55 protein-coding genes, 1 tRNA gene and 1 pseudogene (1 of these 57 cut by a window edge) are annotated in these 55051 nt (G+C 59.1%); 23 read left to right on the forward strand and 34 right to left on the reverse strand.

Annotated features, from left to right (window positions below; all coding sequences use genetic code 11):
- Positions 1-927 (forward strand): phosphoenolpyruvate carboxykinase (ATP) (locus tag ACIPZE_RS20630; protein WP_400774961.1); only part of this gene is annotated, 927 nt, incomplete at its 5' end.
- 118 nt (positions 928-1045) lie between these two features.
- On the opposite strand, the gene ACIPZE_RS20635 is transcribed toward ACIPZE_RS20630, so the two are convergent.
- Both ACIPZE_RS20635 and ACIPZE_RS20640 read right to left on the reverse strand, forming a co-directional pair.
- A complete protein-coding gene (locus ACIPZE_RS20635; RefSeq protein WP_283438059.1) occupies positions 1046-2188 on the reverse strand; it encodes a hypothetical protein in 1143 nt (380 codons plus the stop codon).
- A 105-nt stretch (positions 2189-2293) separates the two neighbouring features.
- On the reverse strand, positions 2294-2554 hold the full coding sequence (locus ACIPZE_RS20640; RefSeq protein WP_129387621.1) for a hypothetical protein: 261 nt from the start codon (positions 2552-2554) through the stop codon (positions 2294-2296).
- A gap of 302 nt (positions 2555-2856) precedes the next feature.
- Between ACIPZE_RS20640 and ACIPZE_RS20645 the strand changes: the two genes are divergently transcribed.
- The 4 genes from ACIPZE_RS20645 to ACIPZE_RS20660 all read left to right on the forward strand — a co-directional run bounded on the left by ACIPZE_RS20645 (position 2857) and on the right by ACIPZE_RS20660 (position 7443).
- On the forward strand, positions 2857-3360 hold the full coding sequence (locus tag ACIPZE_RS20645; RefSeq protein ID WP_283438058.1) for a polysaccharide deacetylase: 504 nt from the start codon (positions 2857-2859) through the stop codon (positions 3358-3360).
- Between the two features lie 164 nt (positions 3361-3524).
- Positions 3525-5462: an ATP-dependent DNA helicase RecQ gene (locus tag ACIPZE_RS20650; protein ID WP_400774965.1), complete on the forward strand. Its 1938-nt coding sequence runs from the start codon at positions 3525-3527 to the stop codon at positions 5460-5462.
- Between the two features lie 173 nt (positions 5463-5635).
- The gene (locus ACIPZE_RS20655; RefSeq protein WP_400774968.1) at positions 5636-6859 is read left to right on the forward strand and encodes a 3-hydroxyacyl-CoA dehydrogenase NAD-binding domain-containing protein; all 1224 of its coding nucleotides are present in this window, start codon (positions 5636-5638) and stop codon (positions 6857-6859) included.
- 149 nt (positions 6860-7008) lie between these two features.
- Positions 7009-7443 (forward strand): thioesterase family protein, encoded by a 435-nt coding sequence (locus ACIPZE_RS20660; protein ID WP_129387633.1) that lies wholly within the window; start codon positions 7009-7011, stop codon positions 7441-7443.
- 97 nt (positions 7444-7540) lie between these two features.
- Here ACIPZE_RS20660 and ACIPZE_RS20665 read toward each other — a convergent pair whose 3' ends face one another.
- The 4 genes from ACIPZE_RS20665 to ACIPZE_RS20680 all read right to left on the reverse strand — a co-directional run bounded on the left by ACIPZE_RS20665 (position 7541) and on the right by ACIPZE_RS20680 (position 12516).
- Positions 7541-8023: a glycine zipper domain-containing protein gene (locus ACIPZE_RS20665; protein WP_129387636.1), complete on the reverse strand. Its 483-nt coding sequence runs from the start codon at positions 8021-8023 to the stop codon at positions 7541-7543.
- A gap of 328 nt (positions 8024-8351) precedes the next feature.
- Complete coding sequence (locus tag ACIPZE_RS20670; protein ID WP_129387639.1) at positions 8352-10700, reverse strand: FdhF/YdeP family oxidoreductase; 2349 nt, start codon at positions 10698-10700, stop codon at positions 8352-8354.
- Positions 10697-11536, reverse strand: a complete 840-nt coding sequence (gene fdhD, locus ACIPZE_RS20675) for a formate dehydrogenase accessory sulfurtransferase FdhD (protein ID WP_129387642.1) — start codon at positions 11534-11536, stop codon at positions 10697-10699. Before fdhD ends, ACIPZE_RS20670 begins: the two co-directional genes overlap by 4 nt.
- A 92-nt stretch (positions 11537-11628) precedes the next feature.
- The gene (locus ACIPZE_RS20680) at positions 11629-12516 is read right to left on the reverse strand and encodes a LysR family transcriptional regulator (RefSeq protein WP_400774973.1); all 888 of its coding nucleotides are present in this window, start codon (positions 12514-12516) and stop codon (positions 11629-11631) included.
- Between the two features lie 138 nt (positions 12517-12654).
- Between ACIPZE_RS20680 and lysM the strand changes: the two genes are divergently transcribed.
- On the forward strand, positions 12655-13095 hold the full coding sequence (gene lysM, locus ACIPZE_RS20685; protein WP_400774976.1) for a peptidoglycan-binding protein LysM: 441 nt from the start codon (positions 12655-12657) through the stop codon (positions 13093-13095).
- A 92-nt stretch (positions 13096-13187) separates the two neighbouring features.
- Here the strand turns inward: lysM and yrfG are convergent, their stop codons facing one another.
- Positions 13188-13850: a GMP/IMP nucleotidase gene (yrfG, locus tag ACIPZE_RS20690; protein ID WP_283438052.1), complete on the reverse strand. Its 663-nt coding sequence runs from the start codon at positions 13848-13850 to the stop codon at positions 13188-13190.
- A gap of 88 nt (positions 13851-13938) precedes the next feature.
- Here yrfG and nudE point away from each other — a divergent pair, with 88 nt between their 5' ends.
- Both nudE and cysQ read left to right on the forward strand, forming a co-directional pair.
- Positions 13939-14505, forward strand: a complete 567-nt coding sequence (gene nudE, locus ACIPZE_RS20695) for an ADP compounds hydrolase NudE (protein WP_129387654.1) — start codon at positions 13939-13941, stop codon at positions 14503-14505.
- Positions 14506-14516: 11 nt separating this feature from the next.
- Positions 14517-15344: a 3'(2'),5'-bisphosphate nucleotidase CysQ gene (gene cysQ, locus ACIPZE_RS20700; RefSeq protein WP_283438051.1), complete on the forward strand. Its 828-nt coding sequence runs from the start codon at positions 14517-14519 to the stop codon at positions 15342-15344.
- 201 nt (positions 15345-15545) lie between these two features.
- Here cysQ and ACIPZE_RS20705 read toward each other — a convergent pair whose 3' ends face one another.
- The 4 genes from ACIPZE_RS20705 to rfbC are packed head-to-tail and all read right to left on the reverse strand — an operon-like array spanning position 15546 to position 19776.
- A complete protein-coding gene (locus ACIPZE_RS20705) occupies positions 15546-16001 on the reverse strand; it encodes a YiiD C-terminal domain-containing protein (RefSeq protein WP_283438050.1) in 456 nt (151 codons plus the stop codon).
- Entirely contained in the window at positions 15998-17383 is a 1386-nt protein-coding gene (locus tag ACIPZE_RS20710; RefSeq protein WP_400774982.1) for a sigma-54-dependent transcriptional regulator, read from the reverse strand. Before ACIPZE_RS20710 ends, ACIPZE_RS20705 begins: the two co-directional genes overlap by 4 nt.
- Complete coding sequence (locus tag ACIPZE_RS20715; protein ID WP_129387663.1) at positions 17380-19188, reverse strand: ATP-binding protein; 1809 nt, start codon at positions 19186-19188, stop codon at positions 17380-17382. Before ACIPZE_RS20715 ends, ACIPZE_RS20710 begins: the two co-directional genes overlap by 4 nt.
- A 42-nt stretch (positions 19189-19230) precedes the next feature.
- Entirely contained in the window at positions 19231-19776 is a 546-nt protein-coding gene (gene rfbC / locus ACIPZE_RS20720) for a dTDP-4-dehydrorhamnose 3,5-epimerase (protein ID WP_283438048.1), read from the reverse strand.
- A 168-nt stretch (positions 19777-19944) separates the two neighbouring features.
- On the opposite strand from rfbC, the gene ACIPZE_RS20725 reads away from it, so the two are divergent.
- From ACIPZE_RS20725 to ACIPZE_RS20735, 3 genes are all read left to right on the forward strand, one after another.
- A complete protein-coding gene (locus tag ACIPZE_RS20725) occupies positions 19945-22857 on the forward strand; it encodes an aminotransferase (protein WP_400774986.1) in 2913 nt (970 codons plus the stop codon).
- 257 nt (positions 22858-23114) lie between these two features.
- Positions 23115-24221 (forward strand): agmatine deiminase, encoded by a 1107-nt coding sequence (gene aguA / locus ACIPZE_RS20730; RefSeq protein WP_283438046.1) that lies wholly within the window; start codon positions 23115-23117, stop codon positions 24219-24221.
- Between the two features lie 246 nt (positions 24222-24467).
- Positions 24468-24680 carry a hypothetical protein gene (locus ACIPZE_RS20735; protein WP_064388957.1) on the forward strand — a complete coding sequence of 71 codons (213 nt, stop codon included), beginning with the start codon at positions 24468-24470 and terminating at the stop codon, positions 24678-24680.
- 151 nt (positions 24681-24831) lie between these two features.
- Here the strand turns inward: ACIPZE_RS20735 and ACIPZE_RS20740 are convergent, their stop codons facing one another.
- On the reverse strand, positions 24832-26925 hold the full coding sequence (locus ACIPZE_RS20740; protein ID WP_129387675.1) for a TonB-dependent siderophore receptor: 2094 nt from the start codon (positions 26923-26925) through the stop codon (positions 24832-24834).
- A 254-nt stretch (positions 26926-27179) separates the two neighbouring features.
- On the opposite strand from ACIPZE_RS20740, the gene ACIPZE_RS20745 reads away from it, so the two are divergent.
- The 6 genes from ACIPZE_RS20745 to ACIPZE_RS20770 all read left to right on the forward strand — a co-directional run bounded on the left by ACIPZE_RS20745 (position 27180) and on the right by ACIPZE_RS20770 (position 31875).
- A complete protein-coding gene (locus ACIPZE_RS20745; protein WP_400774991.1) occupies positions 27180-27857 on the forward strand; it encodes a DsbA family protein in 678 nt (225 codons plus the stop codon).
- Positions 27858-28143: 286 nt separating this feature from the next.
- Entirely contained in the window at positions 28144-29430 is a 1287-nt protein-coding gene (locus ACIPZE_RS20750) for an OprD family porin (RefSeq protein WP_283438043.1), read from the forward strand.
- Between the two features lie 232 nt (positions 29431-29662).
- Positions 29663-30409 (forward strand): 2OG-Fe dioxygenase family protein, encoded by a 747-nt coding sequence (locus tag ACIPZE_RS20755; RefSeq protein WP_129387684.1) that lies wholly within the window; start codon positions 29663-29665, stop codon positions 30407-30409.
- Between the two features lie 79 nt (positions 30410-30488).
- Positions 30489-30866, forward strand: a complete 378-nt coding sequence (locus ACIPZE_RS20760) for a GNAT family N-acetyltransferase (protein ID WP_053116558.1) — start codon at positions 30489-30491, stop codon at positions 30864-30866.
- Positions 30863-31579, forward strand: a complete 717-nt coding sequence (locus ACIPZE_RS20765) for an AzlC family ABC transporter permease (RefSeq protein WP_129387687.1) — start codon at positions 30863-30865, stop codon at positions 31577-31579. Before ACIPZE_RS20760 ends, ACIPZE_RS20765 begins: the two co-directional genes overlap by 4 nt.
- Positions 31558-31875, forward strand: a complete 318-nt coding sequence (locus ACIPZE_RS20770) for an AzlD domain-containing protein (protein ID WP_400774994.1) — start codon at positions 31558-31560, stop codon at positions 31873-31875. The genes ACIPZE_RS20765 and ACIPZE_RS20770 overlap by 22 nt, the downstream gene beginning before the upstream one ends.
- On the opposite strand, the gene ACIPZE_RS20775 is transcribed toward ACIPZE_RS20770, so the two are convergent.
- Complete coding sequence (locus ACIPZE_RS20775; protein WP_400774997.1) at positions 31792-32718, reverse strand: LysR family transcriptional regulator; 927 nt, start codon at positions 32716-32718, stop codon at positions 31792-31794. The two genes, ACIPZE_RS20770 and ACIPZE_RS20775, sit on opposite strands and share 84 nt — an antisense overlap.
- 334 nt (positions 32719-33052) lie before the next feature.
- Here ACIPZE_RS20775 and ACIPZE_RS20780 point away from each other — a divergent pair, with 334 nt between their 5' ends.
- Positions 33053-33460 (forward strand): MbcA/ParS/Xre antitoxin family protein, encoded by a 408-nt coding sequence (locus ACIPZE_RS20780; RefSeq protein ID WP_283438041.1) that lies wholly within the window; start codon positions 33053-33055, stop codon positions 33458-33460.
- A gap of 11 nt (positions 33461-33471) precedes the next feature.
- Positions 33472-34137, forward strand: a complete 666-nt coding sequence (locus ACIPZE_RS20785; protein ID WP_400775052.1) for an RES family NAD+ phosphorylase — start codon at positions 33472-33474, stop codon at positions 34135-34137.
- A gap of 43 nt (positions 34138-34180) precedes the next feature.
- On the opposite strand, the gene ACIPZE_RS20790 is transcribed toward ACIPZE_RS20785, so the two are convergent.
- Complete coding sequence (locus ACIPZE_RS20790; RefSeq protein ID WP_283438040.1) at positions 34181-34462, reverse strand: DUF3077 domain-containing protein; 282 nt, start codon at positions 34460-34462, stop codon at positions 34181-34183.
- Between the two features lie 455 nt (positions 34463-34917).
- Between ACIPZE_RS20790 and ACIPZE_RS20795 the strand changes: the two genes are divergently transcribed.
- Together ACIPZE_RS20795 and ACIPZE_RS20800 are read left to right on the forward strand one after the other, a co-directional pair.
- Positions 34918-35100 (forward strand): type II toxin-antitoxin system HicA family toxin, encoded by a 183-nt coding sequence (locus ACIPZE_RS20795; RefSeq protein ID WP_095190108.1) that lies wholly within the window; start codon positions 34918-34920, stop codon positions 35098-35100.
- A gap of 31 nt (positions 35101-35131) precedes the next feature.
- Complete coding sequence (locus ACIPZE_RS20800) at positions 35132-35557, forward strand: type II toxin-antitoxin system HicB family antitoxin (RefSeq protein WP_212620604.1); 426 nt, start codon at positions 35132-35134, stop codon at positions 35555-35557.
- 112 nt (positions 35558-35669) lie between these two features.
- Here the strand turns inward: ACIPZE_RS20800 and ACIPZE_RS20805 are convergent.
- The 7 genes from ACIPZE_RS20805 to ACIPZE_RS20835 all read right to left on the reverse strand — a co-directional run bounded on the left by ACIPZE_RS20805 (position 35670) and on the right by ACIPZE_RS20835 (position 41213).
- Positions 35670-35745 (reverse strand) — tRNA-Thr (locus tag ACIPZE_RS20805).
- 75 nt (positions 35746-35820) lie between these two features.
- Complete coding sequence (locus ACIPZE_RS20810; RefSeq protein WP_283438033.1) at positions 35821-36657, reverse strand: FkbM family methyltransferase; 837 nt, start codon at positions 36655-36657, stop codon at positions 35821-35823.
- Positions 36658-37000: 343 nt separating this feature from the next.
- Positions 37001-38236, reverse strand: a complete 1236-nt coding sequence (locus tag ACIPZE_RS20815; RefSeq protein WP_400775002.1) for a methyltransferase — start codon at positions 38234-38236, stop codon at positions 37001-37003.
- A complete protein-coding gene (locus ACIPZE_RS20820) occupies positions 38217-38906 on the reverse strand; it encodes an ABC transporter permease (protein ID WP_283438031.1) in 690 nt (229 codons plus the stop codon). Before ACIPZE_RS20820 ends, ACIPZE_RS20815 begins: the two co-directional genes overlap by 20 nt.
- Positions 38906-39598, reverse strand: a complete 693-nt coding sequence (locus ACIPZE_RS20825; protein ID WP_400775005.1) for an ABC transporter permease — start codon at positions 39596-39598, stop codon at positions 38906-38908. Before ACIPZE_RS20825 ends, ACIPZE_RS20820 begins: the two co-directional genes overlap by 1 nt.
- A gap of 78 nt (positions 39599-39676) precedes the next feature.
- Positions 39677-40426 (reverse strand): ABC transporter substrate-binding protein, encoded by a 750-nt coding sequence (locus ACIPZE_RS20830; protein WP_034153033.1) that lies wholly within the window; start codon positions 40424-40426, stop codon positions 39677-39679.
- A 13-nt stretch (positions 40427-40439) separates the two neighbouring features.
- Positions 40440-41213: an ABC transporter ATP-binding protein gene (locus ACIPZE_RS20835; protein WP_007909167.1), complete on the reverse strand. Its 774-nt coding sequence runs from the start codon at positions 41211-41213 to the stop codon at positions 40440-40442.
- 552 nt (positions 41214-41765) lie between these two features.
- Between ACIPZE_RS20835 and gabP the strand changes: the two genes are divergently transcribed.
- Positions 41766-43157: a GABA permease gene (gene gabP, locus ACIPZE_RS20840; RefSeq protein ID WP_283438030.1), complete on the forward strand. Its 1392-nt coding sequence runs from the start codon at positions 41766-41768 to the stop codon at positions 43155-43157.
- 70 nt (positions 43158-43227) lie between these two features.
- Here the strand turns inward: gabP and vapC are convergent, their stop codons facing one another.
- The 6 genes and pseudogenes from vapC to ACIPZE_RS20870 form a co-directional block, all read right to left on the reverse strand.
- Positions 43228-43635 carry a tRNA(fMet)-specific endonuclease VapC gene (gene vapC, locus ACIPZE_RS20845; RefSeq protein WP_400775008.1) on the reverse strand — a complete coding sequence of 136 codons (408 nt, stop codon included), beginning with the start codon at positions 43633-43635 and terminating at the stop codon, positions 43228-43230.
- Positions 43635-43865 (reverse strand): type II toxin-antitoxin system VapB family antitoxin, encoded by a 231-nt coding sequence (vapB, locus tag ACIPZE_RS20850; RefSeq protein WP_129387723.1) that lies wholly within the window; start codon positions 43863-43865, stop codon positions 43635-43637. The genes vapC and vapB overlap by 1 nt, the downstream gene beginning before the upstream one ends.
- A gap of 164 nt (positions 43866-44029) precedes the next feature.
- The gene (locus tag ACIPZE_RS20855) at positions 44030-44482 is read right to left on the reverse strand and encodes a hypothetical protein (protein WP_129387726.1); all 453 of its coding nucleotides are present in this window, start codon (positions 44480-44482) and stop codon (positions 44030-44032) included.
- A 6-nt stretch (positions 44483-44488) separates the two neighbouring features.
- Positions 44489-44902 (reverse strand): hypothetical protein, encoded by a 414-nt coding sequence (locus ACIPZE_RS20860; RefSeq protein ID WP_016986326.1) that lies wholly within the window; start codon positions 44900-44902, stop codon positions 44489-44491.
- A gap of 29 nt (positions 44903-44931) precedes the next feature.
- The gene (locus ACIPZE_RS20865; RefSeq protein ID WP_400775013.1) at positions 44932-45906 is read right to left on the reverse strand and encodes an alpha/beta fold hydrolase; all 975 of its coding nucleotides are present in this window, start codon (positions 45904-45906) and stop codon (positions 44932-44934) included.
- A 68-nt stretch (positions 45907-45974) separates the two neighbouring features.
- Positions 45975-47022 (reverse strand): annotated as a pseudogene (locus tag ACIPZE_RS20870) (YhcG family protein).
- Between the two features lie 259 nt (positions 47023-47281).
- Between ACIPZE_RS20870 and ACIPZE_RS20875 the strand changes: the two are divergent.
- Positions 47282-47731 (forward strand): carboxypeptidase regulatory-like domain-containing protein, encoded by a 450-nt coding sequence (locus ACIPZE_RS20875; RefSeq protein WP_400775016.1) that lies wholly within the window; start codon positions 47282-47284, stop codon positions 47729-47731.
- A gap of 80 nt (positions 47732-47811) precedes the next feature.
- Here ACIPZE_RS20875 and ACIPZE_RS20880 read toward each other — a convergent pair whose 3' ends face one another.
- The 7 genes in view from ACIPZE_RS20880 to sbnA are tightly spaced (at most 42 nt apart) and all read right to left on the reverse strand, a layout consistent with a single transcriptional unit that may run on beyond the window.
- A complete protein-coding gene (locus tag ACIPZE_RS20880; RefSeq protein ID WP_400775017.1) occupies positions 47812-48138 on the reverse strand; it encodes a hypothetical protein in 327 nt (108 codons plus the stop codon).
- Between the two features lie 42 nt (positions 48139-48180).
- Positions 48181-49659: a PLP-dependent aminotransferase family protein gene (locus tag ACIPZE_RS20885; RefSeq protein ID WP_400775019.1), complete on the reverse strand. Its 1479-nt coding sequence runs from the start codon at positions 49657-49659 to the stop codon at positions 48181-48183.
- A gap of 29 nt (positions 49660-49688) precedes the next feature.
- A complete protein-coding gene (locus ACIPZE_RS20890; protein WP_283438023.1) occupies positions 49689-51113 on the reverse strand; it encodes an L-lactate permease in 1425 nt (474 codons plus the stop codon).
- A gap of 17 nt (positions 51114-51130) precedes the next feature.
- The gene (locus tag ACIPZE_RS20895; protein ID WP_283438022.1) at positions 51131-51745 is read right to left on the reverse strand and encodes a glutathione S-transferase family protein; all 615 of its coding nucleotides are present in this window, start codon (positions 51743-51745) and stop codon (positions 51131-51133) included.
- A complete protein-coding gene (locus tag ACIPZE_RS20900) occupies positions 51742-53526 on the reverse strand; it encodes an FAD/NAD(P)-binding protein (RefSeq protein WP_400775022.1) in 1785 nt (594 codons plus the stop codon). The genes ACIPZE_RS20895 and ACIPZE_RS20900 overlap by 4 nt, the downstream gene beginning before the upstream one ends.
- Positions 53526-54557, reverse strand: coding sequence for a 2,3-diaminopropionate biosynthesis protein SbnB (gene sbnB, locus ACIPZE_RS20905; protein WP_400775024.1), 1032 nt, complete (start codon positions 54555-54557; stop codon positions 53526-53528). Before sbnB ends, ACIPZE_RS20900 begins: the two co-directional genes overlap by 1 nt.
- A gap of 6 nt (positions 54558-54563) precedes the next feature.
- Positions 54564-55051, reverse strand: partial view of a 2,3-diaminopropionate biosynthesis protein SbnA gene (gene sbnA, locus ACIPZE_RS20910; protein WP_400775025.1) — the 3' portion only. It continues 487 nt past the right edge of the window; the window shows 488 of its 975 coding nt (coding positions 488-975); its start codon lies off the right edge, out of view — the gene reads right to left on this strand; the stop codon is at positions 54564-54566.

The raw sequence follows: 55051 nt of genomic DNA on the forward strand, positions 1-55051 counted from the left end.
GCTCCACAGACCCTCCCCCCAGGCCCCGCCACCCTGCCCAGCGCTCGCTCGGGCACCGGTAAAACCACCCTGTCGGCCGACGAAAGCCGTTACCTGATCGGTGACGACGAACACGGCTGGGGCGAAGGCGTGGTGTTCAACATCGAAGGCGGTTGCTATGCCAAGTGCATCGACCTCTCCGAGAAGAACGAGCCGGTTATCTGGAAAGCCATCAAGCACGGCGCTGTGCTGGAAAACGTCGTCATCGACGACGCCAAGCACGCCGATTATGCCGATGTCAGCCTGACCCAGAACAGCCGCGCGGCCTACCCGCTGGAGCACGTTGCCAAGCGTTCCGAGCAGAACCTCGGCGGCGAGCCAAACGCTGTTATCTTCCTGACTTGCGACCTGACCGGTGTACTGCCGCCAGTGTCGATCCTCAACGAAGAACAAGCGGCCTACCACTTCCTGTCCGGCTACACCGCTCTGGTGGGCTCGACTGAAATGGGTTCCGGCAGCGGCATCAAGTCGACCTTCTCCACCTGCTTCGGCGCGCCGTTCTTCCCGCGTCCGGCTGGCGAATACGCAGAGCTGCTGATCAAGCGCATCCGCGGTTTCGGCTCGAAGGTTTACCTGGTCAACACCGGCTGGACCGGCGGCGGCTACGGCGTCGGCAAACGCTTCAACATCCCGACCACCCGTGCGGTGATCGCAGCGATCCAGAGCGGCGCGCTGATCGGTGCTGCCACCGAGCATCTCGACACCATCAACCTCGACGTGCCACTGGCCGTACCGGGCGTTGAAACCAACCTGCTCAACCCACGCAACACCTGGGCTGACAAGGCTGCGTACGACGAGGCTGCCAAGGCATTGGCCGGTCTGTTCATCGAGAACTTCAAGAAGTTCGAAGTGAGCGATGCGATCAAGGCTGCAGGGCCGAAGTTGTAAGATTGGTTTGTTGTGAATGAAAAAGCCGCCCTTCGGGGGCGGCTTTTTTGTGGGCGTTTTTCCTGTTATGCGTCTTGTTTTGGCGTTTTCTTCAGTAACGAAGACAGTGAGTGACCTTTCAACGCAAATGCGCATACGCCGAAATATCCAGCACACTGGTTGCCAGACCGGTCGCCGGCGTGTAAATCGCACCTTTCACCGTCGAGAACGGCACGCCTTTGCTGCCCAGCGAAACGTAGCGCTCACCCTTGTCCAGTTCGGTGAAGTAGGTGTAGGAAAGGTTGTGCATCAGTTTGTATTTCGCTTCGTCACGAACGACGTTGGCGGTGAGCGTCTTCAGGTCGGCGTCGCTGAGGTTAAGTGTTCTCGTCAGAGACACGCCCCAACGCTTGAGACATGTTTCAGCGAGATGGCGGACGATGCGGCCAGGGTCGACAAGCGCCTTCATGTCGCTGCTGTTGGTCGGTACGCCGCCGCCGGCGGTAGCATTACCGGCCAGGGTGGCGTGGCGGCCGGCCATTGGATAGACCGAGGTTTTGGTGCCTGTGGCGGTTTGCGGGATGACGCAGCTGAAGCCTTTCGAGCGCTCGTCGCGGGCGTAGAAACCGACGTATTCCTTGACGTTGCTGGCCAGCTTGACCCGCTCATCCTGAAAGTTGCTGATACCAGGGACGGGATCAATAGCAAAAATGTTTACCGGGATATTTTTCAGTGCGCTGTCCTTGAACATTGCATTGGCCAACATATGGCAACTAATACCACCGCGGCTCCAGCCGACCAGATTAACCTTTGTCGGAATGATGCCGTCTTTACGGAAAGTCTTGATGATTTGTTCCTGTAACTTCTGCTGGGTAACGCTACGGTCGCCGTAGTTATATTTACGCCAGAACCAGGAACCTTCGATCTTTACATCTTCAATTGGAATACCGGCAGCCTTCAGGCGGTTGTATTCCGCCTCGGTCAGTTGCTGACGCTGCCAGTCGCACTTGCCTTTGATGATGTTCATGGCGTGCATTACGTTTTCCTCCCAGCCTGTGCCAAACAGGGTGCCGGTCAGGCCGTATTCCTTGGTTTTGGTAAACAGGTCGTCGGCTTGCAAGTTGCCGCTGCCAGGGCCGTCGACCACGATAAACTCGGCGTACTCACGGCCGACATGATTCGAGGCCAGGGTCGAAACGATTTCACCGTTCCAGAAATTCTCATGGGTAGTGTCAAACTTGTTGGAGCCGGTGCCACAAAAAAATATGGTTAAAACTGTCATGGTGTTGCCCTTGGTTTATATAAGAGCAAACAACTTAGTGTTATTGGGTTGAATAAATAAAGCGATGTGTTGTTTCCGGTTTTGTAGTTGTGCGGATTGTTTTGCTCAAGAAGGCGTTTGCTTGGCAACTTCAAGCAGGTCGCAGCCATCTTTGATCAATAAATAAAGTGCGTTGACGATGTTGGGAATGTCTTTTACGTCAGATTGTTTGAAACACAAACAATAGAGCGTTTCCAGCAAATCACTGGCAGCGCGCAGACGCTGGTCTGCAGCATCGAGCAGGTCGCCGTGGCTGGCGTGAGTGTCGATGACCAATACAGGGTTTTCGCTGTAGCAGGTCTTGAGCGGGCGATAGCGGATGATCATGGTGGGGCGGGTCCTTTACAAAGGCGCTCGTTCGCGCCGGTGGGGTATTTCAGCCGCGCCGGCCACTATAGAAGAGCGTTAAGCGGGCGGACAAGACCGCCGAAATGGACAGAATTCGTAGGGGTTTTTCCGTGGTGCGGGCATTTGCCCTACGCGTATTCATGGGGTTTTTCAGGCAAAACCCCTACGCGTAAAATTTCCTACGGGTTTGTCAGGCGTTTCGCGGTAAACCTCTGTATGGTGCGCGCCAGAATCTGTGGGACGTTTCCAAACGTCCGATACACACTTAAAGGGAATTAGGTATGCAATGGCTACGAATGGCCTCGATTGTGTTGCTATGGGCCAGTGGTTGCCGCATGACGGTCGCCGCGGAAGCCGGCAATGCGCTGGTGCTCAATCATCTCGACCGCACCGGTTGGCCAGAAACACTCGCCAGCCAGACCAATGTCGACACCGCCTCTCGCGCCGAAGTGTTGATGTTCGGCAAAGCCTTGCTGGCCAGCGAAGCGCTGGACGAGTCCGGGCTTGAGCAACGTTTGGGCGTTTCGCACGTACAGCTCAAATCGGTCAGGCATGTGCGTGACAATCTGTGGGATCGCTTGCTCGTTACCTATCGCCACGCCAGTCAGGACTGTGACGGGCAGCCATTTTGTCCGCGGGTGCGCAGTGTTGCCGATCTGCGTCAGTTATCGGCAGCATTTACCGGCGATATCAGCCCGGAACACGCGTTGTGGGCGAGCAAAAGCCTGGATCTGCATGGGCGGGTGCTCGACGAGCAACTGCGGGTGGCCGTGTTGCAACCGTGAGTCTCGTGTCGGCTCGATCGGCCTCTTGGCGAGCAGGCTCGCGGCCACCAAGGTTGGTGGATCCTCTGTATCATTGCGAATCGATTTGGCCCTGACCTTTTCTCGACTCGCTGCGATCGCCCGCTAGGCTGTTGGCATGACAGCGGTCAACGGAGTGACAGCGAATGCACAACACCCTGGAACAGGTTTTTGGTTTTCCACAGTTTCGACCCGGACAAGAGGCTGCGATCGGCGCAGTGCTGGCCGGGCGTTCGGCAGCGGCGATTTTTCCGACAGGTTCCGGCAAATCGATTTGCTATCAGGTGCCGGCGCTGTTGCTGCCACACCTGACACTGGTGGTCTCGCCATTGCTGGCGTTGATGCAGGATCAACTGGCATTCCTGCAACGCCACGGAATTTCGGCGGGCAGCATCGATTCGGCACAGAGCCGCGAAGACGCCAATGACGTCATGGCGCGTGCCCGTTCGGGTGAGCTGAAGATCCTGATGATTTCCGTCGAGCGTTTGAAGAACGAACGCTTCCGCAACTTTTTGCAGCAGGTACCGATCTCGTTGCTGGTGGTGGACGAGGCGCACTGTATCTCGGAGTGGGGCCATAACTTCCGCCCCGATTACTTGAAGCTGCCGGACTACCAGCGTCAGTTCAACATCCCGCAAACCTTGTTGCTGACGGCCACGGCGACACCGAAAGTCATCGCTGACATGCAGGCCAAATTCGCCATCGCCGCCGACGATGTGGTGACCACCGGTTTCTACCGGCCCAACCTCAATCTGCTGGTCGAGCCGGTGCGTGGTGCGGACAAGCGTCGGCGCCTGGTGGAGTGGATGGCCGAGCGTGCGAACCAGCCAAGCATTGTCTACGTGACCTTGCAGAAAACCGCCGAACATATCGCCGAACACCTCGAGCGCAACGGCATTCAGGCCGAGGCTTATCACGCCGGTTTGCCTCACGAAAAGCGCGAGGGTATCCAGAAGCGCTTTATGGCCGGGCAATCCAATTGCATCGTCGCCACCATCGCTTTCGGCATGGGCATCGACAAGAGCGACATCCGCAATGTGGTGCATTTCGACCTGCCCAAGTCCATCGAAAACTACAGTCAGGAAATCGGTCGCGCGGGGCGTGACGGGCAGCCATCGGACTGCCTGGTGCTGGCCAACCGTGACAGCCTCAACGTGCTGGAAAACTTCGTCTACGGCGACACACCGGAGCGCGACGGCATTCGCCATGTGCTCGAAGAATTGAAAGCGTCGGTGCCGGAAGGGCAGTGGGAGTTTTTGCTCGGACCGCTGGCGGATCAAAGCAACATTCGCTCGTTGCCGCTGAAGACCTTGCTGGTGCAGTTGGAACTGCGTGGCCTGATCGCGCCGCGCTATGCGTATTACGCCGAATACCGCTTCAAATATTTGCTGGAGCCTGACGCCTTGCTTGAGCGCTTCGAAGGCGAGCGCAAGGATTTTGTCGCTGCGATCATTCAGACCTCAAGCCGCGCACGTACGTGGGCCACGGTGAGTTTCGAGGCGATGTACACGCAGTACGCGGCGGAACGCTATCGTGTGGTAAAGGCGCTGGATTACTTCCAGGAGAAGGGCTGGGTCGAGCTTGAAAGCAAGCAGATGACCGAGGTCTACAGCCTGCTGCACAGTGATTTCGACAGCGACGTCCTGAGCGCTGAGTTGCACGATTATTTCACCCGGCATGAGCAGGCCGAAGTTGCACGGATTCACGCGATGCTCGAGGTGTTCGCCACCGAACGTTGTCTGGGTTATCGCCTGGCCGAATACTTCGGCGACCACAACGCTCCCGAGCGCTGCGGGCATTGTTCCGTGTGTCATGGGCATATCGCGCGATTACCGGCACCGCCCGAGTTGCCAGCGCTTGTGGATAACAATTTCGCGGCGCTGTGCAGTGATTTTATCCACAGGCATGAACAACACACCGGCAGCGTGCCGACAGCAGAGCGGTTGACGCGATTTCTATGCGGGATCAGCGTGCCGTTGTTCACCAAGCTCAAGGCGCGGACAATTTCCGGCTATGCAGCGCTGGAAGAATACCCCTACGCCGAAGTCCGCGAGTGGTCCCGACAACACCTGCAATCCGTGTAGGAGCTGCCGCAGGCTGCGATCTTTTGATCGTTGATTTTTCAAGATCAAAAAATCGCAGCATCGCGAGTTGTATCCATCCGCTGAATGTCGATCATCACGGTAATAAACTTCAAAAACCCTGGCCGGCTGACTATGGTTGGTGTCTGTCTTCGGATCGCCAATAAGAGAACAACATGAGCCAGACATTCGATATTCAGCAGGCCGCCGTGATCGGCGCGGGCACCATGGGCCGGGGCATCGTCATGTGCCTGGCCAACGCCGGTGTGAGCGTGCAATGGGTGGATAACAATCCACAGATGCTTGAGCAGGCACTTGCTACGGTTGCCGACACATATGCACACAACGTGCGGCAGGGCCGGATTGATCAGGCCGAGGCCGATGCACGTCTCGCCCGGGTGAGTGCGGCGGCGGATTATGCGGCGATTCGTGATGTCGATCTGGTGATCGAAGCGGTGTACGAAAATCTTGAACTCAAGCAGAAAATCTTCCGCGAGCTGGATGGTTTGCTCAAGCCTGAGGCGCTGTTGGCGAGTAACACGTCAGCGCTGGATATCGATGCGATTGCTGCGGCTACCCGGCGTCCAGCGCAGGTGCTGGGCCTGCATTTCTTCAGCCCGGCGCACATCATGAAGCTGCTGGAAATCGTCCGCGGTGCGCAGACTTCGCCGGCGGCGCTGGAGGCGGCACTGACGCTCGGCCAGCGCATGGGCAAGGTCAGTGTGGTGTCGGGCAACTGTCACGGCTTTATCGGTAATCGCATGTTGCATCCGTACGTGCTGGAGGCGCGCAAGATGCTGCTCGAAGGCGCCTATCCACAGCAGGTCGATGCGGCGTTGCAGGGTTTTGGTTTCGCCATGGGGCCGTTTCGCATGTACGACGTGGTCGGCATCGATCTCGAATGGCGGGCTCGTGAGCTGGCTGGCATCGGGCAGGACGCGCCGGAGGTTCAAGTGGATAACCGATTGTGCGAGCTGGGCCGATTTGGCCAGAAGTCCGGCAACGGTTATTACCATTACGAGCCGGGCAGCCGTCAGGCTGAGCATGACCCAGAGGTCGATGCGCTGGTGTTGCGCGTCAGTGAGGAGTTGGGCTTCCAGCGTCGTGAGATCGGCCCGGAGGAAATTCTCGAGCGTTGCCTGCTGGCGTTGGTCAACGAGGGGGCAAAGATTCTCCAGGAAGGTATTGCCGAGTCGGCGCATGACATAGATCTGGTGTATCTGAACGGTTATGGCTTCCCGGCAGACAAAGGCGGGCCGATGGCCTGGGCGGATCAGCAGGGGCTGGCGGATATTCATCAGCGCTTGCTGGCGCTGGAGACGCGGCAGGGTGATCAATGGAAACCGGCGCGGTTGATTGGCGAGCTGGCGGCGCAGGGGAAGGGGTTTGCCGAGCACTGAGTGATTTGGTGCCTGTGGTGACGCCTTCGCGAGCAAGCCCACTCTCACGCTTGAAATGCGTTCCGAATGTGGGAGCGGGCTTGCTCGCGAAGGTCGCGCCTCGGTTTTAAATTAGACTCGCAAAAAATACCTTCAGGGATTGCTGATCAATGTCCAACCCGATGCCACAACGCACTGACTACCCACACTTCCAGCCGATCACCACGCGCTGGCACGACAACGACGCTTACGGTCACGTCAACAACGTCACCTATTACAGCTTCTTCGATACGGCGGTGAACACCTACCTGATCCAGGTCGGTGGACTGGATATTCATGACGGTGAGGTGGTGGGGTTTGTGGTCAGTTCGGCGTGCGATTACTTTGCGTCGATCGCCTTCCCGGATCTGATCGAGATCGGCTTGCGGGTCGGCAAACTGGGCAACAGTTCGGTGCAATATGAGCTGGCGGTGTTCAAGGTCGGCGAAAGCGAAGCCTGTGCCGCCGGGCGATTCGTGCATGTGTTCGTTGACCGGGCGAGCAATCAGCCGGTGCCGATTCCAGGTCAATTACGGCAGGCTCTGGAGCGTCTGGTGGTGGCTTAAAGCAAAAAAGATCGCAGCCTGCGGCAGCTCCTACATTGATTTGTGTAGGAGCTGCCACAGGCTGCGATCTTTTGATCGACCTGCCGCGATTCAGCAATCAGCGGTGGCGATAGTAGTTGTGATGCTTGCGATGGCCATAGGCGTGGCCACGACCACGGTGGTCGTCGCGGTAGTAGCGACGGTTATCACGACCGCGATCGTAATGGCGATCATCGTCATTGCTCTTGTTGCCCATGTAGTTGCCCAGCGCACCACCGGCGCCGCCACCTGCTGCGGCGCCGATCAGGCTGCCGGTGGTGCCGCCCATGCTGCGGCCAACCACGTTACCGCCGGCTGCGCCCAATGCACCGCCAATGGCCGCTTCGCCACGGCTGTGTTTGTTGGCGCCGACTGCGCTACCACCCGCGCCGCCCAAGGCTGCGCCAATGGTTGAACCTGTGCTGCCGCCTAAAGACTGACCGACGACCGAGCCAAGAACCCCGCCCAATGCGCCGCCCACACCTGCTTCGGTGGTGCCGCCTGCAGACGCAAAACCACTGACCAGGCCAAGGGACAACAAGAGAATCTGGGAGAACTTCATAGAGGAGCCTCAAAGGGATGACGGCGCCGATCCTGAGGCTGTGTAACAAGTGTGACAATCGAAATCCGACGAATAACACGACTTGTATACAATTTCGCAAGTTGCTGTTTTGTATGCGGAACTTAACCGATTTTCGCCGGTCTTTAGCTACTTCGGACAGGCCGCTTTTGTGAAAAAGCGGCCTTTTTTGTGGGCGTTCGAAAGGTGTTTGATCTGATAAATCAATTGCCTGGACATACCCTTTCGCGAGCAAGCCCGCTCCCACATTTGAAATGCATTCCAATGTGGGAGCGGGCTTGCTCGCGAAGAGGCCAGAAGGGGCCTCCTATCAGGCAGATTTGGCCATGATCAAACCAGTCTCGCTCGCCGCTTCCAACCGAATCGCAATGAACTTCGATGTCGGCGTATGGCTGCCATCCCCGGTGCTCTCCAGCGGCACTAGCGGGTTCACTTCCGGGTAGTAAGCTGCGGCTTGCCCCGCCGGAATATCAAACGCCAGCAAGGTGAAGCCTTTCACCCGACGCTCACGGCCATCGTCCCACAGCGAGACGATGTCAGCCTTCTGCCCCGGACGGAAACCCAGGCGAATGATGTCGGCCTCGTTGGCGAACAACACATCACGCTGACCTTTGACGCCACGATAACGATCGTCCAGACCATAAATCGTCGTGTTGTACTGATCGTGAGAGCGCATCGATTGCAGGATCAGGTCCGGCAGTTGCCCGGTGGCGCGGGTGCGTTCGTGTACCAGATCCTTGGGCAGCAGGTTCGCGCGAAAATTGGCGCGGCCTGACGGCGTGTTCCACTTGCGTGCGCCGGCGCTGTTACCCAGATAGAACCCACCCGGGTTCTTGACCTTTTCGGCGAAGTCCTTGAAGCCCGGAATGGTGTCGGCGATCAGCTCGCGAATGCGCCCGTAATCAGCCACCAGCCAGTTCCAGTCCACCGGTTTGCTGCCCAGTGTCGCGGCCGCGATGCCGGCGATGATCGACGGCTCCGAACGCATCTGGTTCGACAGCGGCTGCAACTGGCCGTTGGAGGCGTGCACCATGCTGAATGAGTCTTCGACAGTGACGGCTTGCGCGCCTTCAGTCTGGATATCGATGTCGGTACGACCGAGGCACGGCAGGATCAGCGCGTCTTTACCGTGCGCCAGGTGGCTGCGGTTGAGCTTGGTGCTGATCTGCACCGTCAGGTCGCAATTGCTCAGTGCTTCAAACGTGCGCGGGCTGTCCGGTGTGGCCTGGGCAAAGTTGCCACCCAGACCAATGAAGACCTTGGCGCGGCCCTCGGCCATCGCATGGATCGCCTCGACCACGTTGTGGCCATTGTGGCGCGGCACCTTGAACTGGAAGCGACGCTCCAGCGAATCGAGGAACGCTACCGGCGGACGCTCGTTGATGCCCATCGTCCGGTCGCCTTGCACGTTACTGTGACCGCGCACCGGGCACAGGCCCGCGCCCGGTCTGCCGATGTTGCCGCGCAGCAACATCAGGTTGGCGATTTCCTGGATGGTCGGCACCGAATGGCGATGCTGGGTAATGCCCATTGCCCAGCACATGATCACGTTCTTGCCTTTGGCGTACATCCGCGCGGCTTGCTCGATCTCGATCAGGGTCAGGCCGGACTGCGCGACAATCTGCTCCCACGGTGTGTCGTCGACGACGCCGAGGTACTCCAGCACATTGGCGCTGTGTTCATTGAGGAAGTCGTGATCAAACACCGCCGGCGCGCCAGCCTTCTGCGCATCGCGTTCCCATTGCAGGAGGAACTTGGCCATGCCGCGCAGCACCGCCATGTCGCCGCCAAGTGCCGGACGGAAGTACGCGGTGTTGGTCGGCTTGTCGCCGTTGGTGAGCATTTCGATCGGGTGCTGCGGGTGCTGGAAGCGCTCCAGGCCGCGTTCTTTCAGCGGATTGACGCACACCACTTGGGCGCCGCGCTTTACCGCTTCACGCAGCGGCTCAAGCATCCGCGGGTGGTTGGTGCCGGGGTTCTGGCCCCAGACGAAAATTGCATCGGCGTGTTCGAAGTCGTCAAAGGTCACAGTGCCTTTACCGACACCAACGCTTTGCGCCAGTGCAACACCGCTGGCCTCGTGGCACATGTTCGAGCAGTCAGGGAAGTTGTTGGTACCAAAGGCGCGGACGAACAGTTGATACAGGTACGCCGCTTCGTTGCTGGCGCGACCCGAGGTGTAGAACTCGGCCAGGTCCGGGCTCGGCAGGCTTTGCAGGTGCCGGGCGATCAACGCGTAGGCATCCTCCCAACTGATCGGTTTGTAGCGATCGGTTTCGGCGTCGTAGACCATCGGCTCGGTCAGGCGACCCTGATATTCCAGCCAGTAGTCGCTCTGCTCCAGCAGCGAGGTCACGCTGTGCTTGGCGAAGAATTTGGCATCGACGCGGCGCTTGGTCGCTTCCCAGTTCACCGCTTTCGCGCCGTTCTCGCAGAACTTGACCATGCCGCTTTCCGGCGAATCGCCCCATGCGCAACCCGGGCAGTCGAAGCCGCCGTTCTGGTTGGTCTTGAGCATCATGCGCAGGTTTTTCAGGGCGTTGTCGCTGGTCAACCAGGCCTGGGCCACACTGATCAGGGCACCCCAGCCGCCGGCGGCGCCTTTGTAAGGCTTGTAGCGCGGGACAGGTTTCTGGTCGGCTTGATGATGTTGGCTCACGCTTGATTCTCCATCGCGGGGCTATACACCCGCGGCGCACTTTTCTGCGGCAGGTGGATGAGATTGAGGTTGTGTCGACGGGCCCATTGCACGGCAAGGCCCGTGGGCGCAGACAGGCTGACCAGGGTCTGGATGCCGGCGCGCAGGACTTTCTGGATCAATTCGAGACTGCAACGGCTGGTGACAATCGCCAGTCCGCCTTCTGTGGATATCTTTTGCCGGATCAGCCCGCCGATCAGTTTGTCGAGGGCGTTGTGCCGGCCAATGTCTTCGCGCCCGAGCAGCAACTCGCCGCTGGCATCCATGAACACTGCTGCATGCACCGCGCCGCAATGCTGTCCCAAAGGCTGAAACGCGCCGATGCGCTGGCGCAAACCGTCCAGCCATGCGATCGGTGGCAACGGCGCGCCGGGCAATACCTTGAGGTCGGGCAACGCCTGCTCGACCGCTTCAACACCGCACAGTCCGCAACCGCTGGTGCCCGCCAGTTGCCGGCGCTGCTGCTTGAGGTTCCAGAAGGCGCGATTGGCGATGGTCACTTGTGCATATTGCGCAGAACCGGCGCCAGTCAATTGCAGGTCATAAATGTCGGTGGCGTCGATGATGATGCCGCTGCCGAGGCTGAAGCCGACGATGAAGTCTTCAAGGTCGGTCGGCGTCACCAGCATCACTGCCTGACTGATGCCGTTGTAGGCAATCGCCAACGCGACTTCCTCGGCCAGCGCGGTGCTGGCCGATTCTTCGCGGGGTAGATCGCTGTAACTGTAAGTCTGGCTGGCGGCTGGCGCGGGCGTTTCGAGTGCAGGCGCCGCGCAGGCTGGGCGCTTGGCGTTCATGGCATCACCGACGGATTGATCAACGTTAAGACTAGGCGCGGCAAGATGTCGCGTCTAATCGCTACTGTCGATCTATCGATAGATGCCGTCGATCAAGAGGCCGCTGGCGATTCCTGGTACAGCGCGAAACAGGCCTCGGCCAACGCTGAACGCGGTGCGCCGCGACGCATGATCAACCCAAGCGGGGCGAGGGTCCGGGCGTTTTCGAGCGGTTGCAGGCGCAGGTGATCGGTGAGTTTTTCGAGGCCGCCGTCGAGCGGCATGATCGCGCAGCAAAAACCGCCGTGCACGGCTTGTAACAATTGATGGACGGCATCGGTTTGCAGCAACGGCTGCGGGCTCAGGCCACGGCTGTGGAAGTTATGGTCGATGGACTGCCGAAAATGCATGCCGCTGGTGAGCATGCCCAACGGCAGTTCGATCAGCGATTCCCAGCTCAACGGCGCTTCGCCGAAGGTAAAGGTGCGCTGGTCGTAGAGCAGGCCCATGCGCGTTTCACTGAAGGCCAGCGATTCGAAGCGCTCATTGTCCAGGCGATCCAGATAGGACACGCCAAGGTCGATGCGGTTGTTCGCCAGGTGCTCAAGAATTTGCTCGGAGCTTAGTGCCGACATTTCGAAACGCAGGTTCGGGTGCGCGGTATGCAGGCGTTGCATCAGTGGCAACGGATCGAAGCTCGACAGCGGCACCACGCCCAGCCGCAGCGTGCCGATGAGGTTACCGCGACAGGCCGCGGCTTCCGCGTGCAAGCCGTCATAAGCCGCCATCACCGACCGTGCCCACGCCAGCACGCGTTCGCCCGGCGCGGTAAAACCTTCGAAGCGCTGGCCACGGTTGACCAGTGGCAGATCGAGCTCTTCTTCGAGTTTGCGCAGGCGCATCGACAGGGTTGGCTGAGTGATGTGGCAACGCGCGGCGGCCTGGCCGAAGTGGCGGGTTTCGTCGAGGGCGATGAGGAATTTCAGCTGCTTGATGTCCATCTTCGCTCCGAAGGGTTGTTGGCGGGTGGGCGATTCTACCGCTTGGGCGGGGACAGGGTCATTGGTCGGCTTGGAACCGGGTTTGTCCGCGGTGGTCTAGGCTTGGACGTCTGGAACCCAAATCAAGGAGTGTGCACCATGAGTCTTTTGAGCTTTGTGAAAGAAGCCGGTGAAAAACTGATCGACCTGCTGACCCCGGGCAACGCCAATGCCAGTGAGCAGTTGAAGGATCACATCAGCAAGGTCGGGCTGGGCAACCCGAATGTGCAGGCGACCGTCGACGGTGACAAGGTCACTGTGACCGGTGAAGTGGCGAGTCAGGAAGAGAAAGAGAAGATTCTGCTGGCGGTGGGCAACATTGCCGGTGTTGGCAGTGTGGATGATCAGATCACCGTAAGCGGGCCGGTTGTCACTGCCGCGCAATTTGTCGTGGTCAAGTCGGGCGACACCCTCAGCGCGATTTCTCTGCGCGTGTATGGCGATGCCAACAAGTATCAGAAAATCTTCGACGCCAACAAACCACTGCTCAAGGATGTGAACAAAATCTATCCAGGCCAGACACTGCGTATCCCTGAATAAACCGCCCTATAGGAGCTGCCGCAGGCTGCGATCTTTTGATCTTGCGTTTTGAGGATCAAAAGATCGCAGCCTGCGGCAGCTCCTACAGTGGATCAGAGGTTGGCGATCAGGCTGCGGTAATCTTCGACGGCGGCAAACTCGGCGGTGTCCCTCGGTCCCTTGCGACTGTCCGGCTCCTTTACCGCCAACAAATGCGCTACGCCAAAATCTCGCGCACTGCGCAGAATCGGCAAGGTGTCGTCGATGAACAGGCTACGCGCCGGTTCAAAGCCGATATCCGCCTGCAAGGCATCCCAGAACTGCGGGTTCTCTTTCGGGTAGCCGTAATCGTGGGAGCTGATCAGCCGCTCGAAATACGGTGCCAGTTCAATTCGCTCAAGCTTCAGTGACAGCGAATCGCGATGTGCATTGGTGATCATGATCACCCGCTTGCCAGCGCGCTTGAGCGCCTCCAGAAAGGTATCAGCATCCGGACGCAAGGCAATCAGGTGCGCGGTTTCCTGTTTCAACTCGCGTACCGACAGCTTCAACTCGGCGCTCCAGAAATCCAGGCAGTACCACTGCAACTGGCCGGCATGGCGTTCGAACAGCGGCTGCAATTCCATCTCGGCCATGGCCCGGCTCACCCCGTGCAGCTCGGCGTAGCGCTGGGGCAGGTGTTCCAGCCAGAAATGATTGTCGAAGTGCAGATCCAGCAGCGTGCCGTCCATGTCGAGCAGAACGGTATCGATGTCGGACCACGGTAATGAAGGCATGGCAACGTCTCGAGCGGTAGAAAGATATCCGACGTAAACAATCGGGAAAGCCGCGTTATAGTAGCGCGTTCACGCCAAGGAGCTTTGCATGCGCCAGAAACCCACCGTACTTGCCCGCGAAATCGTCGCCACCAGTCGCCTGTTTTGCGTCGAAGAACTCAAGCTGCGTTTTTCCAATGGCGTGGAGCGCACCTACGAGCGTCTGGTTGGCAAGGGCGCGGGTTATGGCGCGGTGATGATCGTGGCGATGCTCGACGCTGAACACGCGGTGTTGATTGAGGAGTATTGCGGCGGCACCGACGAATACGAATTGTCCCTGCCCAAAGGCTTGATCGAGCCAGGTGAAGACGTGCTGGCGGCAGCCGAGCGTGAACTCAAGGAAGAGGCCGGGTTTGGCGCGCGGCAATTGGAACATCTGACCGAGCTGTCGCTGTCGCCCGGTTACATGAGCCAGAAAATTCAGGTGGTGTTGGCCACGGATTTGTATGAAGAGCGACTGGAGGGCGACGAGCCTGAGCCGATGCGGGTCGACAAGATCAACCTGCGTGACCTGTCGACGCTGGCGCAGAACCCGCAATTCTCCGAGGGCCGCGCACTGGCGGCGCTGTATCTGACCCGTGACCTGCTGAGCCAGCGTGGGTTCTTCCCGTCATGAGTGAGATGCCGATGAGTTTTCCCCATCCGTTGATGGCGCCAGTGGTTGAACTGGCATTGCAGGCTGGCGAGGCGATCCTGCCGTTCTGGCGCGCTGGCGTTGAAGTCACGGCCAAGGCCGATGACTCGCCGGTGACCGCAGCGGATCTGGCCGCGCACCACGTTATCGTTGCGGGGCTGACGGCGCTGGATCCGAGCATTCCGGTGTTGTCCGAAGAAGACGCCAACATTGCGCAGAGCGTACGTGCCGGTTGGCAGCGCTGGTGGCTGGTCGATCCGCTGGATGGCACCAAGGAGTTCATCAGCGGCAGTGAAGAATTTACCGTCAACATTGCGTTGATCGAGAATGGACGCGTGGTGTTTGGCGTGGTGTCGATGCCGACCAATGGTCGTTACTACGTCGGCGGGGCCGGACTTGGCGCCTGGCGGTGTGACCAGGGCGGCACGCCGGTTGCGATTCAGGTGCGTGATGTCCCGGGGCCGGGTGAGGCGTTCACCGTGGTCGCCAGCCGTCGGCATTCCAGCCCTGAACAAGAGCGCCTGCTGGCCGGGTTGAGTGCCAGCCTGGGCGAGTTGCAGTTGGCGAACATTGGCAGCTCGCTGAAGTTTTGCCTGTTGGCGGAAGGCGCGGCGGATTGTTATCCGCGCCTGGCGCCGACGTCGCAGTGGGACACGGCGGCGGCGCAGGGCGTGCTGGAAGGGGCGGGCGGTGAGGTGCTGGATTTGCGCGGTGAGGCGTTCTGCTATCCGGCGCGGGAATCGTTGCTGAACGAGTTCTTTTTGGCGCTGCCGGCGAAGGCGGCCTGGCGGCAAAGGTTGTTGGAGTTGGCCCGGGGTTAAGTGGGCTGATCGGCAATCGCCCTCACCCCAGCCCTCTCCCCCAGGAGAGGGAGCCGAGGGATATTGGAAAGCAGCGCTGACTTGGTCGAGGTTTGCTGAATCCATAATCGCTGCGATCTTTCAGGTCGATGTACAACGCAAGACACCTCGGTCAGTCCCCTCTCCCTCGGGGAGTGGGCTAGGGTGAGGGGTTGTTGATCTTCAGCGGTGCAAAACGTACTGCCCGGTAAATGTCACGGCGTCTTCTTCGCTGCCCTGATTGACGATCCGCGTATCGAGCGTCAACCGCGCCCGCCCATAACGCTGATACATCGCCAGAAACTTCTTCCACGCCTTCGCTTCAGGCGCCGGACAAATCGCCACGGCATCGCCGGTCACCGGCAGTGGATAACTGATCTGCCCTTCCTGAATCACAATGTGCCCGTCGGTGATGCCTTCTTCTTTCAGACGCAAATGCAACCAGCCCCAACCGGCCAGCACCGCGCCGCAGTAAAGGCTGCCGCCGAACATGGTGCTCTTGTGATTGACGTTGCGATCCAGCGGCAAATACAGGCTCAGCTGTTGTTCCCGCCAGTCGAGCACCTTGAGGCCCATGTCTCGAGTCAGGGGGATGTCGTGATGCAGGACCGATTCTAGATAGGCGCGGTTGTTGCTCATTCGTTTTCGTCCCCATGACTGCTGTCGCCGAAATTCAGGCCGTGCTTGCGCAGTTTGTCGTGCAGGGTCTTGCGCGGTACACCCAGAGCTTCGGCGAGGCTGCGCACCGAGCTGTGGGAGCGCGCCAGTTCAGCGGCGATCAATGACTTCTCGAAGTTTTCCACTTGCTCGCTGAGCCCGCCGTTAATGACTTCGACAGTGGTCACGCCGCTGCCTTCGACGCCATTGTTGTCCAGCGCCAACTCCAGACCGAGAGCGAAACGTTCGGCAGCATTTTGCAATTCGCGTACGTTGCCGGGCCAGGTGTGCCGCAGCAGCAAGGCACGCTGTGCCGGTTGCAGTTCATGCGGCGGCAAACCGTGGCGGGCACTGGCTTCATCGGCGTAATGCTGGAACAGCACCAGCGCATCTTCGCCACGTTCACGCAGCGGCGGAATGCGCAGCGGCGCGACATTGAGACGGTAATACAAGTCGGCGCGGAAGCGTCCCTGATCGGCGGCTTGGCGCAGGTCTTCCTTGGTCGCGGCGATGACGCGGATGTCCAGCGGGATCAGCTGATTGCCGCCCAAGCGTTCGACCACGCGTTCTTGCAGCATGCGCAGCAACTTCACCTGCACATCCATGCTCATGCTCTCGATTTCATCGAGAAACAATGTGCCGCCGTTGGCGAATTCGAATTTGCCGATTCGGCGTTTCTGCGCGCCGGTGAACGCGCCGGGCTCATGGCCGAACAGTTCGCTTTCCACCACCGACTCGGCCAGTGCGCCGGCGTTGATCGCCACGAACGGGCCGTTACGCCGGCTCGACAGATCATGCAGAGCGCGGGCGACGACCTCTTTGCCGGCCCCGGTTTCGCCGAGGATCAATACGTCAGCCTTGGTCGCCGCCAGTGCTCCGATCTGCTCGCGCAGGCGCAGCATCGGCGCTGAATGGCCGACCAGTCGCGCGCTCAGTTCGTTGCGATCACTCAAGGCCAGGCGCAGGCTGCGGTTATCCAATACCAATCGGCGCAAGGCCAAAGCGCGGCGCACGCTGTCGAGCAGAGCATCGCTGGCGAACGGTTTTTCGAGAAAGTCATAGGCACCGGCACGCATCGCCTGCACTGCCAGCGGCACGTCGCCATGGCCGGTGATCAGCAGCACCGGCAGCTCGGGATCCTGGGCATGCAATTCACTCAGCAACTCCAGGCCATCCATGCCCGGCATGCGGATGTCGCTGACCACTACGCCCGGCCAATCGCGCTCAAGTTGTGCGGCCAGACCCTTGGCTTCGGACAGCGGCAATATTTTCAGGCCGGCCAGATCCAGCGTCTGGCCGAGGGCCTGACGCAGGTGCGGATCGTCGTCGATCAACACCACCTGAATGCGATTGTCGATGGTCATGCACTTCGATCCTCGGACGGTTGCAGGCTGACCCCGGGCGCACCGGCGCGCAGCCGCAGGGTAATCAAGGCGCCGCCTTGCTTGTGGTTGGCGAACGACAGTTCACCGCCGAAGGCGCGCATCAGCGTTTCACAGATCGCCAGCCCCAGACCGAGGCCCTGGGTGCGGGTCTTGGTGGTGTAGAAGGGCTCGCTGGCGCGGCCGAGGGCTTCCATGCAAAACCCCGGGCCGTTGTCGCGAATGTACAGATTGACGCCCTCGGTGGTGGATTCGGCACTCAGCCAGAGTTTGCGCGGCGGGCCTTTCTCGGTCAGCGCATCGAGAGCGTTGGCCAGCAGATTGCCGAGCACCTGGCGCAGGCGGGTTTCGCCGGCCTCGACCCATAGAGTGGCGGCCGGCAGGTCGCGAATCAGCTCGACTTCCATGCTGCGCCGACGTTTGGCCAGCAGCGCCAGGGCATCGTCCAGTGCCGGTTGCAGGGCGACGCTTTCCGGGGCATGGCGATCGCGACGGGCGAAGGCGCGCAGGTGGGCTATGATCGAGGCCATGCGTCCGGTCAGTTCGCTGATCAGCTTGAGATTGCCGCGCGCATCGTCGGTGCGCTGATGATCGAGCAATACTTCGGCGTTCTCGGCGTAACTGCGGATTGCCGCCAGCGGCTGATTGAGTTCGTGGCTGATGCTCGCCGACATCGTCCCCAGCGCCGACAGTTTACCGGCCTGGACCAGGTCGTCCTGCGCGCGGACAAGCTCTTGCTGCGCCTGCTCGCGTTCGAGCACTTCCTGCTTCAAGCGGCGGTTGAGGCCTTCAAGATCGCTGGTGCGTTCGGCGACCCGGCCTTCCAGTTCACGGCGCGCCTTGGCTTCAAACGCGATGCGCTCCAGATAGTGGCGGCGGCGCTGCATCATCAGGCCGAGCAACAGCATCACCACCAGCAACGCCGCGCCGCCGATGGCGACCACCGTGCGTACCGGGCGGTCAATCAGGGTGCGCGGGGCGAGAATGCTGACGCTCCAGCCGGTTTCGGCGATGTCGTGGGTCTGGATCAGCCACGCAGTTGGGCTGAGGTTCAGTGGCCGTGGCTCACGGGTCGGGTAAGGCTGGATCGCGGTGATGGCCGAGCGTTCGCTATCGCTCAACACTCGCGTCGAGCGAAAGCGCCATTCCGGGCGCGAGGTGAGAATGACCACGCCGTTGTGGTCGGTCACCAGCAGTTGTTCCGGGGTTTTGCCCCACAGGCTTTCGGTATGGTCGAGGTCGACCTTGATCACCAGCACGCCGATGATCTTTTCGCCATTGCGCACGGCGGCGGCGAAGAAGTAACCGCGTTTGGCCGACGTGGTGCCAAGCCCGAAAAAGCGCCCGAGGCGACCGGCCATGGCTTCGCTGAAATACGGGCGGAAGGAAAAGTTACGGCCGACGAAACTGTCGTGCTTGTCCCAGTTCGACGCGGCCAGCGTTTGCCCGCTGGTGTCCATCAGGTACATGACTTCGGCGCCGGTCTGCGCGGCGATGTTCTTCAGCAGGCGATTGGCGTTGCCTTGGGTCACGCCATCGTCAGGCGCGCCGAGCACCGCACGCAGGGCCGGCAGGTCGCCAAGAATTTGCGGCAGCACTTCGTAGCGGTGCAGGGTGCCCAGCAGGTTGGCGACGTAGAGGTCGAGGGTCTGGCGATTCTGCCCGGCCAGTTCGCTGCGGTAATAGCGCTCGGCCAGATGTTCCAGCGGCCATAGCAGCGGCGCCAGACACAGGGCCAGCAGGGCGAGACTGCGCCAGCGGGGCCTGCGGGGAAGGGTTGGTTTCATAAGCCGGATGCGCCTGTAGGGACAGGCGCATTATGCCTAGGCTCAGGCGAAGACGTCAGCGTCCTTGAACAGCGCTGCAACCTGATCCTTGGCGGACAGCTTCGGCGCCTCGTCCAGCTGCCAGTCGATGCCCAGATCCGGATCGTCCCAGCGAATGCTGCGCTCCGCCGACGGCGTGTAGTAATCAGTGGTCTTGTAGAGGAATTCGGCGAATTCGCTCAGCACCACGAAACCGTGGGCGAAGCCTTCCGGTACCCACAGTTGACGGTGGTTTTCCGCCGACAGGCGCACCGCCACCCATTTGCCGAAATGCGGCGAGCTACGACGAATGTCCACGGCAACATCAAGCACTTCGCCGACAGTCACGCGGACCAGTTTGCCCTGAGTGTTTTCCAGTTGGTAATGCAGGCCACGCAGCACGCCTTTTTGCGAGCGCGAATGGTTGTCCTGCACGAATTGCGTATCCAGGCCGGTCGCGTCCTGAAACGCCTTGGCATTGAAACTCTCGTAGAAGAAACCGCGCTCGTCACCGAAAACCTTTGGTTCGATGATCAGAACACCGGGCAGATCGGTGGTGATTACATTCATGAGGATTTCCAAAGATAAGTGTGAATAGCCGACATTCTTGCGCAAAGTGCCGGAGGGCGCGAGTGTTCGAATGTAAATAGCGGCTACCCGTGTCACGACGGTTAGGGGTTGCGCATCCTTGGAAGCAATGGCGATATAGGCGCCTAATAAAATTTCAGGGGTCGTTTCATGCCGCTCGCCACGTTGATTCATCGCGCCAGTTTGCCCAGCCCGCAGGTCTCCCAAGAGCAGGCGCTGCAATGGCTGGCAGAACATTACGGGCTCAGCGGCACCTTGCAAGCGCTTGGCAGCCAGCAGGACCTCAATTACCGCGTCGACAGTGCCCGCGGACGCTTTGTGCTGAAAATCTGCCGCGGCGATTACGCCCTGGTTGAGTTGCAAGCCCAACACGCCGGGCTTAAATATCTGGCTGAGAATGCCCATGTGCCCGTGCCTCGGGTGATTGCGGCCAACAATGGTCAGGACCTGTTGTCGCTGCAAGCGGGCGGCGAAGCGGTGCATGTGCGCCTGCTCGATTACATCGAAGGCCAGCCGCTGACCGATCTCGATCATCTGGGCGAGGAAGTGGTGGCCGGGTTTGGCCGGCTCTGCGGCGAGATGGATCTGGCACTGGCAGGTTTCGACCATCCGGGCCTTGAGCGCACCTTGCAGTGGGATGCTCGGCATGCCAGCGCGTTGATCCGCCATTTATTGCCGGTGATCAAGGACGAGCGGCAACGCCTGTTGATCGCTGATACCGCCGAACAGGCCGAGCGTCGTTTGCAGCCATTGCTGGACAAATTGCCGGTGCAGGCGATCCATATGGACATTACCGATGACAACGCCGTTTGGGCGCGTGACGCCCAGCGCCACTGGCAACTGCAAGGCGTGATCGATTTCGGCGATCTGGTGCGCACCTGGCGCATCACCGATCTGTCGGTCACCTGCGCGGCGTTGCTGCATCACGCCGCTGGCGATCCCTTTGTCATCCTGCCGGCGGTGCGGGCTTATCACGCGGTCAATCCGTTGCAGCACGAAGAGTTGCAGGCATTGTGGCCATTGATCGTGGCGCGTGCGGCGGTGTTGGTGCTCAGTGGCGAGCAGCAGGTCAGCATCGACCCGAACAATACGTACAGCCGCGACAACCTCAGCCACGAGTGGGAAATATTCCGCGTCGCTGCGTCGGTGCCTTTGGCGCTGATGGAGGCAGCGATTCTTACCGCTGTCGGTCAGAGCTTGCCGGCAATCAATGGCGCAGGTTTTGCGCCGTTGTTACCGAGTCTGGTCGGACGTGAGTTTGCGCTGATCGACCTCGGCGTATTGAGTCCACATTTCGAGGCCGGCAACTGGGAGCAGGAGGGCATTGATCAGCGTCTGCTGACGGAAGCCGCAGCGGCGCATGGTTTGGCGGCGAGTCGCTATGGTCAGTATCGTTTGTCGCGTACCCGGCCCGATTGCGCCGATGAGCCGGAGACTTTTCCACTGCACGTTGAGTTGCGCGTGCCCAACGGCACTGCCGTGGAAGCGCCGTTTGCCGGTGTACTGCATCTGGCGGCGGACGGCGCGGTACAACTGGATGGGCCGCAGCTGAGCGTTTGTCTGCGCGGCGTGTCACCTTCGCTGCACGCTGGCGCAGCGCTGGTCAAAGGTCAGGTGCTGGGCGCGGTCAGCGGACCGTTGATCGTGCAATTGAGCCGAGGCGCGCAACTGCATGCGCCGCTGTTTTGCACACCGACCCAAGCGCCGGCGTGGCAGGCTTTGTGTCCGTCGCCGGCAGTGTTACTGGGGCTGGCCTGTGATGCCGCACCGGAGTTGGATGCACAGACCCTGCTGGAACGTCGCGACGCCAGTTTCGCCCGCACGCAAAAACACTATTACGTCGATCCGCCGCGCATCGAACGGGGCTGGCGCAATCACCTGATCGACATGCAGGGGCGTTCGTACCTCGACATGCTCAACAACGTCGCGGTGCTCGGTCACGGTCATCCGCGCATGGCTGCCGTCGCCGCACGCCAATGGTCACTGCTCAACACCAACTCGCGGTTCAACTATGCGGCAGTCGCGGAGTTCTCCGAGCGCTTGCTGAAACTGGCGCCGGAGGGCATGGATCGGGTGTTCCTGGTCAACAGTGGCAGCGAGGCCAACGATCTGGCGATCCGCTTGGCCTGGGCCTACAGCGGCGGCCGCGACATGCTCAGCGTGCTTGAGGCCTATCACGGCTGGACCGTCGGCGCTGACGCGGTCTCGACCTCGATTGCCGATAACCCGAAGGCGCTGGAAAGCCGCCCGGACTGGGTGCATCCGGTGACCGCGCCGAATATTTATCGCGGTCAATTCCGTGGCCAGGATTCAGCACCGGACTACGTGCGCAGTGTTGAACATCAACTGCAGAAAATCGCTGAGCAGAAACGCCAACTCGCAGGTTTCATCTGTGAACCGGTGTACGGCAATGCCGGTGGCATTTCCCTGCCGCCGAATTATCTGAAGCAGGTCTACGCGCTGGTGCGTGCACAGGGCGGCGTGTGCATCGCCGATGAAGTGCAGGTGGGCTACGGGCGCATGGGCAAGTTCTTTTGGGGTTTTGAGGATCAAGGCGTGGTGCCGGACATCATCACCATGGCCAAAGGCATGGGCAACGGCCAGCCGCTCGGCGCGGTGATCACGCGCCGGGAAATCGCCGAAGCGCTGGAGGCCGAGGGCTATTTCTTCTCCTCGGCGGGCGGTAGTCCGGTGAGCTGCCAGATCGGCATGGCGGTGCTCGACGTCATGGCGGAAGAAAAGCTCTGGGAGAACGCGCAAGTGGTCGGTGGCCACTTCAAGGCGCGGCTCGAAGCGTTGATCGATAAACATCCGCTGGTGGGCGCCGTGCATGGTTCCGGCTTCTACCTGGGACTGGAATTGATCCGCAACCGCGAGACACTCGAACCGGCGACCGAGGAAACCGCGCTGCTGTGTGATCGCCTGCGTGAACTGGGAATCTTCATGCAGCCGACCGGCGATGACCTGAACATTCTGAAGATCAAGCCACCGATGGTGACGTCGCGACGCAGCGTCGATTTTTTTGTCGATATGCTCGATCGGGTGCTTGAAGAGGGTCTCTAGTCATCCGCATATCCCCTGTAGGAGCGAGCCTGCTCGCGAAAGCGTCGGTTCAGTCAGCGCTGCTGTTGAAGGAGAAACCGCTTTCGAGCAGGCTCGCTCCCACACTTGAATTCGTGCGAGTAGTTCGATTTGTATCGGGTTTAATTAGGAAATTTTAGACGGAATACATTTTTTGCGATTCTAAATACGATATTTATCGGTTATAAAGTCGCCATCGCTTTTTAAGCCTTCGACAGTTCCCAGGAGTCCTGATCCCCATGACCACTTTGAAAAGTACCCCGCGCGCCGATGGCTTCCACATGCCGGCGGAGTGGGCGCCGCAGACTCAGACCTGGATGATCTGGCCCGAGCGCCCGGACAACTGGCGTCTGGGTGGCAAACCGGCACAAGCCGCCCACGCCGCAGTGGCGAAGGCCATCGCCCGTTTCGAACCGGTCACCGTGGCAGTGTCCGCCGGCCAGTACGAAAACGCCCGCGCGCGTCTCGACGTGCCGAATATCCGCGTGGTCGAGATGTCCAGCGATGACGCCTGGGTGCGCGACAGCGGCCCGACGTTCGTCATCAACAACAGTGGCGAAGTGCGCGGTGTGAACTGGGACTTCAACGCCTGGGGCGGTTTTGACGGCGGCCTGTATTCGCCGTGGAACCGGGATTCGCAGGTCGGCGGCAAGATCCTCGAGATCGAGCGCAGCTCGCGTTACCGCACTGAAGGTTTTGTGCTGGAGGGCGGTTCGATTCACGTCGACGGCGAAGGCACGCTGATCACCACCGAAGAATGCCTGCTCAACCGCAATCGCAACCCGCATCTGGGCCGCGAAGAAATCGAAGCGGTGCTCAGCGCCAATCTGTCTGTGGATAAAATCATCTGGCTGCCGGACGGTTTGTTCAACGACGAAACCGATGGCCATGTGGATAACTTCTGCTGCTACGTGCGCCCGGGCGAAGTGCTGCTGGCGTGGACCGACGATCCGCAGGATCCGAACTACCCGCGCTGCCAGGCGGCAATGCACGTGCTGCAAAGCAGCACCGACGCCAAGGGGCGCCCGTTCACGGTGCACAAGATGCCGATTCCGGGGCCGCTGTACGCGACCGAAGAAGAGTGCGCCGGGGTCGATCCGGTGGACGGCACGCAAGAGCGCAATCCGTCCGTGCGCCTGGCCGGTTCCTACGTGAACTTCCTGATCGTCAACGGCGGCATCATCGCGCCAAGTTTCGATGATCCAATGGACGCGCCGGCAAAAGAGATTCTGCAGAACCTGTTCCCGCAGCACGAAGTGGTAATGGTGCCGGGCCGCGAACTGTTACTCGGTGGCGGCAATATCCACTGCCTTACCCAGCAGCAACCCGCGCCGCACAAAGAGTGAGGCTAGACGTAACAGCTTGAGTTGATTCATAAATCGGTCAGGCAATGTTTAGCTCGCTAAGCATCAACACAGGCCCGCAGCCCGTCAGGACTGCGGGCTTCTTTGTATCCACTTGTCGACAACTGAGAAACATTGGCATAGCTCTTGTATCCATCACCCGTGCACTAGGGAGGGAGGAGAACTTCAACAGTTCTGTCATAAACCTTGGATAAGTTAGCCGCTCACGTACGGGGAGAGAGCGCTGAAATGAACGCCGAAGTGAACGTAGTCAGCGAGCGGACGTTGCACCCCATGGCCGTAAACGGCGAATCGCTGCAGATTGTCGCGCACTGGTTGAAGTCCAATGGAACGCGTCAGATCAGGGAACCTGATCCGCGCCGGATGATGATCGAGCGATACCCCGCTGATCTGTTCAGCGAGGCCGAACTGGAAGCGTTGTGGGCTGTGATGGAAGGATAAGAACAACAACAGGGATTGGTAAAAGCGCTGCCGGGATGGCGGCGCTTTTTTATGCACGAAAGAAAAGATCGCAGCCTGCGGCAGCTCCTACAGGGAATCACACATTCCAATGTAGGAGCTGCCGCAGGCTGCGATCTTTTGATCTTGTTTCTTAGAAGCTATAAGTTCCGGTCATCACAACGCTGCGCGGTGCCCCGGGCTGAATCTGATACTGGCTGGTCGCCGATGCGTAATAGTCACGATCGGTGATGTTGTTCAGCGCCGCCCGCAAATCCCAATCCTTCATGCGGTAACCCACCAGCGCATCCCAACGGCCATAACCCGGCAATACGGTGGTGTTGGCATTATCGGCGTAACGCTGGCCGACCAGGGTCAGACCGGTTTCGCCATACCAGCCCATTTCCGGTTTCCAGGTCAGGAACAGGCTGGCGTTGTGCTTGGCGACGTTGTTGATGCGTTTGCCTTCGAGGCCGTTGTTGTCCTTCTCGATGGTGGCGTCCTGCACGCCGACGCCACCGCGGACGTACCAGTTACCGACGATATTGCCGGTGGCAGTCAACTCGATCCCGCGTGAGCGTTGCAGACCGGACATTACCGTCAGCGTCGGGTCGTTAGGATCGCTGGTGCGGCGGTTGTACAGTTCCAGGTCGTAGATCGCCAGCGTGGTACTCAGGCGATCGTCGAGCCAATCGCTCTTCACGCCGATTTCTTTCTGCTTGGTCAGTTCGGGGCTGAGGTCGTTGCTGTTGCCGGCCGCTCCCGGCGTGATGCCGATCAGACCGCCGCCGACCGGAGAGAAGGTCTTCGACCACGAGGCGTAGAACGAGTGGTTCTGCAGCGGCGTCCAGACCAGACCGACGCGCGGGCTGGTGCTGTGGCTGTCGCGATCTTCGGAAATGTTGCGCAGCTTGTTGGTCGACTCGATATCGAAGGTGTCGTAGCGCAGCCCGCCGAGCAGTTGCCATTGATCGTTCAGGCGCAGTTGATCCTGCACGTACACCGCGCGGCTTTCGACTTCCGTGTGGCTGTTGCTGGAGACTTGCATGCTGCCGGTATGGCGCAGGTCGCGGTTGGGGCTGTAGAGGTCGAGCGACGGTACGGGACGTGCGCCAGGCGTTCTGCCGGTGGCGGCGTTGTACAGCGTTGGATCGCGGCGCTGGCTGCCGGTTTCGACGCCGGTGAGCAGGCGATGCTCAAGACCGAACGTATCGAAACTGCCTTCCAGTTCGAGGTTGTTGTAGATATTGCGGGTGGTCAGATCCTGCTGCCAGTGCTGACGCGTGACCTTGTTGGTTTTACTGTCGAAACCGGTCAGGTAAGTGTTATCGAAATCACTGTCGAGCTTGAACACCCCGAGGGTCTGGCGCAGTTGCCAGCTGTCATTGATTTCGTAGGTGAGTCTGGAGCGCAGCGATTGCGTCTTGTCGTCGATGAAGTCGTGATCGTTGCCGTAGGTGGTGTCGCGACCGACATCGGCGGGACGCCCGTTGACCCCGGGAATCCCGCGATCCGGTGTGCGGTTGTAACGGCTGTATTCGTACTGCACCAACCAGTTCAGGTCGGGTGTCAGTTGCCAGCTCATCGACGGCGCGAACAGTTGGCGATTGCCGCTGACGCCGTCGCGGAAACTGTTTTCATCCATGTTGCCCATGTTCAGGCGCAGGCTGAGGTTGTCGCTCGGGTCGGTGCTGAGGTCAGCGTAAAGGCTGCGCAAATCTTCGCTGCCGCCTTGCGCTTCGATGGTCGAGCGGCGGCCGAATTCCGGCATCTTGCTGACGCGGTTGACGATCCCGCCCTGGCTGCCACGGCCGTACAACACGGCGGCGGGGCCTTTGAGGACTTCGACGCGTTCGATGTTGTGCAGGTCGCGCTTGTATTGGCTGTCGTCGCGAATGCCGTCCAGATAGAAGTCGTTGCTGGCATCGAAGCCGCGAATGCGCAGGCTGTCGAAACGGGTGTCGGCGCTGCTGCTGACGTTGGGCATACCACTCAAGGCATCGCCGATATCGTTGGTGCCATAGCTGGCAACGTTTGCGGTCTTGATCGAATCGATCGCCTGCGGCACATAGCGCACCGGCGTGGAGGTGCGGGTTGCGGTAGTGCTGGCCTTGACGCGTGGATCATCGGCTTGCGCTTCGGCGTTGATCGCGGTGGCAGGTAATTCAGTTGCCGAATAGGCAAAACCGCTGGACAGAAAGGCAGAAAGCCCAAGGGTGACGGGCGTAAGACGGAACGGGGCAGGCATTGAAAAGCGCATCCGAAAGGGTAGAGGAATTCGAGCGCGCGAATGGTAATGCTTTGCATTTGCTTCCGTAATTTATTCTTGAGAAGTTCCCCAGGTTCATTGTTTCAATTTATGTCGAGATCGATACAAATGGCGTAGTCGGGCATTCGACCGGTTCAAGCAACAGACTGAAAGTCATTCTGGCGTTTTTCCGCAATGCCTCCGGGTTTAGTCTGCCGGCATCGAATTTTTCTACTTTCTTGCCGGTATTTCTGATGATCCTTCACTACATTTACGACCCATTGTGCGGCTGGTGCTACGGCGCCAAACCGCTGGTTCAGGCGGCGCAGCAAGTAATGCCAGTCATCGCGCATGCGGGGGGCATGATGAGCGGTGCCAATCGCCAGAACGTTTCGGCGCAGCTGCGCAGTTATGTAATCCCGCATGATCGGCGCATCGCTGAATACACCGGGCAGCCTTTCGGCGAGGCCTACTTTGAAGGCTTGCTGCGCGATCACTCGGCGGTATTCGATTCGACGCCGCCGATTGCCGCCGTCATGGCGGCGGATCAAATTGATGGGCGTGGTCTTGAATTGCTTGGGCATGTGCAGACGGCGCACTACCTGGAAGGGCGACGGATTGCTGATGAATCGGTACTGCTGGATCTCGCCGTGCAGATGGGTTACGCCGTCGAAAGCTTTCAGGCTGCGCTCAGTTCCGTGGATACCGAGCAGCATGTAAAAGCCAGTCGTGCGCTGTTGGCTCAACTGGGCGGACAAGGTTTTCCAACATTTGCGCTGGAAGACAACGGTCAGTTCACGCTGGTGGATATCAGTCCATGGCTGGGCAAACCGCAGGCTTTTGCCGACTGGTTGAACGAGGCGCTCACAGCCGAAGAAACCGGTGAAGGGGCTGTATTTTGTGGCATCGACGGCTGCGCCGATGTTCGCTGAAATCACTGGCTGACGGCATTTCCGGGCAAGCCGATATCGCAAAAATTACATTTCTTAGACGATTTTTACCTATTTAAAGACGATTCTTGAAATTGACACATTATTGAGGGCGCGGCTACGATTCGGCCCAACGCCTGTGGCCAACCGCCATGACTCAAAAAAATGAAAGGGCTCGCCAAAGTCTGGCTTTGGCGAGCCGTTTTATTTCGGGGTGAAAAGAAGAGTGCAAAAGCGCCGTTTCAGCCGTTCGACACAGCGCGTTTCAACCCGTAATAAGGAAAACAAAATGTTGAACAAGCGGATCAGTCTGATCGCATTGGGGATGTTGAGCGCCACTCAGGCCATGGCTAACGACCAGGCCGAGTCCAAGGGTTTTGTTGAAGACAGCAGCCTCAAAGTGCTGCTGCGCAATGCCTACATCAATCGTGACTACAAAGACGGCAACGCCGACAAGTCGGAATGGGGCCAAGCGGCCATCGGTACGTTCTCGTCCGGTTTCACTCAAGGCACCATCGGTGTCGGTGTTGATGCGTTCGGTCTGTATGCATTGAACCTGGAGCGCAGCGAAGATCGCAGCGGTGCCGGTGGTATCGACTTCTTCAAGCGTGGCGACAGCGGCAAGCCGGCCAATGACCTGTCCAAGGGCGGCGCGGCGGTCAAGTTCCGTCTGTCCAGCACCACCCTGACTTACGGTGACCAGATGCCGGCCCTGCCGGTGCTGAACTACGACAACTCGCGTCTGCTGCCGGAAAGCTACACCGGTACCTTGATCACTTCCAAAGAGATCAAAGGCCTCGAATTGAACGCCGGTCGTTTCACTGCCGAATCGCGCAAGAGCGCTGAAGGCCGTGACAGCGGTGGTCTGAAGTCGATCAATGTGTTGGGCGGTAGCTACCAGTTCACCGAACACTTCAAGGGCGCGCTGTACGCTTCCGACGTTGAAGACGTGCTGAAGAAGCAATACGTAAACGCCAACTACGTGTACCCGATCGACAAGGATCAGTCGCTGACCCTGGACTTCAACGGCTACCGCACCAAGCTGGACAATTCCTATGTCCGCGAAAGCGGTGCGACCGGTGATGACAACAAGATCTGGAGCCTGGCAGCCACTTTCGCCACTGGCCCGCACTCGTTCACCGTGGCGCATCAGCGCTCCACCGGCGACAGCAACCTGGGTTACGCCTACGGCGGCTACCAGAAAGAACAAGGTCGTGTCGGCGACGGTGGCAACACCATCTACCTGGCCAACTCCTACTGGTCCGACTTCAACGCTGAAGACGAACGCAGCTGGCAGCTGGGCTACGGCCTCGACTTCGGCGCCTTCGGCGTACCGGGTCTGAGCTACAACTTCGCTTACGTGCGTGGCGACAACATCACCACCTCTACCAGCGAAGGCGGCACCGAGCGCGAGATCTTCAACCAGTTCAAATACGTCGTGCAATCTGGCCCGGCCAAAGACCTCAGCGTGAAACTGCGTAGCTCGATCCTGCGCGTGTCGCAGAAGTCCAGCGAGTACAACGTCAGCGGCAACGAGCTGCGTGTATTCGTCGATTACCCGATCAACATCTTCTGATGATCGATCGAGTGTAAGAAACATGAGAAAAACCCCGACAGGTTCGGGGTTTTTTTTTGACGATTTTTTGATGAAAACCCCAAAAAACCCGTGTTTTTGTCATGTAAAAGTTGTTTTTGAGCTGCTGTAAACGCCGTTTCAAACAATGCTTCAAATGCCTGAAATTCTTTCTCATGGACGCAAATTCTCCACCTAATAGATTAGGCCGCTCAACGCAGCGGAGAATTTGGTAATGATCGTTTTGAACAGAGAAGTGGGCGAATCGCTACGGCGCGACAAATATGTCAACGTCCAGGGTGGTGACTTCAATCTCTACGGTCATTTTGCCGACTTCGTCAGACTGACCAAAAGTTGGGAAAACATGGAGCCTGACAGTTACTACGGTCAGGCCGAAGCCGGCATGCGTTACCGTCGTTACAGCGACTTCGAGTACAACCCGAAAACCCGCGAGCTGACGCAACTTGAGCATCGCGCGTACGTGCAATCGAAAGAGAACAATGCCTACGTCGGCGGCCTGGTGCGGCACTTCCAGGACTTCTCCGATGAAGTGATCACGTCGCCGGTCATGCGCAGCCTGATCGACACCGATTTCGAAGTGTACAAAAGCGTGTTGCCGGAAGAGCTGCACGATGAAATCTGGCAATGCCAGATCCATCAGATCCGCATCGAGATCAAACCGGGTAAACAACTGGAAATCACCCCTGAAGGCATTCATTGCGACGGTTACCCGTTCAGCGGCGTGCACTTCTGGGGCCGTAACAATGTCGACGGTGCGGAGAGTCGTCTGTACGACATCCACGAGCATCAACTGGCGTCGACCACTTACCAGGAAATTCTCGACACCACCTACTTCCTCGATCGCGACATGCGCCACTACGTGACGCCTGCGCGCAACACCCACACCCATGCCATGGCGTATCGGCAGATTCTGGCGATTTCCTTCTCGCGGCCCGGGACCGCTTTCGACATTGTTCGCTAATCAGATCACCCCAATCGATGGCGTCGAATGCTCGACGCCAGTGGTGCTGCGACGCGCCACGGCCAAGGATGCGCAGCGCATGGAGCGTTTCTTCCGCCAGTTCGACGAAGTGTCCTTCTGCGAATGGCAGGACGCCAAATGCCTGCGCGGCGTGTTGATTCAGAAAACCACCACGTCGTATCTCGCCTTCGACGTCGCTGGCGAAATCGTCGGGGCGGTACTCGGCGGCATGCTCGGCAGCCGCGGCACGATCAATCATCTGGCGGTCAGCCCACGCTATCGCAGCCAGGGCGTCGGTCAGCGTCTGGTGGAAGCGGCTTCGTCCGACATGAAGCGCGTCGGCGTGTTGCGGATGTTTCTGTTCGTTGACGATGCTAACCTCGCGGGCAAGCGTTTTTGGACTGCCCAGGGTTTTTGCGAGCCCCATGGCGAACGGACATTTGAGAGGGATCTATGAATGAAACGTCCGGCAGTGCGCCGTTGATGGTCAACCATCAGCCGTCGCGCACGTTTGCCGAAGCCAGCCCGGTGGTCGCCGGCTACTTCACGGTGTCATTCGTGTTCGGGCTGATGGCCGTCAACGCCGGGTTGCCAATGTGGCTGCCGGTGGCGATGTGCTTGTTCGTCTATGCCGGCGCTTCGCAATTCGCCGCGCTGGCGCTGATCTCCAGCGGTGCCTCGCTGACCACCATTGTGCTGACCACGTTCCTGATCAACGCGCGACACATGTTGATGTCGGTTTACATGGCCAAGGCCCTGCGCGCACTCGGTTTGAGCCGCATGGAGCGCTGGTGCTACGCCGGTGGCCTGACTGACGAATCCTTCGCTTTTCACAGTGTGAAACTCGGCACCGGCGCGCCGGTCAATGTGCGTTATCTGATCGGCTTCAACCTGTTCTGCCACACCTCATGGGTGCTCGGTGGTTTGCTCGGCGCGGTCTGCGCACAATATGCCGCGCACCTGATCAAATATCAGCTCGACTACGCCCTGACGGCGATGATGCTCTACGTCCTGGTGTCGCTGTGCAACACCCGCAACAAACTCATCGCCGCTGCGGCAGCGGTGCTGTGCATGGGCGCGTTGAGCCTGGTCGGCAGCTCGCCGTTCAATGTGTTTATCGCCACGTTTGTGGGCTGCGGAGTGGGTGTATGCCTGACCAAACGTTCCTGATTCTGGTGGTTGTGCTGATGATGGCCGTGACCTTCCTGCCACGCGCCTTGCCCCTGCAAGTGAATACCGAGCACTGGCCGCCGTTTATCGCGCGGGCGCTGGAATACTTGCCGGTGGCGATCGTCGCTGCGATCAGCCTGACTCCCTTGTTGATCAAGGATCAGCACATACAGCTCGACCGCCCGGAATTCTATGCAGCCATTCCGACGTTGTTATGTGCGTATTTCAGCAAAAACCTCTTTCTCAGTGTGGCGATTGGGACGGCTGCGTACATTGCGCTCGGCTCGTTCATGTAACGGCAGATCGACCACGTCGCTGAGTGCCTGGCGCGACAACTCCGAGTTGTTCACCGCCAGGCGCACTTCGAGGAAATCCTCGAAACCGGGGAAAATCGTCAGGCCGTTTTTCTGCGCGGCCTCACGCGAAACCATGCCGACCGCGTCCATCTGCGTGATCAACGACAACGTCAATGTTTCACTGCACGAATAGACCATGCGTTGACCGTTCTCGTGATTGCCCAGCCCGGCGTCGAGAAAACGCAAAAAGCTGTGGGAATACGGACAATCTTCCGCAGGACGCACCTGAAACTTGTTGCCCAGCAACGTCAGTGGATCGTTCACTTGGCCGCAATGCGCACCGACCACTTGCACCTGCACGTCCGGCAAAACGATGCTCGGCAAACCCGGCCGTTGCGGCCCGATCAGCACCGCTAGGTCAAAGTCTTCGTTCTTCAGCTTACTGAGGTTTTCCATCGACTCGGCGTAGCTGAATTCCATCTGATAATCGGGAAACACCTCGATCAGGCGCCCGATCATTCGCCGGTTGAAGTCAGTCGACAACGTGTTGTTCAGCGCAACCTTCAACGTCCGCTGGCCCGGCACCTTCAGCGCCTCGACCTTTTCTTCCATCTGTCGCGTGGCAATCAGCACTTTGTCCATATAAGGCGTGAGCTCGGTACCTTGCGGCGTCAGCGTCAGACCTTTGTTGGAACGTCGAAACAAGCGGAAACCGAACTGCTCTTCGACCTTGTTCAACTGCGCGGCCAGCGCCTGCACAGTCAGGCACGAATGCTCGGCTGCGGCCGACAAAGAGCCGGTCTGCACGATGCGCATGAGGTTGCGTAAGGTTCTGCTATCCATGGGTAATGCCCTCTAAAGTGGGCTGGGTATTGTTGTTTACGAGACCGCCGGTCCGGCGGCCATATGCTGGGTATATTCCTGCACCTGAGCATAGTTGTCGCGGGTTTAGTAGCGAATTGATGTCCCTGCCGATGGCTGGAGGCTGACACAGGATCGGGGTTTTTGGGGGGCGGGGGGTGATGGGGGTCAAAAAAAGTGCGTGGTTTTGGTGCGTGAGATGGGTTTTTGTCGAAGGTTTTTGGCGAAAATCTAATTCGTTTCTGTATTAAATATTAATATCTATCCGTATCTGTACTAGGCTCATATTCAGGTTTCTAATCAAGGAGGCGGCCACATGACCACCTCATCGCAGGCCGTAACCCCACGCGAACAACTCGACGCCCCCGAAGCCGGTCGCGTCGCGCTGAAGTTCTTCTTTAACCTCATGGAGCGCTGGGGCTGCAGCGCCGAGCAGCAACGCATATTGCTCGGTGGCGTCGGCAACACCACGTTCTACAAATACAAACACCTGCCGAATGTCCGTCTGCCTAACGACACCCTTGAGCGCATCTCCTACCTGATGGGCATTCACAAGGCGTTGAGCATCATCTTCAGCAATAGCCGCGAGCGCGCCTACACGTGGGTCAGCAGCCCGAACACGGCGGCGCCGTTCAATGGACAAACAGCGCTGGATTACATGCTCGCCGGCCGCGTGGTCGACATTGCCGATGTACGCCGCTACCTCGACGGGGTGCGCGGTTGAAAGCGCCAGAGTTGGTAGATGTGGCATGGCCGCGAGCCTACCGGATCGTCAACAGCAGCTTCCCGCCGATTGCGCTGTTCGAAGATGTGCTCGATCCCGAAGACCTGGAAGTTGCCTACGCGATTGAAGCGCTGACCAATGATCGGCTGATCGAACAGGCCGGCGTGCTCGCCCGCGTGCGACCCGAAGATCGACTCTCTGGCCCCGGCTCGACTCCGGTGATGGCTGCGTTTACCCACATCGGCAAACGCAGTCGTTTCTGCGATGGCACCTTCGGCGTTTACTACGCCGCCAGCAGTCAGGCTGCTGCCATCGCCGAGACCTGTTATCACCAGGAGCGATTTCTCGCCGCGACTCAGGAGCCGGATCTTGAGTTGACCATGCGGACTTACGTTAATCGGGTGGTTAAACCGTTACACAACATTCGTCACGATCACCCAGAAATGCACAATCCGGATCCGGACGCTTATGGGCCGTCTCAGCTATTCGCCCGACAACTGCGCGAAACCGAGTCGTGGGGACTGCTCTACAACAGCGTTCGCCTGCCCGGTCATGAATGCGTTGCCGCATTCCGGCCGCCAGCGGTATCGATTCCGAAGCAGGGCAAGCATTTGCGCTATGTGTGGAGTGCGAGTCAGCAGAAGATTTCGTTTGTGCTTGAGATCAGTCAGGTCTGAAACGCAAAAAGCCCTCGCATCAGCGAGGGCCTTACAACGGTGGTTACATCAACGGCTTGTCCGGCGGCGCATCCATCACTTTCACTACATCATCGATCAGCGCTTTGCTCAAGTCCTGCAAATACTGCGAGGCATAAGCGTGAAGATCAGGATCTCGCGAGATTGAAGTGTCCGCAGTGAGCAGTCGTGAAATGTGAAGCAAGTGGGATGCGTGGGAAAGGGCGGCTATCACCGGCACACCACGGTTGGTGCGGAACATTGCCTGATTGGATTGAAAGGAAAAGTGGGTGAGGCCGAGGGTTTTCAGATCTTGAGAGTGGGTCATTTAGCTTCACCTGCAGTTCGAGAAGGGCTGCGTGAAGTGACCGGGGTTGCTGGCGGATCAATGGCTTTCATTTGTTAACTCCCTGTATCAAATGAGAGCTGCGATTTTCGTTCTCAGGCGAAAAGGTGGCAGCTATGCGCAGGCTGAGAAACCGGAGATACAGGAACCCGGCAGGCCCGAAGGTCTCCCACGCACAGCCGCCATTGCACGTGAACGCTGACACTAAAAAAGCGTCGGCAATCGTGGTTTGGGGCGCTGGTGCGCCTGCATCTTACGCGGGTTCTCAGGCCCGGTCGCTGAATTGGCAGCGACGGGTTTGACGGTAGCTTGGGGAGGACGGATGCGCAATCGTGGCCAGGTGGTGGCTGCTGGTGTTTCTTTGCAGTGCAACACTTATGTTGCATGTGCAGCAAATATGTTGCACATTCGCTTTACCGAAACGGCGAGTGATGCACATGAAGTACAGCGAGTTTCGGCGATGGTTGAAAGCCCAAGGCGTAGAGTTCCAAAACGGCAAGGGTAGCCACTTCAAGGTTTCCTTGAACGGCAAATCAACTGTGTTTCCCGACCACGGAGCCAAGGAAATGGGCGAAGGGTTGAGAAAATCGATAATCAAACAGCTGGGCCTCAAGGATTGAGACCCAGTTGTACCCCATGAGAGGAATCGTGATGTTCGAATATGCGTTGGAAGTTCACGAAGAGCCGGACAGTGTCTGGTTGTCCTGCGCAGAAATTCCAGAGATGCACGCCGTTGGCGACACCCTTGAACAGGCGCTCGACAGTGCTATCGATGCCATCGAGACCGCCCTGTCGATCTACGTCGATGATCGTCGATTGATTCCGACAGGTGATGCGGGGGAGCAGGAAAGTGACGCGGTGTTGCGGCTGCCTGCACTGACTGCGGCAAAGGTTGCGTTGTGGAATACGCTTCTGGAGTCTGGGGTCAGCAAAGCTGAACTGGCACGACGCCTGGGTGTACAACGGCCTCAGGTAGATCGGTTAGTCGATTTCCTGCATCACTCCAAGATCGAGAATGTCGAGCGTGCTTTGCAGCAGCTTGGGCGTCGGATTTTGCTTTCGGTTGAGGCTGCGTAGGATTGTAGAAAGCCCGCGACAGCGATTGCTGTCGGGGGCTTTTCATTCGGGATGGAAAACAAACCCCAGAAACAACAAAGCCCCTGCATTTCTGCAGGGGCTTCGTTTTGTATGGTGCCGGCACCAGGAGTCGAACCCGGGACCTACTGATTACAAGTCAGTTGCTCTACCAACTGAGCTATACCGGCGTGTGGGCGACGATTATAGCGACTGGATAATTTCTGTAAACCCCTGAATTCAGACTATTTTTGCATCTCTGCAAATCAGGCCCTGCGCAGTACATTCCGCAGCGTTTGCACTGCCCGCACGGTGCGGCTGTTTTGCAGGGCAAACAGTTGCGCTTCGGCCTGTTCGGCGCGGTGCAGAGCGTCGGCGAGTTGTTGTGCGGTGTCGAGTTCGTTAGGGCTCAATGGGTGGGCGAAGGCGTGGCCCTGGCACAGTTGGAAGTTGTCGAGGTTGCACGGTGGGATGTCGAATGCGGGTTTGAGGCTCAGGTGTTCGTCGGCGAGGAACCAGGTGTTGAGGCCGTCGAACAGGATCGACTGATAGCCGGCGTCGGTGACCAGGTGTTCCCACGTGTGGTCGCGTTGCCATGGGGTTTCGATGACGATGATCCATGGGCGGAAGCGGCTGAAGTCCATGCCGCGCAGGACGGTTTCTTCGTGGCCTTCGACGTCGATCTTCAAAAAATGGATTGGCCGATCGGCAGCATATTGTTCGCAGATCGAAGTCAGGGTGCGGGCTTTGACGGTGAGGCTGCGCACGTCCATGCCGAGGTCTTTGCGTTGCTGGGCGACGGCCGGGTCGGCGGTGGAAAGGCCGGTGCCGGGAATGCCGTAGAAGGTCATTTCGCCGGGTTGGTCGCTGGCGACACATTGCACGGTGGCGTCGCGTGGGCGCTGCTGGCAGAGCGCGTCGTAGTAATTCTGCATCGGCTCGACATTGACGCCGCGCCAGCCGTGATCGTAGAAGGCTCTGGTGACCGAGTCGTGGCTCGGATCGTTGGCGCCGACGTCGATGTAGAAACCGTGTTCAAACTGCTTGAGTGCGCGCCACAGGCGAACATCTTCAAAGTTCTGCGCGTAAGAAATGAACGTCACGGTCGCTTCCTGTCGGTCTGATTTTTCTTGTTCGTGCGTGCCTGTCGGCGCGTTGTGCCCCTGTATAGCAAGGCTGGACGGAGGCCGCAATTATTCGCTCGGCGACGGCTTTATTCGGCGGTTATGTCGTTTTGATTGGCAGCTTATGCACAACGGCGAGGGGCAAGGACTGGTTTGGACGAGATTTTGTGAACGCATTCTCATTTTGTTCGCAAATCCCTGTTTTACAGGTTTTTTATTCATGTGAACAAAAAATGACCAGCAGTGTTAAGTGGTCGAAACAGGCGTGGATATTGGATCCATGGAAAAACCATCAACAGAGTTATCCACAGGTGGTCGCGAATTATTGACGCTCGGCCAGCAGGAGCAAATTGCGTGGGGTCAGCGGCGCTGCGCAAAAGGTGCCGAGCCGGACGAGGTATCCCTGTTCGGCAAGGAAAAGTGCCCGATCCAGATTCAGCCAAAGCTCCAATGGTCGTCGGAAAAGTCCGCGGAGCAATTCAAGGTTGCGAACTTCGGCCAAACGCTGCCAACCGGTGGTCTCTATTTCATCCCACTTTTGCGAGCCGACTGTGGATAACTCTTTGAGCGCGGCCAGATCGCGGCAGTAATCGTCAAAGGGTTTCTCCAGCCAGGCGTTGGGCAACGATGGCGTCGGCAAGTACTCGTCGACACCGCGTACCTGTCGTTGCAGCAAGTCGAAGGCCAGGCGACGAGCCATCGAGATGTCACGTTGACGTCGGACGCGTGCACCAGCGGTGACGGTTTCGCTCATCGGCAGCGCCAGATCTTCCAGCGATAGACGTAGGAGGGTTCCCGATCCGGCCGAGGACAATGGCTGATATTCGTGGCTGGTGGTGCGGTTGTAGCAGCAAGGAGCGATCGCCATGTGTTGGCAACCGACAGCACTGGCCAGTTGCATCAAGCGTACATGCAGGTCACCGCAAGCGTGGAGGGCGACGGGCGTGTGAGCAGCGCTCAATACGGTTGAGGCGTCAGCCGCCAACACGTCCTGTTCTACATGCAGGGCGTGTAAATGATGACGCTGACTCAATGCCTGGCCGCTGGCGACCAATGCCGGATCGTACTCAACGCAAGTCAGCTGTTGCCCGGCGGCCAGTAACCGCCGTCCCAGGTGTCCTTTGCCGGAGCACCAGTCCAGCCAATGCGTTGGCTGCGCAGCAAAGGACAGACGACTGGCGAATGCTTCGATCTGTTGCCACTTGCGCCCCGGCACATCGACATTCAAGCGATGCCCCGCAGATTCCAGCGCATGGCCCGGCAACTCACCGACCGCACTCAGCTCAGCCGACAACGCCGCCAACGAAGCAAACGGCTCCGGCGCATCAACAAGATCAGCCGGTTGGTTGTGAGCGTTTTCCGCGTCTTCCAGCGACCTCCCGCGTAACCACAAGGCCAGTTCCGGGTAGGAAGCTTCCCAGGCAAGCGAAAGATGAGTGAATGGTCGAGGTTTCCACAGCGCCTGATGCGTTGTGAGAAAAACATCCAGCGCGGTGAAGCGGGCGAGTAAGTCCTCGCCCGTCAGCACGTGGGAAGAATCAACGCCCTTGGCAGGCATCGACGCGCAGCCAGCGCTCCAGCAGCTTGAAGCCGCGCACCAGCACGTATGCCATCAACAGATAGAACATGCCTGCCGCGAAGAAAATCTCCACCGGCAGATAGGTGCGGGCAATGATCGTGCGCGCCATGCCGGTCAGTTCCAGCAAGGTGACGGTGCTGGCCAAGGCGCTGGCCTTGAGCATCAGGATCACTTCGTTGCTGTAGGCCGGCAGGCCGATGCGCGCGGCACGCGGCAGGATGATGTAGAACATCGCCTTGGGCCTGGACATGCCCAAGGCCCGCGCCGCTTCGATCTCGCCCGGAGGAATCGCCTGAATCGCCCCGCGCAGAATCTCGGCGATGTACGCCGCCGTGTGCAGGGTCATGGTCACAGTCGCGCACCAGAACGGATCGCGCAGGTATGGCCACAACGCGCTTTCACGTACCGCGTCGAACTGCGCCAGGCCGTAATAAACCAGGAACAGTTGAACCAGCAACGGCGTGCCACGGAAAAAGAAAATGTAGGCGTAGGGCAACGAGCGCACGTACCACAGCTTCGAGGAACGGGCGATGCCCAGCGGAATTGCCAGCAGCAGACCGGCAATCACCGCGATGGCGACCAGTTCCAGGGTCAGGGTCGCGCCCTGCGCCAGTTTCGGCAGCCACTTGATGATCACTTCCCAGTTCATTAAGCGCTCCTCGCAAAGCCGCGGGCGGCGCGTTTTTCCAGAAAGTGCATGCCAGACATCGCCAGCACGGTCAGGCCCAGGTACATGATCGCGGCGACCATATAAAAGGTGAACGGTTGTTTCGACACGGTTACGCCGATTTGCGCGTGACGCATGATTTCTTCAAGACCGATTACCGACACCAGCGCGGTGTCTTTCATCAGGATCATGAACAGATTGCCCAGGCCGGGCAGGGCGATACGCCACATCTGCGGCATGATCAGCCGGGTGAAGATCCGCCATTTCGACAGGCCCAGCGCTTGGCCGGCCTCACGGTGGCCTTTGGGGATGGCGAGAATCGCGCCACGAAACACTTCCGTGGCGTAGGCGCCGAAGCACAGGCCCAAGGCGATCACACCGGCAGCGAAGGCATTGAGTTGCAGGTCGGGGTTGCCGAAGTACTCACCGAGGGCGCGCATCAGGTTGACCGTACCGAAGTAGATCAACAGCACCCAGAGCAATTCCGGAACGCCACGCACCAGGGTCGAATACGTGCCGCCAAGCCATTGCAACGGCTTGTACGGGGAAGTCTTGGCCAAGGCGCCGAGCAGACCGAGCACCAGTCCCAGGCACAGGGCCGTGAGGGCCAGTTGGACGGTCATCAGCGCGCCGGCAGCGAGGGCCGGGCCGAATCCGTAGAGGTCGATAATCATGGGTTTCTGTTCAAATTGCGGCAGGCAAAGTCGGGAGCCGGCGCCGTTGCATCACGGCGCCAGTTCCACAGGTCAGGATCAGTAGATGCTGAACGGGAAGTACTTGTCGTTGATCTTCTTGTAGGTACCGTCGGCGACGATTTCCTTCAGAGCGGCGTTCAACTTCTCACGCAGTGGATCGCCTTTACGCACAGCGATGCCGATCTTGTCGCTTTCTACGACCGGATCACCCTTGAACTCGTAGTTCTTGCCGGCGTCGCTTTTCAGCCAGTCATAGTTGGCGTACTTGTCCGCGAGGATCGCGTCGACACGACCGGAAGTCAGGTCGAGGTAGGCGTTTTCCTGGGTGTCGTAGAGGCTGACTTTGATGTCATCGGCGTAGGTGTCTTCCAGCCAGGTACCGGCCAGGGTCGCACGCTGGGTACCGATGGTCTTGCCCTTGAGCGAGTCCTTGTCGGTTTTGAAGTCGACGTTTTTCGGTGCGATGAACTGCAGTTTGTTCGAGTAGTACGGGTCGGTGAAGTCGACCGCGCCCTTGCGCTCTTCGGTGATCGACAGCGAGGAGATCAGGAAGTCGAACTTCTTCGCGTTCAGGGCCGGAATGATGCCGTCCCAGTCGGAAGTGACCACGGTGCACTCGACTTTCATCTTCGCGCAGAGGGCGTCGCCGATGTCTTTGTCGAAGCCGACCACGTTGCCGCTGGCGTCTTTATTGTTGAACGGCGGGTAAGCCGCTTCGATGCCCATCTTCAGGGTTTCAGCCATGGCACCGGCGCTGAACGCGAGGGTGACGGCGGCGGCCAGGAAGACCTTCTTGAAATTCTGCATGCATGTTGCTCCGTTAGCGGTTGCTGGACATGAATTGTTTGCAGCGCGCCGAAAGCGGGTTTTCGAACACCTGCTGAGGCGATCCTTGCTCTTCTATCAGGCCTTGGTGAAGGAACACCACTTCGCTGGAGACCTGACGGGCGAAACCCATTTCGTGGGTCACGAGCAGCATGGTGCGGCCTTCTTCGGCCAATGCGCGGATGACACTAAGTACTTCCTGAACCATTTCCGGGTCAAGCGCGGAGGTGGGCTCGTCGAACAGAATCACCTTCGGCTGCATCGCCAGCGTGCGGGCAATCGCCGCGCGTTGTTGCTGACCACCCGACAATTGCGCCGGATAGGCGTGGCGCTTGTCGGCGATGCCGACCTTGGCCAGCAGCGCTTCGGCGACTTCGATGGCTTCGGCCTTGCTCTGGCCGAGCACGCGACGCGGCGCCTCGATGATGTTGTCGAGGATGCTCATGTGCGGCCACAGATTAAAGTTTTGAAACACAAAACCAATCTCGGAGCGCAGGCGGTTGATCTGTTTGCCGTCGGCGGCAACCAGTTCGCCATTCTTCGCGGCCTTGAGCTTGAGTTCTTCACCGGCCACGAGGATCTGGCCCTGGTGCGGGTTTTCCAGCAGGTTGATGCAACGCAGGAACGTGGACTTGCCGGAACCGGAGGAACCGAGGATCGAGATCACATCGCCGTCGCGGGCGGTCAGCGAGATGCCTTTGAGCACCTCAAGCTGTCCGTAGCGTTTGTGCAGGTTGCGGATTTCAAGCGCGGGCGTGGCCTCAGCCATGTGCGTTCCTCAGATATGTTGCGCTCCAGCTGTTGGATGGCCTTCCTGGCGAGGCGGCCAAGCTAGCATAGCGTTTCAATGGCAGCCAACAGCGCTGCGAGCGGTAAACGGGTGGCGTGTGGCAGGTTGTCGCATCGGCACAGCAGACTGTCGCCCCATCAACAACCGAACGGGTGTTTGATCGTGCAAACCCGGGGTGTCGCGTAAAAAAAGGCGCGATGTTGCCAGCTTTGGCGGGGTGTTGGAAGCGCTATCAGGCCGAACGTACACGATTCGCCCTTTTATTGTGCATCCCACACTTTTTCAGTGTGTTTCTGGTGCGCTGATTCGTCTTGAAAGTGAGTCGCAGGGTAACGCTCTGGCGAATTGCCATTGATCTCAAAGACTTGCGATGACCGTCCGGTCGCGCGCAAAGCCGCGATGCAGAAGACTTTGAAACATTTTGGCGCATTTATTGCGTGCAGAATAAGGAACGCCCCGTTGGATTCTTTTTACGAGAAAGAAATGCCAGACGGGCCGGACGCAATCGCTTTCCTCGCAAAGGTAGTTTCGATGAGCAGTACCCCAAGCTCCAATGGCCTTGAACAAGGGCTCAAACCGCGTCATGTGACCATGTTGTCGATCGCCGGTGTGATCGGCGCCGGTCTGTTCGTTGGCTCCGGCCACGCCATCGCTGCGGCCGGTCCTGCCGTGCTGCTGGCTTATGCCGCCGCCGGTACCCTGGTGGTCTTGGTGATGCGCATGCTCGGCGAAATGGCTGTTGCCTCGCCGGATACCGGTTCGTTTTCGACTTACGCCGACCGTGCCATCGGGCATTGGGCCGGTTTCACCATCGGCTGGTTGTACTGGTGGTTCTGGGTATTGGTGATTCCACTGGAAGCCAACGCCGCCGCGACCATCCTCCATGCATGGTTCCCGGGCGTAGGCATCTGGGCTTTCGCGCTGATCATCACCCTGTTGCTGACCGTCACCAACCTGTTCAGCGTGAAGAATTACGGCGAGTTCGAATTCTGGTTTGCCCTGATCAAAGTGCTGGCGATCATCGGCTTCATCGCCCTCGGTCTTGCAGCGATCTTCGGCTACTTGCCGAACAGCCAGGTCAGCGGTGTGTCGCACCTGTTCGACAGCGGCGGCTTCCTGCCAAACGGTATGGGCGCGGTACTGGGTGCAATCCTGACGACCATGTTCTCCTTCATGGGTACCGAAATCGTGACCATCGCGGCCGCGGAATCGAAAAACCCGGGCAAGCAAATCTCCAAAGCCACCAACTCGGTGATCTGGCGGATCGGCTTGTTCTACCTCGTGTCGATCTTCATCGTTGTGGCCCTGGTGCCTTGGAACGATCCTACGCTGGCTAACCTCGGTTCCTACCAGACCGTGCTTGAGCGCATGGGCATTCCTAACGCGAAAATGATCGTCGACATCGTGGTGCTGGTCGCGGTAACCAGCTGCCTGAATTCGGCGCTGTACACCTCGTCGCGCATGCTCTTCTCCCTCGGCAAACGTGGCGATGCCCCGGCCATGTCGACCCGCACCAATAAAAGCGGCACGCCTTACTGGGCGGTGATGCTGTCGACCGGCGCAGCGTTCCTCTGCACTTTCGCCAACTACGTGGCCCCGGCTGCGGTGTTCGAATTCCTGCTGGCCAGCTCCGGCGCCATTGCCCTGCTGGTTTACCTGGTAATCGCCTTCTCGCAATTGCGCATGCGCAAACAACGCGTGGCGCGCGGCGAGAAAATCGAATTCAGCATGTGGCTGTTCCCGGGCCTGACCTACGCGGTGATCATCTTCATCGTCGCGGCCCTGACCATCATGCTGTTCCAGGAAGCGCATCGCGTGGAGATTCTCGCGACTGGCCTGCTGAGCCTGATGGTGGTGGCTGCCGGTTTGCTGGTGGCACGCCGTCGCAAGTTGGAAAAACGTGGCGCGGTGGTGTTGAACTGATCCGTAACACGTAATGCAAAACGGCCGCTGTCAGTGATGACGAGCGGCCGTTTTTGTTTGTGAGCGCTGCTCAAACGGGATGAACCCAATCCTCAATACGCAATCCGGAAACACGTTCAAATTCCCGCACATTGTTCGTGACTACGATAAGTCCAAGCGACCGCGCGTGGCCTGCGATCATTTGGTCGTACGGCCCAATCGGTGTTCCAGCTTTCGCCAGTTCAGACCGGATCATCCCGGTCTGTGCTGCGGCGTCATTGTCGAAAGGCAAGACCTCCAATCGCGCAACGAATCCTTCGACAATCGCTAGATTCTTTTCAGGGGACGCCGACTTTTCAGCGCCGTAAATAAGCTCCATAAGCGTGATAACGCTGATGCACAACTGCCCGGAATGTTGATTGAAGGCCTCCCGGACAATTTGTGGTTTGTTTTTGATGGTGAAGATGCAGATGTTGGTATCCAGCATGTATTTGATCATCAGAACGACTCGCGCTCCTGATCAGCAGGTTGCTCACGGTCAGCCATGAAATCAGGTGTGACGCTGTCGCCATCAAACCAGCTATCCCAGCTTTCTCCAGCAGGCGTAATGACGCGTGTTCTGCCAATCGCGATGACTTCCACTCGTTTAACGTCGCCGGGCATCGCAACTGCCTTTGGCAGTCGAACTGCCTGACTTCTATTGCTCATGAAAATTGTGGTCTGTTCCATATTTGACCTCCAAGGTCTGCTCCTGCGATGAGCTCAGGATAGGCTGCGCTTGGGATATGTCAATGGGATATACATTGTCATCGGACAAAGGGTGACCAAGCCATCCAAACAAAAACGGCCGCTGTCAGTGATGACGAGCGGCCGTTTTTGTTTGTGAGCGGGGTTTATTCGCTCTTGTCTTCCTGCGCTTCCACCGACTTGCCATAAGCATCCAGCGCAACCCCGAAATCGGTGATGAACTGTGGCTCGCTCAGCCAGGCCTGGGCTTCTTCGATCGTTACGCCTTCAGCCCACATGCGGTAGTCGATCAACATGTCGGCGGCCAGGTGGGTGGCGGCCATGCCTTCGTCATCGGCGTTTTCCATGTCCAGCAGTTCTGGATGATCAACGATGACGAACGCCAGTTCGCGCAGCAGCGTCAGCAGCATTTCGTTGCGGCTGATGGCTTCGGCGTCGCGCATTTTGCTGAACATCGCCAGGGTGTATTCCGGGATCGGCTCGGCGAGGTGGTCGAGGTCTTCGTCCTGCTCCAGCGGCTTGCGGCCGACCATACGGATTTGCTTGGCTTTGGCCTTGGCGCGTTTGGCGCGTTTCTGTTGCTTGTTCAGGGATGCCATGGGAACTCAGTTCTTCTGTTGGGTTTGTGCGGCGATCGCGTCGGACGCCGCCACATAGTCGGCCTGGAAGGCCGGTGATTCGATCCACGCCAGCGCGCCGGCCTCGTCGGTTTCCTGCGACCACTGGCGATACTCGATCAGGGCGGCGAGGATGAAATCCATTGCGCCTTCTTCGCCTTCCTGCTCATAGACCAGTTCCAGCAGCGGGTCTTCGAGGAAGGCGCTGCACAGGGCTTGCTGGCTGATCTTTTCGGCGTCGATCATTTTCTTGAACAGTTCGGTGAGGTCCACCGACTCGAAGTCGATACGATCGTCGTTCGGGTCCAGCTCGACCGGCGCTTCGGCGCGTTTGGTGCGGTTCTGCTTGGCCTTGGCTTTGGCCCGGGTGGCGCGTTTTTGCTGCTTGTTGGCGGAGGCCATGATGTGTTCCGTCGTGCGTTGATTGGGGCTTAGCTGCGCGGGACTTGCCGCCCGGGTGTGTCGGGGGCCAGTGCGCCGGTTTGCAGCCAGGTCAGAGCGATGGGCCATAGTGTGGCTTGGTATGCGCTGCGAAAAAAGGCGAAATGTCCGACTTGTTGTTCGCCAATGTCCTGTGGGGCGATGCGCAGGTGGGTTTTTTGCGCATTGCTGAAGTAGCCGAGCAGGCGTTCGATGGCGGCAATCGTGCCGTAGGGATCATCGCTGATGCTGATGGCGAGGGTTTGTGCACCGACGTTGGCGAAGGGCAGGGCGCCGGTTTTTTTCAGCAATGCGCGACCGCTGGGGCGCTGTTCGTAACGCGCGGCAGGCGTGCTCCAGTCACGCACGACGCCGGTTGGCGTGTCTTCCAGCCAGCCGAGACGCTTGCCGGGAAAATAGCCGCAGAGCAGCGTCAGCAACGGCATCAGCAAATGCCATTTGCCGAACATCCGCCAGCGCTGTTCGGGGGCGTAATCGCGCCAGTAAGCGAACTGCGCACCGACGGTGACTAATCGTCGGATAACTCGCCCGGACTCTGCCAACCCCGCCGCACAACCGCCAAAGCTGTGACCGACCACATCAATCGGCTGCCCGGGAAACTGCCGTTGCGCCCGCTTGAGCATCGCTTCGAAATCCAGGGCGCCCCAATCTGTCCATGACGCGTCCAGCCCTTTGATCGAGGCGGATCGCGATTCGCCAATGCCGCGATAGTCATAGGTGATGACATCGAAGCCATTGGCGAACAGATAAGCCGCGAATCGCCCGTAGTGGCGGCAGCGCACAGATGTCGCAGCGTTGATGATGACCACCGCACGCTGGGGATCGGGCAACGCATGGCGCCAGATGAAACCAGCCAGGACCAAACCGTCGGCGGCGGCTTCCTTGAAGGGTTCACCTGACATGGCCTTCAGAGTCGCTGACGTTGACGGCATATCCTGCATTGTGGGCGTGTCCTGATAGCTCATCGCACTCGACCTTGGCCGTTAAGCTGCCAACGATAGCCGCAGTGCCGCGCCGCAACAAACCACAGATTTTATTCAGTGGATTCAGTCAGCAGGCGTTCCTCGATCAAGGCCTGTTCGCGATTGAGTTCAGCTCGTAATTCTTCCTCACTCGGCAAGATCGTCTTGTAGCTGCTGGCGAACAGTTGCTCGTTGCCCTTGAGCATCGAGTAGCGCGCCACCGACTCGCTGCTCTCCGCGCACAGAATGATTCCGACGGTCGGCTGGTCGCCCTCGCTGCGCATGAGTTCGTCGTACATGCGCACATACATGTCCATCTGCCCGACATCGCGGGCGCTGAGCTTGCCGCGTTTAAGGTCAATGATCACAAAGCATTTGAGCAGGTAGTTGTAGAACACCAGATCGATGTACAGATCGACGCCGTCGGTACTGATGCGTTGTTGCCGCGCGACGAAGGAAAAGCCTTTGCCCAGTTCGAGCAAAAATCCCTGCAGGTGATCGATCAGGGCTTGTTCCAGACCACTTTCCCTGACCTTGCCCGCTGACGGCAGGCCGAGAAACTCGAGCATGACCGGGTCGCGAATGAACTCGCGCGGGCTGCATTTCAGCGTTTCGATATTGGTGGTGGCTTCTTCGATCACATCGGCTTTGTCTCGACTCATGAGGAGTCGCTCGTAGTAGAGGGTGAGAATCTGGCGATCGAGGGCGCGGCTTGACCAGTTCAGTGTGGCGCATTCGTCCATGTACCAGTGGCGCGCCTTTTCATTGTTCACTCCCAACAGCCGACGGTAATGAGTCCAGCTCAATTCGGAACGCACTGCGTTCCAAATTGGAAACAACTGATAAAAGCTGCGCATGTATCGCAGATTACGATCATCCGAACTGCCCGGTCAGATCCTTCGCCAATAGGCCAATCAGCTGCTTCCCATAGCCCGCACGCTGGGCACCTTTCTGCTCAAACTCGACGATATGCCTGCCAATCTGCCAGCAGGTCTGCACTTGAATCGTATCAACCGCGCGCAGCACTTTTTGCCGCGCCTGACGAATCAACTCGCCAAGCTCCCCCAGCAATGAATCAATTTTCGGGTCTTGCGTATCAGCAGGTTTCAGCTGGTTCATCGGGACTTCCGCGTCATTGGGAACAGACGTAAAAGCATGCCAAGAGTCGCCGTTTGCGTATGTCGGGACAGACGGCAAAGTTCGCAGGAAGCAGCGATGGGTGTTGCAGGACGTTGCCGATGAAAGACGCAATTGACGGTATTGGTCTGTAGTCCATTTCGTACTCCTGCCAACTTCCAATCAATCTAAAACCCGACACGATATGCAAAATCTAAAAGGAGTAACGGTTGGGCTCTGCCAGAGCCCGGGAGTCGTGATCATGAAACGCGTTCCAACCTTCATGCTGCCCGTCGCCGCTGTAATTGCCTTGATGTGTGCGGGGATGTTGCAGGCAGCCAGTCTTGAGCCGATCGACAATGCGGGCGTGCAAGTTCAGCAGCAACAACAGAACGGTGTCAGTTATCTGTCCGGCGGGATCGGCGAAGATGAGTCCAGAGCCATCCAGCAAACCACCGGCTACAACTTGCACATGACGTTTTCCATCGGTGTGGAGAACAAATACATTCCCGATGTAGATGTGGTTATCGCAAAAGCCGAGGGTCAGCCCGTTCTCAATCTGACGCAGGCCGGGCCGTTGGTTTACGTGCAACTGCCGCCGGGAAAATACACCGTGCAAGCTACACGCAATGGCGTAACCCGCCACGACACGACCGATGTTGGCAGCGGCGCGGCGCGCAATCTGGTGTTTCATTGGGATGGCGAGCAATAGCGATATTGCAGTCGCATCAGATCTGGACACGGTCTTGCTGCCAGTCGATTACGTCAACACCCTCTGAATTCCGCCCTTGCCTAGCGCTTTGTGCGCTTGCCTTTGGGGCTGTTCACTGGCTCCTGCACCTTGCGATAAATCCAAAGCCCGAACAGCCCCATCACCAGCATCAACACGGTACCGATGCTTTGTTTGATGAACTCCGCCCTGAACTGGCGAGGTTGCAGGGCCAGGGTGTAGGTGCTGCGCGGGCCGCGATTATTGGTAGTGATCGAGCCGGTGATCCAGCTGTCGACCAGCATCCAGATCGATGCGCCAATGGCGAAGGCGATCAGCACGGCAACGAGCACGGTCAGCCAGTAAGTCATGCGGCTTGGCCGATACGGCGGCGGATGGGGTAGGGGCACGCGGGTTCGTTTCTGGTTCATCACAGGTTTAACCCACTTCCGCTAGGGAAGCACTGGCTCCTCGCGAGAGTCCGCCAGTTTCAGCCGCACATTCGAGGGTTCTGCGGCGAGGTGCGCGCATTCGGCAATCACTTGCAAAATTTGCATCACCCCCGGTGACAGCGTGGTACCCAGACAAATGCGCAGACCGGTGGAGGGCTGCCCATCGGCGAAAAAGATCCCGCTGCCGGCCACGTGGCAACCGCGTTCACTGGCCAGCCGTTCGAGTGCTGGCATGTCCGTATGCGCGGGGAGCTTGATCCAGTGGATGAATCCTCCGCGCGGCGGCACGTAGACCGTTCCGAAGGGAAACTCAGTGCGTACCAGCGTTTCGACAAAGTTCGCCAGCGACGACAATTGCGACCTCAGTCGTGCGCAATGCTCCTCCATGTAGCCGCGCCCGATGAACTCGTTGAGGACATTTTGCGCGAGGCTGGAAACGGCCAGATTGCGCGAGAACATTTGCGCAAGAATCGCCTCGCGGTATCTGCCGGCGACGCACCAGCCGACGCGGTAACCCGGCGCGACCGTTTTCGAAAATGATGAGCAGTAAATCGTCTGTCCGCTGCTGTCGTAGCTTTTGATCGCGCGCGGACGTTCTCCCTCAGGTACCAGATCGAAGAAAATATCGTCCTCGATAATCGGCACATCCGCTTCGCGAGCAATCTGTGAAAGCCTGGCCCGGGTCTCATCCGGCATGATGAAGCCACGTGGATTCTGCAGGGTGGGATTGAGAAAAATCACCGAGACTTTTTTCTGCTTCAGGGCTTCTTCGAGGTGATCGACGTCGATGCCCAGTTCGCCGTGGGTGCGAATCGCCAAGGCGCGCATGCCCAGCCGTTCGATGGTCTGCAGGATGCCGTAGTAGGTCGGCGTCTCGATGGCCACCGTCGAGCCCTTGGTCGCGACGGCTTCGAGTGCCAGTTCAAGCGCGACAGTGTCGCCCGAGGTCACGAGGATATCGTCCGGGCCGCAGACGACCCCGCGCGTCAGCATCAGCCCGGCAATGCGCCGACGTAGTGCTGGAAGACCGGGCGGTGCCACCAGGCCGGTCAGCGAGTTGTCGGCCTTGCCGGCCATTACCGAAAGGCATTTGTTCAATAACACGTGCGGCGTCAGATCGCTGTGCAGCACCGCTGAACTCAATGATGCAGTGGTGCGCGACGCTGCTTGGGAGAGCATCGCGACCACGGCGTGATTGACGTTGACGGTGACACTGGAAAAGTCGAAACCGTTGGCCGGTTTGGCTTTACCGGCTGTGGACACGAAATAGCCGACGCGCGGGATGGTGGAAACATAGGCATCGGCTTCCAGGTCAGCCAGTGCACGCTGGACGGTGGTGATGCTGGTTTCAAACATTCGGGCCAGGGACCGAATCGATGGCAGCTTGGACTCAGCTGCCCATTCACCACTTTCGATCTGACGAATAATCCAGTCCTTGACGATTCGCCAGCGCTTGTCCGGTAGATCAAACCTGTCCATAAGTTCTCTTGGTCATTCCTGGAAACAATTCAGAGAAAATAGAGTAAAACCATCCCCGTTGCAGCAACAATGACGATGTTCAGGGCAACCAGGCCGAAAGCGAATCGAATCAGGCCGTTTTCTTCCTGCCGGTTGGCGCCCGCCAACCCGGTGATCAGCGACAGAATCGATAAAGACCCCAGCGCACCATGCCCGGCCGCACTGTTGACCATCGCGGCCAGCCATGGCCCGTGCTCGCTGGTCAGTGCCGCAATCGACGGCATGACGAGGGTGTTGCCGCCGACATTGGACCCGGTGACATAACCGGCAATACCCGCCAGCAAGGCGATCGTCGGCGCCAGGGAAATCCCCGACAACGATTGCAGAGTGCGTTGCGCCTCGACCAGAAATCCGGCGTTGACCATCACCTGCGACAGCAGCAGAAACAGGAAAATCGTCGTGACCGGAAACTTCGCCCGGTTGAACAGTGCGCGCCATGGGAAACCTGTGGGCGTGGCTTGTCTGACGGCCATCAGCAAGGTGACGATCAGCAACGCCAAGCCCGGGGACGCCAGAGGCTTCCACGAAACATGCTCGCCCTTGATGACCCACAGCGCATCCCAGCCCGACAGCACAAACAGCCCGCGCGAGGCGACGATGACGCCCAGCAAGGCCAGATACGGCCACGCCGCGCTCGGCCAGCGCACCAGTTTTTTGCGCTGCGAAAAGGAAATGCCGAGGCCGACGCAGGCCACGGCAAGGCCGGCCAGCACACCGGACACTTCCGGCCCGATCCACAGGTTGATCGAAAACAGCACGGCGATGAACAGCGCGGTGACCACCATCAGCCCGAGCCACGGAGCCACGGTGCGGATCCCGGCTTGCCACAAAGCGATGGCGGCCAGGCAGAGGAACACCGGGGCGCTGATCAGCGCCGAGTGGCTGCCAAGTGTTTCCGCCGGCAAATGCGCCAGCAACGCACCGATCACCGTCGCCAGGCCCAACGTGCCCCACGGCATGATGACCATGCCGGCGAGGGCGATTTTCATCCCCGACTGACGGGTGAACAGGCCCATCAACAGCGGCACTGTGGCAATCAGCGAGACGCCAAAACCGGTCATCGCTTCAAGCAGCGGCGCGAGGCCGAGGACGATGAAGATGACTTGTGCCGGCGGTGTCCAGCCGAGCTCCTTGACCCAGGCGCCGATGGCCTGAGGTGCGCCACCGCGTTCAACCAATATGACGAACGCCAGCCCCGGCACGATCACGCAGGCGGTGCTGAGAAACAGGATCGTGGTGTCCTGAAAAATAGCCGTGGTGATCGCTGCCGACACCGGTCCGGCAGCGCCCAGTGCCCATAACAGGAACACCAGCGCCACGCCCGCCAGCGCGGCTTGTACCGGTGGCCGGCGGACGATGAGTATCAGCGCGATCACCAGACCGATCGGCGACATTTGCAACAAGAGCGAAGTCATACACAGTTTTCCTTAACTTAATCGTGAGTCTGCCCGCTGTATTCGGTCGCCCGCATGGACGCACGCTCACAAAAAGTCTGATACCACTCGGTCAGGCGCTGCTGCGCGGAAAAATCCGACAGCTCGCGAAAGGCAATCCAGTCGAGTGCGGTCGCCAAGGCGATGTGGCCGATGGTGATCGGGCCATTGAGGTCGACGTGCTCTTCGATGAAGCGGTAGGCCTCTTTGAGTTTGTAGGCCTGGCCCTCGGCGTAGGCCGGATAGCGCAAGGCCTCCGGGCGACGCTCGACTTCCCAGCGCAGCTTGATGCCGACATCGCACATGCCCTGCGCCAACGCCTGCAGACGCAGAGCCTTGTAGCGTTCGGGGCCGCTTGGCGGGATGAATTTCGACCCTTGGCTCAGGTCGTCGAGGTATTCACAAATCACGATGGAGTCGAACAGTGCCGTCTCGTCGGGGAGGATCAGCACCGGGACCTTGCCCAAGGGGTTGGCCTGGTAGATCACTGCGTTTGGCGAGGTCGGGCTGGTCTCGTGATGTATCACCTCAAGGTCCGCAGCGATCCCGAGTTCATGAGCGAGCACCAGCACCTTGCGGGCGTAAGGCGAATGCGTCTGGTAGAAAAGTTTCATGCTGGAGTACCTGCCTCAAGGATTGCGGTGGCCGCTCGATGTGCGTCCATGAACAGACGCGAAGGCGCGCCGGCCGAAGTGACGTAGTGGTTGTAGTAGCAGGAGCCTTCGGCAAGCGGGCCGAGTACCCAGATGTTGCGTACCGGTTCACCCTGACTTGATTTTGGATGGCAGGCAGCGTCGACATCGATGCCGTCGATGCCCGGTTCATCGGTGCGCGGGCGGATGAAACCGAGGCGGGCCAGATCGCGTACCGGCGCGCAATCGCTATTGCTCACCCCGCTGCCCTGGACATAGCCGGCGACGCGGCGGTAATGCGCGGTCGCGGGTTGTGTGCCCGGCTTGAGAAACGTCAACAGACCGGCGTCACACAGTGCGAGCAGGTCGGCGTGACGCTCCTTCTGCGGGCCGGCGACCAAGCGGTTGATCGCCTTGTGCCAACGGCCATAGAACTGCCGGTGCGAGGCGTCGGTCAGCCCGTCGAAATCGACGGCTTGACGCAGTCGGTCGCGCAGATCGCGCCAGACTTCAATGGCTGCCTTGATCGCTGATTCACCGCGCCCAAGCCGCGCCTCGTGCAAGTCGGCTTCGAGCGCGTGATAGATCCACGAGTGATAGTTGTGCGGCGTCACGCTGTCGGGCAGTGCATGCCAGATCAGCGCCTGCGGATTGATCGAACCGGCGTGCTCTTCGTATTCGCGCAGCAGCGTTTCGCAAGCGGCTATGCCGGCGCTTCCCGGGACGCTGACAGCCCTGAGGCGGTCGAGTACTTCGCGATGCTGTTCGGGCTTTGATTTGGCGTGCAGGACGGCGACTGCGGCGGCACGCATCTCCAGCAGCATGATCGGCAGAATGTCGTGCTCGAAGTCCAGTTGACGGTTCTTTGCATGCACGCGCAAGTCTTCGATCCGCGCACTCGTCAGAAGTACCGCCTGATGCCGGGCAAAATCGATCAGACCATTGGGCCGGGTGCGAAATGGCAGCCCGTCGCGTGACTGAATGTAGATCACCGGCTCCTGGCCAGAGGGGTGGTACACGTGACTGGCGTCTGCCATCTGCTTGTACTGACCGCCCCGGCCGGCGGTCAGCGCCGCCAAGGTATCCATCGCGCCAAGGCCGAGGCCTTCGATCAGCACGGTTTCACCCGGCTCGATGCTGGCGAGGCTGCCGGGCAACGGATAGACGTCTTCGATGCGGTCTGGGTCGGCGGGGCGCACACGGCCTGTATGGCCGACGGTCAGGATCAGTCGATCGACGGTCGCCGACTTACCAGAGGTCGTGCGCAACACGTATTGATGGCCTTCAAGGGCCTCCACCGCCGTAACGGCCTGATGATGCAGGTGCACGCTGACCCAGTGCGGCGCCGTCGCGAGGATTTGCGCAAAGGCGTCCGCCAGATAAGCGCCGAGCAAGTGTCGCGGGAGGAAATCCTGCGGCTCGACGTCTCGTCCCTCTTGGGCCAGCAGGCCGCTCTCGGGATCGACCTTGATGCGCTGCTGCAGGCACCAGGCGAGGAAGTCCGGACCCGGCCGCTCGCGCGCATCCTGCAGATTTCCCAGCGCCGGCACATCAGGGAACACACCCAGTTGTCCGGCAACGGTATTGAGCAGCAGGTAATCGGGTTGATCCGGCCAGTGCGCGCCGCTGCCGAGTACATTGGGATCAAAAATGTCGATGATCAGCGGCTGATCCAGGCGCTCTTCGGCGAGGCTCAGCAGGCGTTCGAAAATCGACAGCCCGCGTGACCCACAGCCGACCAGGCCGATATGCAGAGGAGCCATCACCATCTGCGCTCCTCCCCGAAGAAGGATGGAATGGCGACAGCCGAGCCTTCGTTGACCGCGATGTCATGAATCATCCGGCCGATCGCCAGATCGAGAATGCCCATGCCGAACGGCGAATAGATCAACGGCTTGTCGCGAGTGACCTGCAGGTCGCCGCGAATCAACTGCGCAACGGTGCCGGTGACGAAATCACGATGACCGTATTTCTGTTCCGCCAGATGTGGCGAGGTATTGGCTTTCAGGCAATGGGTGATGTCATCGAAGTAGTTGTAACTTTCCTCGATGATCTCCGCGCCGATATCCCGTAGCGAGATGTTCAGCACGATCTGCCCCGGGCGGAATGTGCCTTTGCCGTTGACGTAGGGTTCGCCGGCGCTGGTGGCAAAAACCACGACGTCAGCGCTCAGCGCCTGTTCCAGTGAAACCTGTTGTACATCCGGCAAGCCGAGTTGTTCACCGAATGTCGCCAGCGCCTGAGCCGAGTCAGCGTTGAGATCGTGGATTTCAACGCGGTCGAACGACCAGTCATCACTGAAGAACGTCTCGAGGATATTGCGTGCAATCACGCCGCCGCCAATGATCGAAAGCCGCGATGCGCGCTTGTTCCGACCGTTCAGCCACCAGGCGCCGAGCACTGCGGACGCGGCGGTTCTGACTGCACTGATCAGCGCGCCTTCGAGCAGCGCGTACGGATATCCGGTGTCCGGATCGTTAAGAATCAGCACCGCAGACGCGCGCGGGATTCCCGACTTGATGTTGTCCGGATAACTGGCAATCCACTTGATCCCGGAGACTGACTGATCGCCTTCGCTGTCGATGATCGCCGCCGGTAGGGCAATGATCCGGTTCGCCGGCTGTTCCGGGAAACGCAGGAAGTAGCTGTCGGGGTTAACGGTTTCGCCACGTTCGTGGGTCAGGTAGGTCTGGGCAACGATCTCGATGGCTTCCTGACGAAGTTCGTCGAGGATGTTCTTGATGGCGGCGCCAGGAATCACGTGGAATGGTCGAAGCAATGATTGTGTGGTCATGAGGGATTACGCCGAAAGTGCCAGAGCGATTTCTGGGAAGAGAGGTTGCAATGCTGATGCGCCGATGCGTTGGGTGACCCAGTCGTCGGAGTAGATGGTTTCGAGGTAGCGCTCACCCATGTCCGGTGAAATCGCCACCACCACATCGTCGGGACGGATGTGGTGCGCCCATTGCTGAACACCGGCCAGGACCGTGCCGGTGGAACCACCGAAAAGCAGGCCGTAGCGTTGCGCCAGCCAGCGGCAGATCTTGATCGTCTGCTCCTCCGGGATGGACAGGAAATCGTGGATGCCGGCCGGTTCGAAGATTTCCGGACGGCGGCTGGTGCCGAGCCCCGGAATATGGCGTGTACCGCCAGGCAAGCCGAAAGTGACCGAACCGACGGTATCGACGGCGATGACTTTGGTGCGTGGGTGATGTTCGGCGAAGTAGTTCTTGCAGCCCATCAGCGTGCCGGTAGTGCCAGCGCCGACGAAGAGGTAGTCGACGTGTG

Source organism: Pseudomonas sp. NPDC089741, from assembly GCF_044748825.1.
In the GTDB taxonomy this organism is placed as follows: Bacteria; Pseudomonadota; Gammaproteobacteria; order Pseudomonadales; family Pseudomonadaceae; genus Aquipseudomonas; species Aquipseudomonas helmanticensis.

What these genes read in the sequence shown, in the direction of transcription:
- ACIPZE_RS20635 (WP_283438059.1), bottom strand. Translation starts at nt 2,188, where the DNA reads ATGACAGTTTTAACCATATTTTTTTGTGGCACCGGCTCCAACAAGTTT.
- ACIPZE_RS20640 (WP_129387621.1), bottom strand. Translation starts at nt 2,554, where the DNA reads ATGATCATCCGCTATCGCCCGCTCAAGACCTGCTACAGCGAAAACCCT.
- ACIPZE_RS20645 (WP_283438058.1), top strand. Translation starts at nt 2,857, where the DNA reads ATGCAATGGCTACGAATGGCCTCGATTGTGTTGCTATGGGCCAGTGGT.
- ACIPZE_RS20650 (WP_400774965.1), top strand. Translation starts at nt 3,525, where the DNA reads ATGCACAACACCCTGGAACAGGTTTTTGGTTTTCCACAGTTTCGACCC.
- ACIPZE_RS20655 (WP_400774968.1), top strand. Translation starts at nt 5,636, where the DNA reads ATGAGCCAGACATTCGATATTCAGCAGGCCGCCGTGATCGGCGCGGGC.
- ACIPZE_RS20660 (WP_129387633.1), top strand. Translation starts at nt 7,009, where the DNA reads ATGTCCAACCCGATGCCACAACGCACTGACTACCCACACTTCCAGCCG.
- ACIPZE_RS20665 (WP_129387636.1), bottom strand. Translation starts at nt 8,023, where the DNA reads ATGAAGTTCTCCCAGATTCTCTTGTTGTCCCTTGGCCTGGTCAGTGGT.
- fdhD (WP_129387642.1), bottom strand. Translation starts at nt 11,536, where the DNA reads ATGAACGCCAAGCGCCCAGCCTGCGCGGCGCCTGCACTCGAAACGCCC.
- ACIPZE_RS20680 (WP_400774973.1), bottom strand. Translation starts at nt 12,516, where the DNA reads ATGGACATCAAGCAGCTGAAATTCCTCATCGCCCTCGACGAAACCCGC.
- lysM (WP_400774976.1), top strand. Translation starts at nt 12,655, where the DNA reads ATGAGTCTTTTGAGCTTTGTGAAAGAAGCCGGTGAAAAACTGATCGAC.
- yrfG (WP_283438052.1), bottom strand. Translation starts at nt 13,850, where the DNA reads ATGCCTTCATTACCGTGGTCCGACATCGATACCGTTCTGCTCGACATG.
- nudE (WP_129387654.1), top strand. Translation starts at nt 13,939, where the DNA reads ATGCGCCAGAAACCCACCGTACTTGCCCGCGAAATCGTCGCCACCAGT.
- cysQ (WP_283438051.1), top strand. Translation starts at nt 14,517, where the DNA reads ATGAGTTTTCCCCATCCGTTGATGGCGCCAGTGGTTGAACTGGCATTG.
- ACIPZE_RS20705 (WP_283438050.1), bottom strand. Translation starts at nt 16,001, where the DNA reads ATGAGCAACAACCGCGCCTATCTAGAATCGGTCCTGCATCACGACATC.
- ACIPZE_RS20710 (WP_400774982.1), bottom strand. Translation starts at nt 17,383, where the DNA reads ATGACCATCGACAATCGCATTCAGGTGGTGTTGATCGACGACGATCCG.
- ACIPZE_RS20715 (WP_129387663.1), bottom strand. Translation starts at nt 19,188, where the DNA reads ATGAAACCAACCCTTCCCCGCAGGCCCCGCTGGCGCAGTCTCGCCCTG.
- rfbC (WP_283438048.1), bottom strand. Translation starts at nt 19,776, where the DNA reads ATGAATGTAATCACCACCGATCTGCCCGGTGTTCTGATCATCGAACCA.
- ACIPZE_RS20725 (WP_400774986.1), top strand. Translation starts at nt 19,945, where the DNA reads ATGCCGCTCGCCACGTTGATTCATCGCGCCAGTTTGCCCAGCCCGCAG.
- aguA (WP_283438046.1), top strand. Translation starts at nt 23,115, where the DNA reads ATGACCACTTTGAAAAGTACCCCGCGCGCCGATGGCTTCCACATGCCG.
- ACIPZE_RS20735 (WP_064388957.1), top strand. Translation starts at nt 24,468, where the DNA reads ATGAACGCCGAAGTGAACGTAGTCAGCGAGCGGACGTTGCACCCCATG.
- ACIPZE_RS20740 (WP_129387675.1), bottom strand. Translation starts at nt 26,925, where the DNA reads ATGCCTGCCCCGTTCCGTCTTACGCCCGTCACCCTTGGGCTTTCTGCC.
- ACIPZE_RS20745 (WP_400774991.1), top strand. Translation starts at nt 27,180, where the DNA reads ATGATCCTTCACTACATTTACGACCCATTGTGCGGCTGGTGCTACGGC.
- ACIPZE_RS20750 (WP_283438043.1), top strand. Translation starts at nt 28,144, where the DNA reads ATGTTGAACAAGCGGATCAGTCTGATCGCATTGGGGATGTTGAGCGCC.
- ACIPZE_RS20755 (WP_129387684.1), top strand. Translation starts at nt 29,663, where the DNA reads ATGATCGTTTTGAACAGAGAAGTGGGCGAATCGCTACGGCGCGACAAA.
- ACIPZE_RS20760 (WP_053116558.1), top strand. Translation starts at nt 30,489, where the DNA reads ATGGAGCGTTTCTTCCGCCAGTTCGACGAAGTGTCCTTCTGCGAATGG.
- ACIPZE_RS20765 (WP_129387687.1), top strand. Translation starts at nt 30,863, where the DNA reads ATGAATGAAACGTCCGGCAGTGCGCCGTTGATGGTCAACCATCAGCCG.
- ACIPZE_RS20770 (WP_400774994.1), top strand. Translation starts at nt 31,558, where the DNA reads ATGCCTGACCAAACGTTCCTGATTCTGGTGGTTGTGCTGATGATGGCC.
- ACIPZE_RS20775 (WP_400774997.1), bottom strand. Translation starts at nt 32,718, where the DNA reads ATGGATAGCAGAACCTTACGCAACCTCATGCGCATCGTGCAGACCGGC.
- ACIPZE_RS20780 (WP_283438041.1), top strand. Translation starts at nt 33,053, where the DNA reads ATGACCACCTCATCGCAGGCCGTAACCCCACGCGAACAACTCGACGCC.
- ACIPZE_RS20790 (WP_283438040.1), bottom strand. Translation starts at nt 34,462, where the DNA reads ATGACCCACTCTCAAGATCTGAAAACCCTCGGCCTCACCCACTTTTCC.
- ACIPZE_RS20795 (WP_095190108.1), top strand. Translation starts at nt 34,918, where the DNA reads ATGAAGTACAGCGAGTTTCGGCGATGGTTGAAAGCCCAAGGCGTAGAG.
- ACIPZE_RS20800 (WP_212620604.1), top strand. Translation starts at nt 35,132, where the DNA reads ATGTTCGAATATGCGTTGGAAGTTCACGAAGAGCCGGACAGTGTCTGG.
- ACIPZE_RS20815 (WP_400775002.1), bottom strand. Translation starts at nt 38,236, where the DNA reads ATGCCTGCCAAGGGCGTTGATTCTTCCCACGTGCTGACGGGCGAGGAC.
- ACIPZE_RS20820 (WP_283438031.1), bottom strand. Translation starts at nt 38,906, where the DNA reads ATGAACTGGGAAGTGATCATCAAGTGGCTGCCGAAACTGGCGCAGGGC.
- ACIPZE_RS20825 (WP_400775005.1), bottom strand. Translation starts at nt 39,598, where the DNA reads ATGATTATCGACCTCTACGGATTCGGCCCGGCCCTCGCTGCCGGCGCG.
- ACIPZE_RS20830 (WP_034153033.1), bottom strand. Translation starts at nt 40,426, where the DNA reads ATGCAGAATTTCAAGAAGGTCTTCCTGGCCGCCGCCGTCACCCTCGCG.
- ACIPZE_RS20835 (WP_007909167.1), bottom strand. Translation starts at nt 41,213, where the DNA reads ATGGCTGAGGCCACGCCCGCGCTTGAAATCCGCAACCTGCACAAACGC.
- gabP (WP_283438030.1), top strand. Translation starts at nt 41,766, where the DNA reads ATGAGCAGTACCCCAAGCTCCAATGGCCTTGAACAAGGGCTCAAACCG.
- vapC (WP_400775008.1), bottom strand. Translation starts at nt 43,635, where the DNA reads ATGATCAAATACATGCTGGATACCAACATCTGCATCTTCACCATCAAA.
- vapB (WP_129387723.1), bottom strand. Translation starts at nt 43,865, where the DNA reads ATGGAACAGACCACAATTTTCATGAGCAATAGAAGTCAGGCAGTTCGA.
- ACIPZE_RS20855 (WP_129387726.1), bottom strand. Translation starts at nt 44,482, where the DNA reads ATGGCATCCCTGAACAAGCAACAGAAACGCGCCAAACGCGCCAAGGCC.
- ACIPZE_RS20860 (WP_016986326.1), bottom strand. Translation starts at nt 44,902, where the DNA reads ATGGCCTCCGCCAACAAGCAGCAAAAACGCGCCACCCGGGCCAAAGCC.
- ACIPZE_RS20865 (WP_400775013.1), bottom strand. Translation starts at nt 45,906, where the DNA reads ATGAGCTATCAGGACACGCCCACAATGCAGGATATGCCGTCAACGTCA.
- ACIPZE_RS20875 (WP_400775016.1), top strand. Translation starts at nt 47,282, where the DNA reads ATGAAACGCGTTCCAACCTTCATGCTGCCCGTCGCCGCTGTAATTGCC.
- ACIPZE_RS20885 (WP_400775019.1), bottom strand. Translation starts at nt 49,659, where the DNA reads ATGGACAGGTTTGATCTACCGGACAAGCGCTGGCGAATCGTCAAGGAC.
- ACIPZE_RS20890 (WP_283438023.1), bottom strand. Translation starts at nt 51,113, where the DNA reads ATGACTTCGCTCTTGTTGCAAATGTCGCCGATCGGTCTGGTGATCGCG.
- ACIPZE_RS20895 (WP_283438022.1), bottom strand. Translation starts at nt 51,745, where the DNA reads ATGAAACTTTTCTACCAGACGCATTCGCCTTACGCCCGCAAGGTGCTG.
- ACIPZE_RS20900 (WP_400775022.1), bottom strand. Translation starts at nt 53,526, where the DNA reads ATGGCTCCTCTGCATATCGGCCTGGTCGGCTGTGGGTCACGCGGGCTG.
- sbnB (WP_400775024.1), bottom strand. Translation starts at nt 54,557, where the DNA reads ATGACCACACAATCATTGCTTCGACCATTCCACGTGATTCCTGGCGCC.